This window comes from Flavobacterium sp. GNP008 (assembly GCF_056428965.1).
Genome location: NZ_JBWJVL010000003.1, coordinates 461,372 through 519,042 on the forward strand (window position 1 = coordinate 461,372; position 57,671 = coordinate 519,042).

51 protein-coding genes (2 of these 51 running past the window's edge) are annotated in these 57,671 nt (G+C 32.6%); 28 read left to right on the forward strand and 23 right to left on the reverse strand.

Translation table 11 applies throughout. From position 1 onward, the window contains the following. From AC0608_RS11520 to AC0608_RS11545, 6 genes are all read left to right on the forward strand, one after another. Positions 1 to 2,143, forward strand: partial view of a PAS domain-containing protein gene (locus tag AC0608_RS11520; RefSeq protein ID WP_478289149.1) — the 3' portion only. It extends 176 nt beyond the left edge of the window; the window shows 2,143 of its 2,319 coding nt (coding positions 177–2,319); its start codon lies off the left edge, out of view; its stop codon occupies positions 2,141 to 2,143. Between the two features lie 6 nt (positions 2,144 to 2,149). Next, positions 2,150 to 2,878 carry a sensor histidine kinase gene (locus tag AC0608_RS11525; RefSeq protein WP_478289150.1) on the forward strand — a complete coding sequence of 243 codons (729 nt, stop codon included), beginning with the start codon at positions 2,150 to 2,152 and terminating at the stop codon, positions 2,876 to 2,878. Positions 2,879 to 2,882: 4 nt separating this feature from the next. Further along, the gene (locus AC0608_RS11530) at positions 2,883 to 3,293 is read left to right on the forward strand and encodes a response regulator (RefSeq protein WP_417961377.1); all 411 of its coding nucleotides are present in this window, start codon (positions 2,883 to 2,885) and stop codon (positions 3,291 to 3,293) included. 12 nt (positions 3,294 to 3,305) lie between these two features. Next, positions 3,306 to 3,728: a response regulator gene (locus AC0608_RS11535; protein ID WP_417961375.1), complete on the forward strand. Its 423-nt coding sequence runs from the start codon at positions 3,306 to 3,308 to the stop codon at positions 3,726 to 3,728. Positions 3,729 to 3,736: 8 nt separating this feature from the next. Continuing rightward, the gene (locus AC0608_RS11540) at positions 3,737 to 6,088 is read left to right on the forward strand and encodes a hybrid sensor histidine kinase/response regulator (RefSeq protein WP_478289151.1); all 2,352 of its coding nucleotides are present in this window, start codon (positions 3,737 to 3,739) and stop codon (positions 6,086 to 6,088) included. Between the two features lie 127 nt (positions 6,089 to 6,215). Further along, the gene (locus AC0608_RS11545) at positions 6,216 to 6,584 is read left to right on the forward strand and encodes a response regulator transcription factor (RefSeq protein ID WP_478289152.1); all 369 of its coding nucleotides are present in this window, start codon (positions 6,216 to 6,218) and stop codon (positions 6,582 to 6,584) included. 172 nt (positions 6,585 to 6,756) lie between these two features. On the opposite strand, the gene AC0608_RS11550 is transcribed toward AC0608_RS11545, so the two are convergent. The 7 genes from AC0608_RS11550 to AC0608_RS11580 all read right to left on the reverse strand — a co-directional run bounded on the left by AC0608_RS11550 (position 6,757) and on the right by AC0608_RS11580 (position 12,212). Beyond that, positions 6,757 to 7,629 carry an HAEPLYID family protein gene (locus AC0608_RS11550; RefSeq protein ID WP_478289153.1) on the reverse strand — a complete coding sequence of 291 codons (873 nt, stop codon included), beginning with the start codon at positions 7,627 to 7,629 and terminating at the stop codon, positions 6,757 to 6,759. Positions 7,630 to 7,709: 80 nt separating this feature from the next. Further along, on the reverse strand, positions 7,710 to 8,099 hold the full coding sequence (locus AC0608_RS11555; protein ID WP_478289154.1) for a hypothetical protein: 390 nt from the start codon (positions 8,097 to 8,099) through the stop codon (positions 7,710 to 7,712). 92 nt (positions 8,100 to 8,191) lie between these two features. Beyond that, positions 8,192 to 8,638, reverse strand: coding sequence for an endo-arabinase (locus AC0608_RS11560; RefSeq protein ID WP_478289155.1), 447 nt, complete (start codon positions 8,636 to 8,638; stop codon positions 8,192 to 8,194). A 553-nt stretch (positions 8,639 to 9,191) separates the two neighbouring features. Further along, the gene (locus AC0608_RS11565) at positions 9,192 to 9,776 is read right to left on the reverse strand and encodes a fasciclin domain-containing protein (RefSeq protein WP_417961363.1); all 585 of its coding nucleotides are present in this window, start codon (positions 9,774 to 9,776) and stop codon (positions 9,192 to 9,194) included. 359 nt (positions 9,777 to 10,135) lie between these two features. Beyond that, positions 10,136 to 10,660, reverse strand: a complete 525-nt coding sequence (locus AC0608_RS11570) for a DUF4251 domain-containing protein (protein ID WP_478289156.1) — start codon at positions 10,658 to 10,660, stop codon at positions 10,136 to 10,138. 81 nt (positions 10,661 to 10,741) lie between these two features. Continuing rightward, positions 10,742 to 11,173, reverse strand: a complete 432-nt coding sequence (locus AC0608_RS11575) for an META domain-containing protein (RefSeq protein ID WP_478289157.1) — start codon at positions 11,171 to 11,173, stop codon at positions 10,742 to 10,744. Positions 11,174 to 11,294: 121 nt separating this feature from the next. Continuing rightward, a complete protein-coding gene (locus tag AC0608_RS11580; protein ID WP_478289158.1) occupies positions 11,295 to 12,212 on the reverse strand; it encodes a YihY/virulence factor BrkB family protein in 918 nt (305 codons plus the stop codon). 280 nt (positions 12,213 to 12,492) lie between these two features. Between AC0608_RS11580 and AC0608_RS11585 the strand changes: the two genes are divergently transcribed. Further along, the gene (locus AC0608_RS11585) at positions 12,493 to 13,269 is read left to right on the forward strand and encodes a superoxide dismutase (protein ID WP_478289159.1); all 777 of its coding nucleotides are present in this window, start codon (positions 12,493 to 12,495) and stop codon (positions 13,267 to 13,269) included. A 226-nt stretch (positions 13,270 to 13,495) separates the two neighbouring features. Beyond that, positions 13,496 to 14,695: an LETM1-related biofilm-associated protein gene (locus tag AC0608_RS11590; protein WP_478289160.1), complete on the forward strand. Its 1,200-nt coding sequence runs from the start codon at positions 13,496 to 13,498 to the stop codon at positions 14,693 to 14,695. 28 nt (positions 14,696 to 14,723) lie between these two features. Here the strand turns inward: AC0608_RS11590 and can are convergent, their stop codons facing one another. From can to AC0608_RS11605, 3 genes are all read right to left on the reverse strand, one after another. Continuing rightward, a complete protein-coding gene (can, locus tag AC0608_RS11595) occupies positions 14,724 to 15,359 on the reverse strand; it encodes a carbonate dehydratase (RefSeq protein WP_417961353.1) in 636 nt (211 codons plus the stop codon). A 103-nt stretch (positions 15,360 to 15,462) separates the two neighbouring features. Beyond that, entirely contained in the window at positions 15,463 to 17,121 is a 1,659-nt protein-coding gene (locus AC0608_RS11600) for a SulP family inorganic anion transporter (RefSeq protein ID WP_478289161.1), read from the reverse strand. Positions 17,122 to 17,625: 504 nt separating this feature from the next. After that, entirely contained in the window at positions 17,626 to 18,105 is a 480-nt protein-coding gene (locus tag AC0608_RS11605) for a Dps family protein (protein ID WP_417961347.1), read from the reverse strand. A gap of 117 nt (positions 18,106 to 18,222) precedes the next feature. Between AC0608_RS11605 and AC0608_RS11610 the strand changes: the two genes are divergently transcribed. After that, complete coding sequence (locus AC0608_RS11610; protein WP_417961345.1) at positions 18,223 to 19,164, forward strand: LysR substrate-binding domain-containing protein; 942 nt, start codon at positions 18,223 to 18,225, stop codon at positions 19,162 to 19,164. Positions 19,165 to 19,194: 30 nt separating this feature from the next. Here AC0608_RS11610 and AC0608_RS11615 read toward each other — a convergent pair whose 3' ends face one another. Beyond that, complete coding sequence (locus AC0608_RS11615; RefSeq protein ID WP_417961343.1) at positions 19,195 to 19,392, reverse strand: hypothetical protein; 198 nt, start codon at positions 19,390 to 19,392, stop codon at positions 19,195 to 19,197. 144 nt (positions 19,393 to 19,536) lie between these two features. Next, on the reverse strand, positions 19,537 to 20,199 hold the full coding sequence (gene mnmC2, locus AC0608_RS11620; RefSeq protein WP_478289162.1) for a tRNA (5-methylaminomethyl-2-thiouridine)(34)-methyltransferase MnmC2: 663 nt from the start codon (positions 20,197 to 20,199) through the stop codon (positions 19,537 to 19,539). A gap of 295 nt (positions 20,200 to 20,494) precedes the next feature. Between mnmC2 and AC0608_RS11625 the strand changes: the two genes are divergently transcribed. Continuing rightward, positions 20,495 to 21,562, forward strand: a complete 1,068-nt coding sequence (locus AC0608_RS11625; protein WP_478289163.1) for a branched-chain amino acid aminotransferase — start codon at positions 20,495 to 20,497, stop codon at positions 21,560 to 21,562. A gap of 99 nt (positions 21,563 to 21,661) precedes the next feature. On the opposite strand, the gene AC0608_RS11630 is transcribed toward AC0608_RS11625, so the two are convergent. Beyond that, positions 21,662 to 22,045 carry a pyrophosphohydrolase domain-containing protein gene (locus AC0608_RS11630; RefSeq protein WP_417961337.1) on the reverse strand — a complete coding sequence of 128 codons (384 nt, stop codon included), beginning with the start codon at positions 22,043 to 22,045 and terminating at the stop codon, positions 21,662 to 21,664. A gap of 575 nt (positions 22,046 to 22,620) precedes the next feature. Here AC0608_RS11630 and AC0608_RS11635 point away from each other — a divergent pair. From AC0608_RS11635 to AC0608_RS11650, 4 genes are all read left to right on the forward strand, one after another. After that, entirely contained in the window at positions 22,621 to 23,742 is a 1,122-nt protein-coding gene (locus AC0608_RS11635; protein WP_478289164.1) for an SRPBCC family protein, read from the forward strand. Between the two features lie 60 nt (positions 23,743 to 23,802). Continuing rightward, complete coding sequence (locus tag AC0608_RS11640; RefSeq protein WP_417961333.1) at positions 23,803 to 24,345, forward strand: RNA polymerase sigma factor; 543 nt, start codon at positions 23,803 to 23,805, stop codon at positions 24,343 to 24,345. 32 nt (positions 24,346 to 24,377) lie between these two features. Beyond that, on the forward strand, positions 24,378 to 24,791 hold the full coding sequence (locus AC0608_RS11645) for a hypothetical protein (RefSeq protein ID WP_478289165.1): 414 nt from the start codon (positions 24,378 to 24,380) through the stop codon (positions 24,789 to 24,791). Between the two features lie 112 nt (positions 24,792 to 24,903). Beyond that, on the forward strand, positions 24,904 to 25,290 hold the full coding sequence (locus AC0608_RS11650) for a sensor of ECF-type sigma factor (RefSeq protein ID WP_417961329.1): 387 nt from the start codon (positions 24,904 to 24,906) through the stop codon (positions 25,288 to 25,290). A 62-nt stretch (positions 25,291 to 25,352) separates the two neighbouring features. Here AC0608_RS11650 and AC0608_RS11655 read toward each other — a convergent pair whose 3' ends face one another. Then, entirely contained in the window at positions 25,353 to 26,396 is a 1,044-nt protein-coding gene (locus AC0608_RS11655) for a WD40/YVTN/BNR-like repeat-containing protein (protein WP_478289166.1), read from the reverse strand. 112 nt (positions 26,397 to 26,508) lie between these two features. On the opposite strand from AC0608_RS11655, the gene AC0608_RS11660 reads away from it, so the two are divergent. From AC0608_RS11660 to AC0608_RS11670, 3 genes are all read left to right on the forward strand, one after another. Next, positions 26,509 to 27,867, forward strand: a complete 1,359-nt coding sequence (locus AC0608_RS11660) for a hypothetical protein (RefSeq protein ID WP_478289167.1) — start codon at positions 26,509 to 26,511, stop codon at positions 27,865 to 27,867. A gap of 117 nt (positions 27,868 to 27,984) precedes the next feature. Continuing rightward, positions 27,985 to 29,946: a KUP/HAK/KT family potassium transporter gene (locus AC0608_RS11665; RefSeq protein WP_417961323.1), complete on the forward strand. Its 1,962-nt coding sequence runs from the start codon at positions 27,985 to 27,987 to the stop codon at positions 29,944 to 29,946. Positions 29,947 to 30,086: 140 nt separating this feature from the next. Then, positions 30,087 to 31,343, forward strand: a complete 1,257-nt coding sequence (locus AC0608_RS11670; protein WP_417961321.1) for an RsmB/NOP family class I SAM-dependent RNA methyltransferase — start codon at positions 30,087 to 30,089, stop codon at positions 31,341 to 31,343. A gap of 96 nt (positions 31,344 to 31,439) precedes the next feature. On the opposite strand, the gene rho is transcribed toward AC0608_RS11670, so the two are convergent. After that, a complete protein-coding gene (gene rho / locus AC0608_RS11675) occupies positions 31,440 to 33,206 on the reverse strand; it encodes a transcription termination factor Rho (protein WP_478289168.1) in 1,767 nt (588 codons plus the stop codon). Between the two features lie 182 nt (positions 33,207 to 33,388). Between rho and AC0608_RS11680 the strand changes: the two genes are divergently transcribed. The 3 genes from AC0608_RS11680 to AC0608_RS11690 all read left to right on the forward strand — a co-directional run bounded on the left by AC0608_RS11680 (position 33,389) and on the right by AC0608_RS11690 (position 36,500). Next, complete coding sequence (locus AC0608_RS11680; RefSeq protein ID WP_478289169.1) at positions 33,389 to 33,802, forward strand: DUF4293 family protein; 414 nt, start codon at positions 33,389 to 33,391, stop codon at positions 33,800 to 33,802. 155 nt (positions 33,803 to 33,957) lie between these two features. Next, entirely contained in the window at positions 33,958 to 34,620 is a 663-nt protein-coding gene (locus AC0608_RS11685; protein WP_417961315.1) for a response regulator, read from the forward strand. Positions 34,621 to 34,781: 161 nt separating this feature from the next. Then, positions 34,782 to 36,500, forward strand: coding sequence for a tetratricopeptide repeat-containing sensor histidine kinase (locus AC0608_RS11690; RefSeq protein WP_478289170.1), 1,719 nt, complete (start codon positions 34,782 to 34,784; stop codon positions 36,498 to 36,500). On the opposite strand, the gene AC0608_RS11695 is transcribed toward AC0608_RS11690, so the two are convergent. Beyond that, positions 36,475 to 36,972, reverse strand: a complete 498-nt coding sequence (locus tag AC0608_RS11695) for a metallophosphoesterase family protein (RefSeq protein WP_417990376.1) — start codon at positions 36,970 to 36,972, stop codon at positions 36,475 to 36,477. The genes AC0608_RS11690 and AC0608_RS11695 overlap by 26 nt on opposite strands. A gap of 152 nt (positions 36,973 to 37,124) precedes the next feature. On the opposite strand from AC0608_RS11695, the gene truA reads away from it, so the two are divergent. The 5 genes from truA to cysK all read left to right on the forward strand — a co-directional run bounded on the left by truA (position 37,125) and on the right by cysK (position 43,368). Then, entirely contained in the window at positions 37,125 to 37,871 is a 747-nt protein-coding gene (gene truA / locus AC0608_RS11700) for a tRNA pseudouridine(38-40) synthase TruA (RefSeq protein ID WP_478289171.1), read from the forward strand. Positions 37,872 to 37,999: 128 nt separating this feature from the next. Further along, entirely contained in the window at positions 38,000 to 39,754 is a 1,755-nt protein-coding gene (locus tag AC0608_RS11705; RefSeq protein ID WP_417961307.1) for an ABC transporter ATP-binding protein, read from the forward strand. A gap of 224 nt (positions 39,755 to 39,978) precedes the next feature. After that, positions 39,979 to 41,367: a dihydrolipoyl dehydrogenase gene (gene lpdA / locus AC0608_RS11710; protein WP_478289172.1), complete on the forward strand. Its 1,389-nt coding sequence runs from the start codon at positions 39,979 to 39,981 to the stop codon at positions 41,365 to 41,367. A gap of 244 nt (positions 41,368 to 41,611) precedes the next feature. Beyond that, a complete protein-coding gene (locus AC0608_RS11715) occupies positions 41,612 to 42,448 on the forward strand; it encodes a serine O-acetyltransferase (RefSeq protein WP_417961303.1) in 837 nt (278 codons plus the stop codon). Between the two features lie 5 nt (positions 42,449 to 42,453). Further along, the gene (cysK, locus tag AC0608_RS11720) at positions 42,454 to 43,368 is read left to right on the forward strand and encodes a cysteine synthase A (RefSeq protein WP_417961301.1); all 915 of its coding nucleotides are present in this window, start codon (positions 42,454 to 42,456) and stop codon (positions 43,366 to 43,368) included. A gap of 979 nt (positions 43,369 to 44,347) precedes the next feature. On the opposite strand, the gene AC0608_RS11725 is transcribed toward cysK, so the two are convergent. The 6 genes from AC0608_RS11725 to AC0608_RS11750 all read right to left on the reverse strand — a co-directional run bounded on the left by AC0608_RS11725 (position 44,348) and on the right by AC0608_RS11750 (position 54,029). Then, positions 44,348 to 46,138 carry an acyl-CoA dehydrogenase FadE gene (locus AC0608_RS11725; RefSeq protein WP_478289173.1) on the reverse strand — a complete coding sequence of 597 codons (1,791 nt, stop codon included), beginning with the start codon at positions 46,136 to 46,138 and terminating at the stop codon, positions 44,348 to 44,350. A 363-nt stretch (positions 46,139 to 46,501) separates the two neighbouring features. Beyond that, entirely contained in the window at positions 46,502 to 47,683 is a 1,182-nt protein-coding gene (locus tag AC0608_RS11730; RefSeq protein WP_417961295.1) for an acetyl-CoA C-acyltransferase, read from the reverse strand. 99 nt (positions 47,684 to 47,782) lie between these two features. Continuing rightward, positions 47,783 to 50,173 carry a 3-hydroxyacyl-CoA dehydrogenase/enoyl-CoA hydratase family protein gene (locus AC0608_RS11735; protein ID WP_478289174.1) on the reverse strand — a complete coding sequence of 797 codons (2,391 nt, stop codon included), beginning with the start codon at positions 50,171 to 50,173 and terminating at the stop codon, positions 47,783 to 47,785. After that, the gene (locus AC0608_RS11740; protein WP_417961291.1) at positions 50,170 to 50,661 is read right to left on the reverse strand and encodes a MarR family winged helix-turn-helix transcriptional regulator; all 492 of its coding nucleotides are present in this window, start codon (positions 50,659 to 50,661) and stop codon (positions 50,170 to 50,172) included. Before AC0608_RS11740 ends, AC0608_RS11735 begins: the two co-directional genes overlap by 4 nt. Before the next feature lie 534 nt (positions 50,662 to 51,195). Further along, on the reverse strand, positions 51,196 to 52,248 hold the full coding sequence (locus tag AC0608_RS11745) for a proline iminopeptidase-family hydrolase (protein ID WP_478289175.1): 1,053 nt from the start codon (positions 52,246 to 52,248) through the stop codon (positions 51,196 to 51,198). A 5-nt stretch (positions 52,249 to 52,253) separates the two neighbouring features. Then, entirely contained in the window at positions 52,254 to 54,029 is a 1,776-nt protein-coding gene (locus AC0608_RS11750) for an AMP-dependent synthetase/ligase (RefSeq protein WP_478289176.1), read from the reverse strand. 710 nt (positions 54,030 to 54,739) lie between these two features. Between AC0608_RS11750 and AC0608_RS11755 the strand changes: the two genes are divergently transcribed. The 3 genes from AC0608_RS11755 to AC0608_RS11765 are packed head-to-tail and all read left to right on the forward strand — an operon-like array spanning position 54,740 to position 55,622. Further along, on the forward strand, positions 54,740 to 55,009 hold the full coding sequence (locus AC0608_RS11755) for a hypothetical protein (RefSeq protein WP_478289177.1): 270 nt from the start codon (positions 54,740 to 54,742) through the stop codon (positions 55,007 to 55,009). Continuing rightward, positions 54,990 to 55,250, forward strand: coding sequence for a hypothetical protein (locus AC0608_RS11760; RefSeq protein WP_478289178.1), 261 nt, complete (start codon positions 54,990 to 54,992; stop codon positions 55,248 to 55,250). The genes AC0608_RS11755 and AC0608_RS11760 overlap by 20 nt, the downstream gene beginning before the upstream one ends. A 3-nt stretch (positions 55,251 to 55,253) precedes the next feature. Then, positions 55,254 to 55,622: a type II toxin-antitoxin system PemK/MazF family toxin gene (locus AC0608_RS11765; RefSeq protein ID WP_478289179.1), complete on the forward strand. Its 369-nt coding sequence runs from the start codon at positions 55,254 to 55,256 to the stop codon at positions 55,620 to 55,622. A 182-nt stretch (positions 55,623 to 55,804) separates the two neighbouring features. Here the strand turns inward: AC0608_RS11765 and purL are convergent, their stop codons facing one another. Beyond that, on the reverse strand, positions 55,805 to 57,671 hold the 3' portion of the coding sequence (purL, locus tag AC0608_RS11770; protein ID WP_478289180.1) for a phosphoribosylformylglycinamidine synthase. The gene runs 1,787 nt beyond the window's last position; only the last 1,867 of its 3,654 coding nucleotides appear in the window; its start codon lies off the right edge, out of view — the gene reads right to left on this strand; it ends in the stop codon at positions 55,805 to 55,807.

Here is a 57,671-nt window from a genome sequence, read left to right on the forward strand (position 1 = left end):
TAAATCAAGCATTGGATTAGATATTACAGAAACGTCTAGAAATCTTTCTTTTTGCCAATATGCCATTATGGGTGATGAGGTATTTGAAGTTAGTAATGCTTTAGATAATGATGTTTTTTCTGACAATCCATTTGTAACTGGAGACCCCAACATACGATTTTATGCCGGGGCACCACTTCAGGATGCAAATGGCTTTAATTTAGGGTCACTTTGCGTTATTGATACAAAGCCAAAAACACTTACTAAAGAACAGAGAAATGCTCTAAAGTTACTGGCGCAACAAGTGGTTTTGTTATTGGAAGCCCGTAAGAAAAATTTAGAGCTTAATATAGCACAAAGAGAATTTCAGAATTTTATAGACCTCTCAAAAGATTTGGTATGCATAGCAAATGTAAACGGTTTATTTTATAAAGTGAATCCTGCCTTTACAAAAGTATTAGGATACTCTAAGGAAGAATTAGAAGGGGTTCCTTTTACTAATTTTATTCATCCTGATGATTTGGCTGCTACTTATTTTGAAGTAGAAAAACTAGCCAAAGGAGAATTGACCATTAGTTTTGAAAACAGATACCGCAATAAAAACGGCGATTACATTATATTAAGCTGGAATGCATCTCCAGATCCTGATACGGGAAATCTTTACAGTATTGCGCGTAATGTGACTTTAGAGAAAGAAGTAGCGCAAAAATTAATTGAAGGGAATAAATTATTAGATGAATCACAGAATATAGCAAAAATTGGAAGTTGGAAATTTGACCTAATCAATAATGATCTTGTTTGGTCTAAAGGTCATTATCGTATTTTTGAGTTAGATAATTTACCCACAGATCAATTGTATGAAGCTTATAGAGGTAGAGTACATAAAGATGATTTAGCAAAGCTCGATGAGGTAAGTGAAAATGTGATTAAAACGGGAAAAGATTTTAAGATTAACTATAGAATTGTATTTCCGGATCACAGAGTAAAACATATCTTGGAGATAGGGCAGCCCTTTAAAAATGAAAAGGGGGAAGTGACAGAATTGAAAGGAATTGTTGAGGATATAACCGATATAACACTTGCAGAGGAAAAAATTGCTCAAAAATCAAAAGAAATAACTGATATAAGATCAGCGTTAGATGAATCAGCAATTGTTTCTATTTCTGATCAAAAAGGATTACTGACATATGTTAATAATAATTTTTGTAAAATTTCGAAATACCCCAAATCTGAACTGATAGGGAAGGATCAGCGCAGTATTACGGGGCATTTCCCTAAAGAATTTGCGAAACAAATTTTGAAAACGATTGTTAATGGCAACATTTGGAAAGGGGAAATGCGTAATTTAGCCAAAGACGGTTCCTATTATTGGGAAAAAGCCACGATTGTACCTTTTTTGGACGAAAAAAAGAGACCGTATCAATACATATCTATTAGTACGGACATTACCGATCAAAAAATAGCCGAAGAAAATCTAAATGATGCATTACTGAATCTTGAAAAAAAGAATCAAGAACTCGACCAATTTGCGTATGTTGTTTCTCATGATTTAAAAGCTCCACTCCGCGCGATCAATAACCTTTCAGAGTGGATTGTTGAAGATATGCCGGAGATGCCAAAAGACGTTAGTGCTAATTTTGATTTATTGCGAGGCAGAGTGTTGCGAATGGAAAACTTAATCAATGGAGTTTTAGATTATTCGCGTATTGGTCGAACGAAAATTGAAAAAGAGCAAGTTGATTTAAAATTAATGCTAAATCAGATCATAGATTCAATAGTTCCAACAGAAGGTTTTGAAGTCACTATAGGAGATAATTTCCCAGTTATTGATGCAGAGCGAATACTTTTGCAGCAGGTGTTCAGCAACCTGATTAGTAATTCAGTAAAATACAATGATAAACCGATAGGGAAAATAGAGTGTCACTATAAGTCATTACCCGATTTCCATCAATTTACTATAAAAGATAATGGTCCTGGTATTGCTAAGGAATATCATAAAAAAGTTTTTAAGGTTTTTCAAACTATTGAAGCGCGTGATGTAAAAGAAAGTACTGGTATTGGGTTGTCAATTGTCAAAAAAATAATTGAAGAAAAAGGAGGGGATATTCATATCGAATCTACAGAAAATCAAGGATGTAGTTTTATTTTTACATTCCCTAAATAGCAAATAATGGAGGAATCTGAGAAAAAGTGTCAGGAGGAGTTAGCAGCACTAAAAAAAGAATTTGAAGATTTCGTTTATATAGTCTCACATGATATAAAATCACCAATGCGTGCGATTTCGAATATAACAACATGGATTGAAGAGGATTTAGGAAGTGCTATAAATCCGGATGTTTTAAATAATTTAGGGTTACTGAAAAATAGGGTAAATCGTTTGGAGAAGATGATGAATGCATTGTTAGAACTTTCTCGTGTTGATCGTACAGAATTAGAGTTTTATGAAGTAAATATTCCAAAAATGATTGCAAGTTGTATTGCCTTAGTTGATGCAAAATCAAATGTGGAGTTTCATTTTACAAACAATCTCAAAAATGAAAACTGTGTTACATTAGGCGTAAAGATGCAGAAAGTAATTATGAGTTTAATAGATAATGCCATTCGATTCCATGATAAGGAGTGTATAAAGGTAGCAATTGATGTTACAGAAGGTCTAAATGATTATGAAATAAAAGTAAGCGATAATGGGCCTGGTATACCGGAACAGGCCATAAATAAAATTTTCTCTATTTTTTATACCGTTAATTCTAAAGATATTTTCGATACTACTGGAGCAGGATTAGCTATAAGTTGTAAAATTATGAAGTTAGTGGGAGGTAGAATAGAATATTCTCCCGGCATAAATAACGGTTCAATTTTTACATTTAATTGGCCAAAAACAATAACATTAAAAAATTAAAATTATGACCCAAAAATTGGTAAATATTTTATTGGTTGAAGACGATGAAGTAGATGTAATGAATGTAAAAAGAGCATTTGCTAAAAATAATATTATGAATCCGCTTTTTGTTGCCGGTAATGGTGTAGAGGCACTTGAAATGCTGGATGATAAAATAATTCCGTTGCCTAAAATCATTATTTTGGATATAAACATGCCAAAAATGAATGGGATTGAGTTTCTTAAAATTATTCGAGAAAATGAAAAACTTAAAAACATTTCTGTTTTTGTTATGACTACATCAAACGAGGATACCGATAAGATTAATGCTTATAATCTAAATGTTGCAGGATACATACTTAAACCACTTTCTTTTGAAAAGTTTCTAACTTCAGTTGCTACTCTAAAAAACTTTTGGCAATTATGTGAATTGTAATTCATTTTTGTTATGGGAAATACAAACATCTTACTCGTTGATGACAGGAAGACTATTATTGAAAATATCAAAAAGTCTTTTTTAGAAATTAATATTAAACATACTTTATTTTCAGCAGAAAATGAAAATGAGGCATGGTTAATGCTGGATGGTTCTCATAAGTTAAATCCAATTCCTAAAATTATTTTGATTGATGTAAATCGTACAGAAAATAAAGGAATTGATTTATTAAATGCGATACGAAATCATCCGGATTTAAAATCAATTTTAGTGTTTGTAATTACTGATTCTGTTAAAAATTTAAACAAAGCAGCAGCTTTGAACTTGAATATTGCCGGTTACATTCCTGTATCATTTGAAAGCCAAAAAGTAAATGATTTTCTTTCGATACTGAATGATTATTGGAACATCATTGAATTTTCAAGTCAAAAATAAAAAAATGTATGGCCCTTGTTTTAAAAATATTAATTATTGATGATGATAAGATTGATTCAATCACCATCAGTCGTTCCATTTCTCAATCCGGTATCATTGCAGAAGTTGACAGCGTTTTTTCTGCAGAAGAAGGAATTGAAAAGATTAAAACATTGTATTATGATTTAATCTTTTTAGATTACATGATGCCAGACACTGATGGAATCTCTTTCTTAAAAAAGATACGAGAGTCAGGAATAGAAACCCCAATAATTTTTGTAACCTCTCAAGGAGACGAGAAAATTGCAAGTCAGGCGATTTTAAGCGGAGCTTCGGATTATATTCCTAAAACGTTGTTGACTCCTGATGGAGTTTCCCAGAGTATTAGAAATGCAATTAAATTGCACGAAAGTTTAAAACTTAGAAAAGTAACGGAATTAGCTTTGAAGGTTAACGCCAACCGGCTTCAGGAAGCTCAAAAACTATCTAAAATAGGCAACTGGGAAATCAATTTAAGCAATAATGAAGTGTACCTCTCCGATGAATTTTTTACTATTTTTGAAGTTGAAAATGTGCCAGTACCTACGGTTGATTTTTTTAAGTCCTGTTTTACTGATGCCGAAGATTTAGCTCTTTTTGAAAACAATCTCAACCGTGTCAAAACGACTAACGTAGAAGTACAATTCCATCACAGTATAACTAGTAAAAAGGGAACAGTAAAGTATATTAATGAGTTTATAAAATGTCTAAATGATGAAAACGAAAAGCCGTATAAAATTCTAGGGACCATTCAGGACATAAGTGAACAAAAACGCACGGAGGCGGAGTTGATAAAAGCCAAAGAATTAGCGGAGAAAGCAGTTGTTATTAAAGAGCAATTTCTTACAAATATGAGTCATGAAATTCGAACTCCAATGAATGGGATTATTGGATTTGCTAGAATTCTTGAAAGTACGAAATTGGATAATGACCAAAAGCAGAGTGTGGAAGCCATAAAAAAAGCAAGTCATAATCTGATGCATATTATTAATGATATACTTGACTTTTCTAAAATTGAAGCCAATAAAATGACTTTTGAAGAAGTGAATTTTTCTTTATCAAAAACAGTTAATTACGTAATTGAATTACTAGCGCCAAATGCAAGAGAGAAAAAGATAAAATTATTATACGATATCAACCCAAACATAAGTGATAATCTCATTGGGGATCCTACAAAATTATCTCAAATTTTAGTCAACTTGATTGGTAATGCTTTAAAATTTACCGAAAAAGGATTTGTAGAATTAATAATTACAGAAGAACAGGAATCTAAATCTCATTCTCTAGTTAAGTTTTCGGTAGTCGATACCGGAATAGGCATACCAAAAGATAAAATAGATTCAATATTTGAAAGTTTCAACCAGGCTTCAAATGAAACAACAAGAAAATATGGTGGAACCGGACTTGGACTTACAATTACCCGTAAACTAGTGGAGTTACAAGGTGGGAAAATCACTGTACAAAGTGAAGTTTCTAAAGGGAGTGAATTTTCATTTTCTTTAGAGTATAAAAAAGATAAAAAAGGAATATTGAGCCCTGTTAAATCAAAAAATGTAACAGTTGACCCGGATTTTTTGAAAGATACGAGAATACTTTTAGTTGAAGATAACGAGCTGAATCAGCTCCTAGCCATCAAAGTTTTTGAAAAATGGAACAAAGAAATTGATATTGCTGAAAATGGAAAAATAGCGATTGATAAATTAGAGAACAACGAATATGATATTATTTTGATGGATATTCAAATGCCTGAAATGGATGGAAATGAACTAACGCATTACATTCGGAACAATATGCATGAGAAATCTGATATTCCAATTATTGCCTTGACTGCCCATGCTACTTTAGATGAAGAAAATAGATGTTTGAAGAATGGAATGAATGATTATTTGTCTAAGCCCTATGATTTTAATGTGTTATTGGAAAAGTTATATAAAAATCTAAAAAAAAAAACAGTAAATAACATGCTAAAATATGAATCACTAAGTAAAGAAATGACAACGGAAAAACTAGTTAATTTTGAATATTTAAAAGATTTATCAGAAGGAGATGATGCTTTTATAAAAAGCATGGTTGCTATTTTTTTAGAAAATACACCTGAAACAATTGAAACAATTATTGAATCTAACAGAAATGACGATATCAAAATACTGAAAGAAGAAATTCACAAATTAAAATCATCTATTAGTTTATTAGGGATAGTCAAAGCTTCGGATAGTGTTGCTATTATTGAAAAGGAAATAGAAGAAAATCCTTTTAGTCAAAAAAGGAAAGAGGAAGTAGTTTATTTGAGTGCAATTTGTCAACAGGCGATCATTGAATTGCAGTCGATTGAAGAATATTAAATTTTAGTAAAGATTATTTTGAATCAGAAAAAGAATTTTATATTTTGAAAAGTAATTTTAACGTATTTACTATTAAAGTATAAATGATTAATAATCTCGTTTTTTAAGACCTATATAACCAATTTGTATGAAGAAGATTTTAATTGCCGAGGATGATGAAATGATGTTGAAGACCATGGAATTTAAATTAAAAAAAGAAGGGTATCATGTGATATTATGTCCAAACGGTCAGATAGCATTAGAAAAAATAGTTTCAGAAAATCCGGATTTAATAATTTCAGATATTATGATGCCTTTTGTAACTGGATTAGACATTGTAAGTAAAGTAAAAATTGAGTTGAAACTAAACATACCAATCATTATACTGTCGGCAGTGGGATTAGAAAAAACAGTTCTCGAAGCATTTGAACTTGGAGCAGATGATTTTATAACAAAGCCATTTAGTCCCAATGAATTGTCAGTTCGCGTAAAAAGACTTTTGTTAAAGAAAAATTAATGCAGAATGTTTTTGAGGCTGTATGTTAGCTCTCAGGAATCAAATTTGTAGAGAGCGATTTATTGTCATTATCATATAATTTTTATAGATTTTAAAAACCTCGCTCAAAAATATTTTGGCGAGGTTTTTTTGTCTGTAAATCGTAACTTAAAGTAAGAATGTTTTTTTTTCGTTAATGTGAAGGTTCATAGATGAGGCGTAAAAAGGTACTGAATCGTTGGTTTTCTCTTTTTATTGGAATACCGGTTACGATTCCTATAAGTAAACTTTTGGTCACTTCAACTCGCATTTGTGGACGAATAGTCATATCAAAATCGTTTTTTTTGATTTCTTTATTAAATTCAATTCCAATAAAATTTCTGGTTCCCGGAATCATGTAATGAAAATTGGAATTTATTTGCCAATCCGTTTGTTTTGCATTATCTAAAAAACGAGTTGAAAATTGAGGGCCAGTGTATAAAAGGGTGTGAAAATTTTGTCCCCATCGTTTTGCTACTACTAAGAATGGATTGTATACATTTCCTGTAAAAAAAGTATCATTGCGATAACTTTTAAAATCAGTTATTTGGAATTCTTGAATGTATCCAATAGCCATTGAGGTTTTTCTTTTTTCTGAAACAAAAAAGGTATATTGAGCCGCTAATTTTATACTGTTAAGACTGCTTCCAGGGGTATTTACATTGCCGTTAGTAGGATAATATATAGAAAAGGGTAGTTCAACTTCAAGCCCTAACCTGTCAATTGGCGCCCATTCATATTCAATGAGTGCAGTATATTCATCATGAGTAGTATTATCGGTTAATCCGAGTCCTAAATTCCATTCCCTTTCTCCTTTTCGAGCACCAAGATCTCTAATTAAGTCAATATATAGAGGTTCTGCATGTAGTACTTTCGGTCGTTCTTTTTTGCCTTCAACTTCTTGAATGTACAGACTGTCTTTAATACTTTTTTTTTGATCAATCTCTGTTTGTGCTAGAGAATTCGTAATTGCAATTACTGTTAATAGTAAGGTAAATACCTTAGTTTTTAAATATTGGGTAGTCATTTTAATTTAATTTTTATTTTTTTTTAAGTGAAGTCATTATTTTGTATTTAAAATAAAGGGAGTAACGCTATAAATAAAAATTAAACTTCTGGCGGTGGGGTGTGTATTTCAAAATAAGGAAGTAAGAGGGCTGAATTTTGCACCTCTAAATTTTGGTTTTTTATAAACAAATATTCATGGTTTATGGGAATGGCTATTATTGGTAAGACAAATAAATCCAAACAAAAAGTGTTTTTACCAAAGAAGTTTTGGTTACTGTCATTATCATCATATTCAGCGATTGCATTTTCAAACCCTAATACCTTTTCTACCACTATTTCAATAATACTTTCCGGATCATTATAAGTAAGATCTTCAGGGAAATAATTAGGTTGTACATCAGGAGAATCAACCAAACAGTTCAGAAGGTACAAGGACATGAAACCCCAAAAAAATCGAATTAATAAACTATTTTGTGTCAATTTAAACATTATGCATAATTACATAAAATTACGCTGTAGCAGAGATAAATATTCGTTAAAATAAAATAAAATTTATCTGTGACACTGTTGGTTTATAGCTACTATTCTGATTTATAGATATGTATAGATTGGCCCACTAATTTCCATTGACCTTCAATTTTTTCTAACATTCTTATTTCATGAGAATAATTTTTTTTACCATCTTTTGTGGTTGATTCTTCATCATGGCTTACCCAGGCGGTGTTTTGATTGATACTCATTTTATAATTTGTATTTACTGAAAAACCTCCATTGCCCATAGATAAGGGGTTAGTATTGGTCATCGCAATGGGAGGGATGTCCATTGTTACACCCTCAGGAGTCGAAATTAAGATCCTACTATAGGGCTTAATATACCAGCATTCCGCATGTCCTTTACCATCTCCCGCTCTCCATGTTGCGGATTCTTTTTCCAATAATTTTTTGATCTTTGTTGATTCATTATTTTGCTGGCTGTATGTTAATGTCACAACACTTAAAAAAAGATAAAAGGATAATTTACATTTCATAATAGTACTTTTTAGATGGTAATAAATGGTTGTATTGAATTTAAATCCTAAATTTAATTAAAAATTTACAAAAACAGATTGTATGTTTTGTTTTAGGGAGAATATTTTTCATTCTAAGAATAAGTTTCTAATTCTGAATAAAACCGATTGTACATTTTCTAAAATCATTATTTTCAACGAGTCTGTTTTTTTTGATTTAATAATTAGGTTGGATGACCGCTAATATTTCTTAAATTTCATCTAAGTTTTTTCCTTTTTCCTTGTGCATTTTTAATACCTATCAATGCCACCAAAAATCACTTCACAATAAAGCTATATAAAAGGATAGATTCTTATAATATAGATCAAAATTTGTATAATGGTCTAAGCTGTATTTTAGACTAATATTTGGTTAATGTTTAGGCTACCTTATTTTTAATATCTAACAATTCACGAATCAATTTATAATTGAAAAAAACAAGGGATTAACAAAAAATTATTTTAAGGGTAATCAATTGTCAAAAAAAAACCGTTGCATTTTTGCAACGGTTTTTGAAAGATGTTTTTTAAAACCTTATTTAGGCATAACCACTGTGTCAATTGCATGTATCACACCGTTTGATGCGGCAACATCAGCCAAAACTACTGTTGAAGTAGCACCATTAGCATCTGTCAACATTACTTTTCCGTCTTTTAAGCTCAAAACAATGCTACCACCTTGAACTGTCTTTACAGTAAATTTTCCATTATTTTTGTTTATTGCTTCAATTACTGCAGCGGCCTCAAATTTTCCAGAAACAACATGATAAGTTAATACGGATTTAAGTTTATCTAAACTTTCGGGTTTCAATAAATTATCTACTGTCCCTGCTGGAAGTTTTGCAAATGCTTCGTTTGTTGGTGCAAATACAGTAAATGGACCATCTCCACTTAACGTTTCAACTAGTCCTGCTGCTTTGACTGCAGTAACAAGGGTTGTGAAATCTGCATTTCCAGAAGCCACACCTACAATATTTGGTGTTTCAACTACCACTGTAGTGTCCATTACGACCGCAGTAGAATCAGCCATGTCTGTTGATTCAGCTTGTTTTTTTTCTCCACAAGAAGTTGTAATTACTCCTACTAATACAAATGCGCTAATTGTTTTTACTAATTTCATAGTTAATGTTTTAGGTTTAAAAAAAGTTATTAATCAAATATACACATAATAATTAATTGTTTACCTTTTTTAACAATTAATTAAACAAAAAATAAACTAACCGGAAGTATTAATATGATGATTTAAAGGGAATAATACAGACCTAAGGTTAGTTGGGTTTTAATTATAGGTTTATAGGAATATAATTAGTCTTTTGCAATTATTTGAAAAATGTTTTCAATTGTTGAAATTATGTGATTGTAAAAATGAAGGTTTATTTTTTAATTATATAAAAAACGTACAATTAAGAAGTATGTTTTAGGTATTTCTACTTCATTCAAAAATTTAAAATAATTGCAGCAAACGGTTATTGGCTGTTACTATAATTTACTTTCTTTTGCCTCTAATGGCTTAATTTCGCCATTGTAAGAAATGGTACTCCGATTATTAGAACTAATAGAAAGTGTAGCGCTTCCGTTTCGGAAAACCGAAAGATTCATTCTGTAAGTATCTTTTTCTCCCTTTACAACTGCTTTAATCAAATACGATTTTTTTGCCTTTTCGATAGTAAATTCTTCAGGGGTTCCCTCAAAATTTAATCCTCCGTCCAAACCATAACCTATTGCACTAAATGCTCTGCCAAAAAAAGGCATTTCACTTTTGATTGTTTGAGGATGGAATTGTATGTAATTTGGATTTGAAGTTAAATCCATATTTCTAAACCCTTGAGGTAAAGCCATATTTGCTACAAAAACGAACATTTTTGAATTAACCAATACATCAATTTGTTGCTGTTTAATTAATTTACGTTCTTCTCTTAATTCAAGCTTACTTTTTTCCTGAGCAATACTTGAAACTGATATAAATAAAAGAAAAATAAGCAGAAACATTTTTTTTATTTTCATAATCTATAATTTTATTTGTAATTTAATCTTACACCAACAAACATTTTAATTATGAGGATTCAAGGATGTTAACTGCTGAATTTATTTTCTAACTAAACGCATTCTTTTGATTTTTCCAGAAATTAAATTCAATATTTTTCCATCTTTTGAAATTGAAAAAGAATCAATTTTTTCTAAAGTGGTTAGATAAATATTTTCTGATGAAAAATCAGAACACATCATTCGTGTTACTGCTATGGGTTTTTTGAAACTAATTTTATTTTTCCAAACGCTTAGTTTTCCATTGTAATTATTACAACCGGCATTACCCGAAAATATGCTATCCTTTGAATCAAAAGTAATAATTGGCTTTTTATTTGGATATAATTTATCGAAATCTATTTTGGATCCTGAAATATAATTTAATTCCCATGATCCTTCTAATTTGATTGTTTGATAAGTTGCTTTTTTTCCAGTAGAACAAGACAACAATACCAAACATAAAGTGGTCAAGGATATAATTATTTTTTTCATTAGGCTTTTAATTTCTAGGCTTATTCAAAACAAAAATATTGCCAATTATGAAGTTTCATTAAAGTTTATTAAAAGAGCAAATAGGTAAAATCTCTTTAACTTAAATATTCTGATGCAATGTTTACTTTTTTTTCACTTCAGTAACTTCTATTTTTATTCCAACGGCATATGCATTGGGAATAATTTTATTACCATGTGCATTGGCATAGACCTTTGTGAATTCTGCTCCAAAATATAAGATTATTGCGGAATAATACACCCAGATTAATATTATAATAATTGAACCCGCAGCTCCATAAACAGTAGCTACAGTTGAGCTTCCTAAGTAAAAACCAATTGCAAACTTACCAAACATAAAGAAAAATGAAGTGAAACTGGAACCAATAAAAGCATCTTTCCAATCAATGTTTCCATCTGGCAAAGTCTTAAAAATGATTGAAAACAATACCGTAGTAGTTGCAAATAAGATCAAAATATTAAAAATATAAAATAGGTAAACAGTTCCATCAGGAAAATATACCAATAACCGTTCATTTATAACATCCATAACTGTATTAACCATCAAACTAACCATTAACAAAAAACCAACTGAAGCAATCATTGAAAACGACATCAGTCTGTTTTTAAGGAACTTCACAATGCCTTTATTTGGTTTTGCTTTTAAACCCCAAATAAAATTGATTGAGCTTTGTATTTCAGCAAATACACCTGAAGCCCCTATGAGCAACATAATTCCACCAAATAGTGCGGCAAAAGTATTGCTCTCTGACAATTCAATATTTTTAATGGTTTCCTGAATTTGAATCGCAGCCTCATTACCAACCATTCCGTTTATTTGACCAAAAAAACGACCCGTAACTGCTTCTCTTCCAAAGAAAAAACTAAAAATAGATAAAATAATAATTAACAATGGTGGAAGTGAAAAAATGGTGTAATATGATAATGATGCACTTAGTTTTATGGCATTATCATCATCAAATTCCTGGTATGTTTTTTTTAATAAATCCCAACTTATAATAGCTATTTCTTTATGTTTCATGGTTTTAAAATATTTTAGAGATAATGGAACGATATTAACTTCTTGTTACCCTATAATGCTGTTTACATCATACTTTATATAGTTACGATTCCTTATCAAAATTACAAAGATATTGTTTAGCAATTTGAAATGAAATTTATATAATTCCTTGAAAATAACGTTGAAATATTTATATTGAAAATGTAGAAATCAAATTTTAAGTCTTTATTAACCCATTCTTATCTGTAAATGTTTAAATTTATATACTATTTAATATCTTTTTTAGGATAAATTTTTAACTATGGAAAATAATAATACACGAAGAAATTTTTTAAAACAAACAGCCATACTTTCTACAGGAACAATTATTGGCACCAGTTTATTTAATTCTGCTTTTGCCTCAGAGACTGCTTTAACTATTGGAAACCAAACTTTGGGATTAGATACTCTAGATGTTCAGGGATTGTATACTCTTCCTAAATTAGATTACACTTATGATGCTTTAGAACCTCATATTGACAAAATTACGATGCAAATTCATCATAGCAAACATCATCAAGCCTATGTGACTAACTTGAATAAGGCCATCGAAATCGTGGATAAAAACCTCCTTGATCATTCAAAATCTCTGGAAAATATCTTCGAAAAAATGTCTAAGTTTCCAGAAGCCATCAGAAACAACGCGGGTGGGCATTACAATCATAGTTTGTTTTGGGATTTAATGAAACCTAATGGCGGTGGTATTCCAAAAGGTAAATTGGCCTTGGCAATAACTAGTACATTCGGATCTTTTGATGAATTCAAAAAACAATTTAGTGATGTTTCCATGAAGCGTTTTGGTTCTGGTTGGGCTTGGTTAGTAGTCCAAGACGGAAAATTAGTAATTGGTTCCACAGCAAATCAAGATAATCCTTTGATGCGATTACGAGGCAAAGGACTTAAGGGCAAACCCGTTTTGGCTTTGGATGTTTGGGAACATGCTTATTATTTAAAAAATCAAAATCGAAGAGCTGATTATGTAGCTTCTTTTTGGAATGTGGTTAATTGGGATACTGCAGAAAAATTATTCATTTCGTAATAAAAACACACTTAAAAAACCCTGAATAGTATTTAATATTTAGGGTTTTATCTTTAAAATAAATGTTGTTATTTCATTCGTTTTCTTTAACTATCACACTAAATGTATAGTGTTTGTTGCTATTTTGAAAAGAATCAATTATTACATATAATATCTGTGTTAAACTAAAAAGCACAAGTAAAAACTATCGCAAAAAAGTATAGCTTTGTAGCTTTAAATTAATGTAATGATTAACCCTTCGGCATCTGGTTGGATAGATAAATTTTTTATTGAACAAAAATTTTCTCAAGAAACTGTTTCTAAAACGACTGATCTATTTTATCAGAAAGTTAGAAATACAGGTTTTATTTACGGTCATATCATCACCTTTGATACTGTAGCGAGAATTGATACAAAAGATTGGTTTAAAGATGAGATTTCTAAGGTCGCTCTTTTAAACATATTATATGATGTTTTTTGTTTAACGAATGCCGATATAAGTTCTGAGAATTTCATTAATAAAGTCCTAACTTTTTATAATCAAATGCATCCTCAGGGATTTAATTTATTTAAAAAAATATTACCAAAAAATACTCCCGCTTTAACGTTAGAAAAAATTATTGATGAACGTGTTCAAACGAATGATAGCATAATCAGTAAGAATTTTTCTCATCTCGTGACCAATGCTTTGCTATTTATTGACGTACTTGCTTTTCGTCAATATTTAATACATGGAGCAATACCAGAAAAATACTTAAAAAAAATTGAAGAAACGATTGTTAATATTGTAACACTTGCGTTAAAAATTAAGTCTAAGAAAACACAATATGATGACTTGTTAATCAAACTTTTTGAAGCTTCTATACGGTACAGCAAATTTTCTAAAATTTATGTTCATAGTTTAGAAACATTACAACTGGATTATTATACTAGCGAATTAGAAAAATATTATTTAATAGACATTGCAGGTATGGCATTGTGGAGCGATGGAAAAATAGAAAATGACGAAATGTATTTTTTGCATTCACTAGCTGAAATTCTTTCTATTCCGGATGATTTTGTTAACCAAAGCATATTTAGTACTCATGAATTCATATCGAAGTATAAAAAGGAAATACCTTATTTCAATTATTCAAATCCAGTTAAACATTTTTATGATCAAACGACTCAAAGTGTGGTTACACTGATTACCCGGAATAAAAATCGATTAATAAAGGAAATTGTTCAAAGTAAAGAGTTGATGGTATTACTAGCGTATTCTACTCGTAGAGATTTAGACGAAAAAGAAAAAAGAAAGGTTAAAAAGCAATTGTTAGAAATTTGTAAAACCATTCCCTCTTTGGCGATATTTTTGCTTCCTGGCGGTAGTTTATTATTGCCTATTTTAATAAAGTTTATTCCAACACTTTTGCCTTCTGCTTTTAATGAAAATTTAGATAAAGAATAAAAAAATCCGCTTGAGCGGATTTTTTTTTTTAGAACTTCAATTGATATACTTCGTCTAAATCTTTTTCGGAGCTGATATTCACATCTAAATCCGTGACAAAACCGGAATTGAGCCCATAAGCCCAACCATGTAAGGTTAAGTCCTGACCGTTTTTCCAAGCCGCTTGTACAATTGATGTTTTGGCTAAATCGAAAACTTGTTCTTTTACATTTAATTCTACAAAAGTATTAAAACGCTCTGTTTCATCCTCAATAGAATCTAAATAGGTACTGTGCAAGCGATATACATCTTTTATATGTCGAATCCAGTTATCTATAATCCCAATAGAGTCATTTCCCATTGCAGCTTTCACTCCTCCACATCCGTAGTGGCCACAAACCAATACGTGCTTGACTTTTAGAACATTTACAGCATAATCCAAAACACTTAACATATTCATATCGGAATGGACCACCATATTGGCAATGTTCCTGTGTACAAAAACTTCACCTGGTTTTGCTCCTACTATTTCATTTGCAGGTACCCTACTGTCAGAACAACCGATCCATAATAATGGGGGAGTTTGCCCTTTGGCTAGATCTTCAAAATAATTAGGGTCGCTTGCTAATGATGTTTCAACCCATTTTTTATTATTTTCTAATATTTTTTCATAAAAATCGCTCATAATCGTGTAGTAATTATTTTATTTATAAAAATGCTTCGTTTCCTATTTATAAAATCCTAAGGGACTTCTTTTTTTACTTTATTTTTTATTGTATTGTAGTTTCTTATAAGTTAAGAAACTCTTCTTTAATTGTTTCTTTTTTGACCATAACTCTTTTGGCGGCATCATAATAATGCTCTATCGTAACATAGTTTTGAGTTCCCTCACTATTCTCTAGTTGATATGCTTTTTTAAAGCCTTTAAGTTTGACTTTAATGTTATTATCTACGGCTCTGGTTGTTTTAAACTCATGTATTAAATCTAAAATATCATGTGCTATATAGACGGTATCTTTAGCATCAATGATTACTTTTGAATTTTCTGGAATATCATTCAAAGTAGATTTTATCGCTGCTTTATTTAAGAAAGAAACTTCTTGTGCCAAATCAATATGAATCACATCTCCATCCGCATATTCTTCTTTTCTGAAACTATACGCTCTTTTCAGATTTCCTTTTAAAACAAAAATAATACTAATAACAATACCTAATGCTACCCCTTTTAATAAATCTAAAAAGACAACGGCTAATAATGTGGCAATAAAAGGAGCAAATTGATATTTTCCTTTTTCCCAAAAATGTTTAAATGTTGCTGGTTTAGCCAATTTATATCCTATTAGTATTAAGATAGCAGCTAGAGTAGCTAAAGGAATTTTATTGAGAATAAATGGAATTGCAAGTACACTCACTAGTAACAAAATTCCATGGATAATGGTTGACATTTTTGATTTGGCTCCCGCATTACTATTTGCAGAAGATCGTACAATTACAGAGGTTAATGGTAAGCCACCTAAAAGAGAACTTGCCATATTACCGATTCCTTGCGCTTTTAATTCCATGTTAGTATTCGTATATCTTTTTTGAACATCCATTCTATCAGAGGCTTCAATACTTAAAAGGGTTTCTATAGAGGCTACAATTGCTATTGTAAAGGAGGTTATCCAAACCTTAGGATTCATAATTGCAGAAAAGTCAGGAGTGACAATTATTGATTTGAATTCTTCAAATGAAGCAGGAACTGGTAAAGAGACTAAATGTTCTTTTCCAATGGCTAGTGCACTGCCACTGCTTATAAAAATTTCATTTAAAATAACTCCAATTGTAACTGCAATTAAAGCTCCTGGAACTAATTTCATTTTTTTTAAGAAAGGAACTTTATCCCATGAAATCAAAATCAGCATCGATACTAATGTGACAGTAATTGAACCTATCTGAATGTAATCAAAAATACTAAACAGTGAAGAAAACGTATTACTCCCATCCATTTGTGAAAATGATTGGTCTCCTTCGAAGTCATTGTCATAACCAAAAGCATGTGGCAGTTGTTTCAGAATTATTATAATTCCTATTCCCGCTAACATCCCTTCAATAACATTTGTTGGGAAATAATTAGAAATACTTCCTGCTTTAATAAATCCTAATATTAATTGTAATAGACCTGCAAAGAAAACTGCAGTTAAAAAAATATCAAATGCACCTAAATCTGTAATAGCTGTGAGTACAATAGCTGTAAGGCCCGCTGCTGGGCCAGAAACGCTAATATTGGACGTACTCAAATAACCTACTACAATACCTCCTATAACGCCGGAAATAATTCCTGAAAACAATGGTGCTCCTGAAGCCATTGCAATACCTAAACACAAGGGTAGCGCCACCAAAAAAACCACTAAACCAGAAGCGAAATCGGATTTGAGGTTAGCAAAAAGATTCTTTTTTTTTGTCATTGTACCTAACTAAAATTGAATATAAATGATTTTTCTCTTGAATAATTGAGAGAATAGATTTTAAAAAAAAATATTAAAATCAGAAATATATTAAACTTCGTTGGGAGGAGGAATAAAAATAGAGGACGTAATATTGTCATGTTTTGATAAATTCTCCGATAGAATAACATTAGATGACAATTTTATTGGATTTATGAGATCAGGAGTATACTCTAAATAAAAAAAAGTTTTAATCTCTTTGTGTACATGTTCCTCTTCAGACATACTGTAGAAAATAGAAATATCAGCACTTTTCTCAATCACAGTAACTATTGTAGGTGTGACAAGAAATGTAATAAATATAATTAAGAATATTTTAGAGATCATTTTCATTGTCGCAAAAATAGAATTAAGTTTTTTAAGAAAACAGTAGTTATTCTAAAATTTAAAAAAAAATTAACATTCAAAAAAAAAGCAATAAAACGACATTTAAAAGTTCGTTTTATTGCTTTTTTTATTAAAAAACTACAAGCTTTCTTCTAGCCAAGCTTGCATCATCCATATCGTTTTTTCTTGCTCTGAAATAAAATCGCTCATCATAGAATTAGTTCCTTCATCATTAATCTCTCCTGATTTGTTGAGGATCTCTCTTTCGATTTTTAGTAAATGAGACAATGAAGTCACAATCAAATGAACTGCTTTTTCATCATTTGAAATATTCTTACCTACTATCAACTGATTATTTTTAATATAATCCTCAAATGTATGAAGAGGAGTTCCACCCACGGTAAGCACTCTTTCGGCAATTAAATCAATTTTTATTTGAGCGTCCGTGTAAAGCTCTTCAAACTTTACATGTAAATCAAAAAAACGTTTCCCCCTGATGTTCCAATGAATTCCTCTTAAATTTTGATAATATACTTGAAAGTTTGATAATAAGATATTCAATTCATTCACGATTAATTCAGATTCTTTAACGGGTAATCCTAAAATATTTGTTTTCATGTTTACTATTTTTTATTATATAATTTCATTCAATCGTAAATTTAGTGAAGATAAATAGAAAACACTATAATAAAAAGTTATTGTTTCATTAAATTTGCATTAGATATTATTATTACTATGACAATAACTCAACTAAAATATGTTCTTGCTGTAGCGGAGCATAAAAATTTCACTCTAGCTGCCGAAAAATGTTTTGTAACTCAGCCTACATTGAGTATGCAAATTCAAAAAATAGAAGAGGAATTAAGTATTCAGATATTTGACCGTACTAAAAAACCAATTCAACTTACTGATATTGGTCAAAAAATAGTTACTCAAGCCAAAAATATCGTCAATGAAGCGGATCGTATCCAAGATATAGTAGAGCAACAAAAAGGTTTTATAGGAGGTGAATTCAGACTCGGTATTATACCTACTATTATGCCTACCTTGTTACCAATGTTTTTGAATAATTTTATTAAAAAGTATCCAAAAGTAAAACTCATAATTGAAGAGTTAAATACGGAGGAAATCATTATAAAACTCAAAAATGGACATCTTGATGCAGCGATTGCCGCAACTCCTTTGATGGACGAAAATATCAAAGAATTTGTATTGTATTTTGAACCTTTTGTAGCTTACATTCCAGAAAGTCATCAGAATTTTCAAAAGAAGGAAATAGAAATTTCAGACCTAAATTTAGATGAAATCTTACTTTTGCAAGATGGTCATTGTTTTCGAGATGGAATTTTAAATTTATGTAAAAACCATAGTAAAAGCGAAATTGGACATTTTCAAATTGAAAGTGGCAGTTTTGAAACCTTGATAAAACTAGCCGACGAAGGATTAGGTACCACTTTACTTCCTTATTTACATACTTTAGATCTAAAAGACAAGGATAAGTTGAAATTACGCCATTTTAAAGAGCCTAAACCGGCAAGAGAAGTGAGCTTGATTTTTCCGAAAAGTGAATTGAAAATTCAAATAATCGAAGCCCTTAGAAGTACAATTGCGGGAGTAATAAAAGGAGCAATTGTTTTTCAAAACGTACAAATTATTAGTTCAGTACATAAGAAATAAAAAAAGGAACCGTAAAACGGTTCCTTTTTTTTATGAATTCACAATTAATAAATATTGTTTTAACTCTGGTTTTCCTATCGTAAAGTTTACTAACCATTCACGCAACTGTTCCATTTCGTAAGGTAATAGCATTTTGATTGCCTTTTCTAGCTCCTTGCAAAAAAGCATTGGATCAAAACTTACTCTTTCTAAAACTGATTTTGTATAATCGTACATAATTTTCGACATAATAAATGAAGATTTTGGTTAGATTCTAATTCTAAATTGATGTAAAAATACATTTTTTGAAGGTAGAATATAATTATTTAACGAAGTTTTTGGTTTTTTATTTTAATGAAATCAATACCTTTTTTATAAATATGGATCATGTTTTTATTGCTTTTTAGCACGAAACATTTCTCTTTTTCCAGGTGGCCCTTCTAGTTTTTCAACAGTAAAACCTACTTGGATCATACTTCTTTTTACGACTCCTCTCGCGGCATAGGTAACTAATATTCCATTTTTTTTAAGCGCTTTATACATTTTTTCGAAAATTTCGGTACTCCATAATTCTGGTTGTACCCTATACCCGAAAGCATCAAAATAAATTAGATCAAATTTGTTTTCGTCATCAATTTCTTGAAAAAACTGTTTCCTTTTAGTAAGTGTAAAATCATTATTTAAAACAATTTTTTCTTCCCATTTACTTTCATGTATTGTATCAAAAATTCCGCTTTCTAATGTCGCATTTAATTCGGCAACATAATTCATTTGTAATACTTCATCTATTGAGATCGGGTAGGCTTCAACGCCTACATAATCGATGATTTGATGCATTTTCTTTGCTTCCAGAACGGTAATAAAAGTATTCAAACCCGTTCCAAATCCTATTTCTAAGATAGAAATTTTTTGGTTTTGAAATAGCGAAAGCCCATTTTTGATAAAAACATGTTGCGCTTCCTGAATTGCCCCATGCTTAGAATGATAACATTCATCCCATTCCGTTATTTGGATGGTTGTAGAACCATCAAGTGTCTGGATTATTTCTCTTTTCAAAATTTTATGCTAAAGTTAAACTGATTTTCAAAAATATACAATTGTCAAATTTAATCAAAACTAATCCTTTTGGTACTGAAAAATGCTATTTATTATATAATCCATAGCATAAAGGCTATTTTTTTTTGATTTTCTAAAACGTAAATAAATCGTAGTCAATAGCTATATTTAATGTTGTTTTCATAAGAAATTTGTTGATTTTTTTTTATTTTTGCAAATATTAAACAGCAATTCATTGAATTCAGTTTTTTTTATGCATTCGCTTATCACTTATAAAATAAAAATAATACATACTATGAGTACAACTCAAACTAACAAAATTGAAATAATAAAAGCAGCAGCTTCAAAAATAAATGAAGTTGATTTTGAAAACTTAAACTTTGGTTCCGTTTTTACCGATCATTTATTAGAATGTGATTACACAAATGGAGAATGGCAAAAACCGATTATCAAACCGTATGCGCCTTTTTTATTAGATCCTTCCGCAAGAGTTTTTCATTACGGTCAAGCTATTTTTGAAGGAATGAAAGCCTATAAGGATGAAGATGATGACGTTTGGCTTTTTAGACCTGATGAAAATTATAAAAGGTTCAACAGTTCTGCGATAAGAATGGCGATGCCGGAAGTTCCAGAGGAAGTTTTTATGGAAGGTTTGAATCAATTATTACAATTAGATGAAGCTTGGATAAAAAAAGGAAAAGGGAATACGTTATACATTAGACCATTTATGATTGCAACGGGTTTAGGAGTTATTGCAAATCCATCTAATGATTATAAATTTATGATTATTCTGTCTCCTGCAAAGTCTTACTATTCAGGGGAAGTAAAAGTACTTATAGCAGAACATTTTAGTAGAGCAGCAAATGGAGGGATTGGAGCTGCTAAAGCTGCCGGAAACTATGCTGCACAGTTTTATCCTACTAGCTTAGCAAACAAAGAAGGTTTCCAGCAAGTTATTTGGACGGATGATGCTACCCATACAAAACTAGAAGAAGCTGGAACTATGAACGTGTTCTTTAGAATAAACGATACGTTATTAACTGCTCCAGTTAGCGAAAGAATTCTTGACGGGATTACTAGAAAGAGTCTTATTGATATGGCTAAAAAAGGAGGGATCGATGTTCAGGTGCGTCCTGTTTTAGTGTCAGAATTGGTTGAAGCTTCTAAAAATGGAACCTTGAAAGAAATTTTTGGTGCAGGGACAGCGGCGGTAGTTAATCCTATTATTGGATTTTCTTACCAAGATCTTTACTATGAATTACCAAAAATAGAAGATTCAATGGCATTAGACCTAAAAGAGCAATTGACAAGCATGCAACATAAACTCTCTGAAGATACATTTGCATGGACAGTTAAAGTATAAGTTATCAAAGTTTAATTATAAAAAGCGATTTTCGACATGAAAATCGCTTTTTTATTTAAATAATGTTTTTTGTAGATTTTGTTTAAGGGAGTATAATTATTATTCAAGAATTTTAGAAATATCAGGTCTGGAATAATTTGGACCCTTCATCACTTTTCCGTCTTCACGATAAATAGGATTTCCATCTTGATCCAATTTACTCATATTACTGCGCTGAATTTCATCAAAAACGGCTTCCATTTTATCCTGTAAACCATGCTCAATAATGGTTCCGCAAAGGATATACATCATATCTCCCAAGGCGTCTGCAATTTCGGTTAAATCATTATTTTTGACTGCTTCTAAGTATTCTTCGTTTTCTTCTTTCATTAAATTATAACGAAGTTCATGTTTTTGGGTCCCTAAATTAGCAATAGGCTTTTCATTGTAATCAATTTTGAAAGTAATGTGAAAATCTTTTACTGCGTTTATTTGTTTTTGCATCTTTTTTTATTTGTCAAATGAAAATACAATTTAGGAAACTATTATTAAACAAATAACTAAATTTGTCAAAAAATATTTTAATTATGTTTAGTCAAGGACAATTAGTGTTTGCGGGCCTTTTTTTTATTGCGTTTGTAATAGCAATGATATACGCTTACCGAAAGGATTTAGCGTTACACAGAATGTTTTATAAAGGAAATTATAAAATTTTGATAGGGTTTGGAGTTTTTATTGGAATCTTATTTTTAATAAAAATATTTTTTAAGCGCTAGCTTTCTGTAATTGAAGAAATAATGTCCACTTATTACGTGGACTTTTTTGTTTTTATTATTTTAGGATTGAAAATGTAAAACGCTATTAATTAATTTGTTATAAATAAAGATAGTTCTAACAATTAATTCAATTTATAAAATTGATTCTAGACAAGTTTAAAATGGAATTGCCCTAAATTATAAAGTATTCTAATATAAATTTTAAGTTTTTCGTAAATAAAAAATAGAACCATATTTTTTTACACTTTCTATGACTTGTAAATTAAATCTTTAACTTTACAGAAATTAATAAACTTGTATATTATGAGGATTTTAAAATATTTATTTCTTTTACTTCTGCTAAGCGTTGTCGCATTATCGATTTTTGTAGCCACTCAAAAAGGTGCTTTTATTGTAGAGCGGAGTCAAATTATAAATTCTCCAAAATCGCATGTATTTAATTTTGTGAATGATTACAGGAATTGGGAAGACTTTGGTTCTTGGATTGTTGAAGATCCAGAAATGAAAATTAGTTATCCCAAAAAAACAATTGGACCTGGAGCTTCGTATTCTTGGGAGGGTAAAGACGGAACGGGTGATATGAAAACCCTATTTGTAAAAGAAAACGATAGTATTTCTCAAATAATGAATTATAATGGCACTGAATCTTCCGTTTTTTGGAGTTTCAAAGACACAATAGGAGGGACAAAAGTTACTTGGAAAACCATAGGGAAAATGAGTTTTTCTATGAAAGTATACACTGCATTCAATGGAGGTATTGATAAAATAATTGGGAAAATGTATGAAAAAAGCTTGACTAATTTAGATAAAACGCTAGATTTTGAGATCAATACCTATACCGTAAAAGTGGATGGACTGGCAAAAAAAACGGGTACCTTTTATCTTAAACAAACTTTTACCAGTAAAATTTCTAACGTCACTAAAAATTCTAAAATTGTATTTTATAAGATTATTACTTTCTGTAATGAAAATAATATTGAATTAAATGGGAAACCATTTTTATTATACCATACGTATGATTTTGTAAACGGATTGGCAAGATTGTCGTTTTGTGTACCAATAAAAAATCAAATTTCAACCAGTTCAGGAAGTGATATCTTACCTGGTAAGCTGGAACCGTTTGATGCTGTAAAAACAACTTTGACGGGAGATTATTCACATATTAAAAAGGCATTGGATAAAACATCTGACTACATTACCGCTAATAAAATTGTTTTAGATCCAGCTTTTTTACATTTGGAAAGTTTCACTATTAGCAGAGCTGAAATCAAGAATCCTTCAAAATGGGTGACTGAAATTTATTTTCCTATACTACCAAAAGTAATTCCCGTAAAAGTATATGCTCCCGCTGTTATCAAAAAAGTCGAAACGATAAAAACAGCTGAACCTATTATCAATAAAGAAGAAGAGCAATCTGAGTTTTAAAAATTGTTTATCTGATTAAACCTTTTTAATACATTCCATTCTAACTCCTAAATAATAATTTTGCAAGAAGAACAGGAATTTATAACCCAATTATTAAATCCAAAAACGCAAAACCAAGCGTTTCAAAAGTTGATATTAGAGTATCAAAGGCCTCTTTACAATCACATTCGTAATATCGTTTTAAATCATGATGATACTGACGATGTACTGCAAAATACTTTTATTAAAATATTTCAACATTTAAAAAATTTTAAAGGGGAGAGTAAACTCTTTTCATGGATGTATCGCATTGCTACAAATGAAGCCTTAACATTTTTAAAACAAAAATCAAGAATAAGCGGTATTTCATCTGAAATCTTACAAAACAAAGTGATTGATAATTTAGAAGCCGATGTGTTTTTTGATGGCAATGATATTCAAATAAAATTACAAAAAGCGATTGCATTATTACCTGAAAAACAGCAATTGATTTTTAAAATGAAATATTTTGAAGAACTCAAGTACGAAGAAATTTCAGAAATTTTAGGTACTTCGGTTGGAGGTCTAAAAGCATCCTATCATATAGCAGTAAAAAAAATTGAAGCTTTTGTTTCGACAAATTAAACCTTTTAGTCCTAACGCTGTCTAAATACAATATGAAAACATTTAAACTAGAAAAAGAACGTAAAATTGAAACAGGATTCAAGACCCCTGATCATTACTTTGATAATTTTTCAATCAAAATGATGGAGCAATTGCCTGTTGGTGAACCAAAAGTATTTACAATTTTTCAAAAAAGAAAAAATTTAATTTTAATGGTAGCTGCAGTTTTCTTATTGGCTTTAATGATTCCAATAATAAATTATTCCTCTAGTAGTGCCAAAGAATTGGATTCAGCTGCATTAGAAAATTACATTACTTACCATTCTAATGTGAATCAATATGATTTGATAACTATTCTTGAAACGGAAGATATTAACACTATTAACTCTAGTGTTGTGTTAGAAGATGAAGCCATAGAAGATATTTTATCTACAAACTCAAATTTAGAAAATCTTATTTTAGAGTAAATAATAAACTTGCTTTTAAGCTTAAATTAAAAATAATAAAATGAACATTAGAAAATTATTACCTGTAGTATTCCTTTTTTTTTCATGTAACTTTTACGCTCAAGGCGAAAGCATGAAAGAAAAAAAAGAAAAAATAAAAGCGTTGAAAGTAGCTTTTTTTGCAACTGAACTAGATTTAACTACCAGTGAAGCAGAAAAATTCTGGCCACTTTACAATACATTTGATGAAAAACAATTTGAATTAAGACATCAAAAAATGAGGGCTTTTATGAAGAGAATGGGTGACGGTTCATTAGATAAAATAACTGAAAAGGAAGCAAATACTTTCTTAGTTCAAATGGAAGATACCGAAGAAGAATTATTTTTAATTCGAAAAAAATTCACCCAAAATTTGAGAACAATAATCCCTGCTGTGAAAATTATTAAACTTAGGAAAGCAGAAGAAGATTTTAATAGAAAATTACTGCATCAATACCGTAATAAAGGTCCAAAGAAATAATTGTTTTTTTATTAATTCGTAAGATATCCTAAGTGCTTGTTAAATTTGGTACTTAGGATTTTTTATTTAAAATTAATGCGGATCATTTTGTTTTGCCCGGCAGCAATAGCCGTTTTTTTATTTATAAAACGTATCGTGAAAAGGCTAGAATCCGCAGCTAATTGTGTCCATGAAGTACCACTGTCTCTGGAATAATAGATTCCCGAAGTTCCTACTGAAATAAGTTTTTTCCCGTTACTTTTAGGAATATATTGGACACATGAAGCGTAACCGAATGCTTGATTTTGACCAACAAGTTTCCAGGTTTTTCCACCGTCTGCCGTTACAGCTTTGTTAGAAAAGTTCTGGTTCTTAACTTCATAATCACCTCCCGCCACAAATCCATTATTGGAATCATAAAAATCAGCAGTGAAAATTCCTGTCATTGATTTTCCTTGTACAATAGGCGTTTCATATACAGACCAATTATTTCCTCTATCGGGGGAATAGAAAACTCTAGATTTTTTTCCGCCTGAAACAATCCAGGTATTATTTTTTTTAATTACAATGTTAGTGTTGCTAGCCGCAAAAGCAGCTTCACCAGTAGTAATGCTTGGTAACTTGCTACAGGGTATCTTTTGCCATGACTTGCCTCCGTCGTGAGTTGTAATTATATTGAGACAATTATTTATTGGATCTCCCATAGCAATTCCCTCTTTAGCATCCCAGAATTGCATGCTGTCATAAAAAACGTTCTCATGGTTTTCCTGATATACTAATTGATTTTTGTTGTTATCTTTTGAAATCTGATACAAAAATGCAGGATTTGCTACATTTAAAATAAAAATATGTTTTCGTGTTTGAGCAATACTTCTAAATTCAAGTTTTAAAGAATCATTAACGATTGTTTTTTCAGTTTTTTTATTGGTGTTCAAATTATAAAAACCATATCTTCCATTATCAGCAGCATACCAAATTTTGTTTTTATCAATTTGAATCGCTCTAATACTTATTTTATCTTGGAATAATGTATCAATTATGATAGATGATAAACTAGTTGTGTTTACGCTTGTTTTACAAGACACAAAAACAAACAGACACATTAAGACTAAAATAATATTTTTCATTTGCCTACATTTTGAAGCTAATTTACAAATAAAAATATAACAGCAAACAGAGTCATAAATTAATTGGCATAATAATTGGATATCGAAAAAGAAGAACTTAATCCAATCAACTATGAAAACGAAACTAATATTATTGAGTCTATTGACTACTGTTTTCTCAATACAACTGCAAGCGCAAAACAGAACTTCAGTAAATGCCATGAATTCCGAAATCAGCGATAACCTAGATTTAAGGGCGGTTGCTTCTATTTTTGGCGATTCAAGGGACCTACAGGATTTTGAAAGAAGACTAAATGATCCGGAACTTCAAATATCCAATTTAGATTTGAATAATGATAATCAAGTTGATTATTTACGTGTTATAGAAACGGTAGAAAACAGGACACACCTTATCATTGTTCAATCTGTTATTGATGAAGATGTGTACCAAGATGTAGCTACTATTGATGTAGAAAAAGACAGAAACAACAAAATTCACGTGCAAGTAGTAGGGGATGTTTTTATGTATGGCCAAAATTATATTTATGAACCGGTTTATTATAGTACTCCATTAATTTACGCATCGTTTTGGTCTACTAATTACCGTCCTTACTATTCCTCATGGAACTGGAATTATTATCCTTCGTATTACTATGCATGGAACCCATTTCCAGTATTTCGATATAGAAATAACATCAATATTTGCTTAAACATTAATAACAATTATAATTATGTAAGCCATAGGCGAAGTGATCGTGCAGTTGTTTTACATAATTCAAGGCGTTCTAATGGTTATGAAAGACAAAATCCAAATTATTCTTTTTCCAGAAGAAATACTAATGTTACAAACCGGTACGAATTAGATCAGAGAAGAGGTTCAAGAAATGAAATTAGCGCTACTAATAGAAGAAATTTAGCTCAAAGAGACAATTCTCAAAACAGAATCAGTTCATCAAGAGAATCAGTATCACAGAGAGCTCAATCACCTAGAGATTATTCACAAAATAGAGGGAATTCTTCTAGAGAGGCGACACCACAAAGATCTGATTCTTCAAAAGATTATTCTCAAAACAGAACTAGCTCATCAAGGGGTGCAGCACCACAAAGAACAGAAGCACCAAAAGGTTATTCTCAAAATAGAGGTAATTCTGCGAGAGAGGCGGCACCACAAAGAACAGAATCACCAAGGGATTATTCTCAAAATAGAGGAAATTCTGCCAGAGAGGCGGCACCACAAAGAACTGAAGCACCAAGAGATTATTCTCAAAATAGAGGAAATTCTACTAGAGAGGCGTCACCACAAAGAACAGAAGCACCAAGAGATTACTCTCAAAATAGAGGAAATACTGCCAGAGAAGCGGCACCACAAAGAACAGAAGCACCTAGAGATTATTCTCAGAATAGAGGGAATTCTGCTAGAGAGGCAGCACCACAAAGAAGTGAATCTCAAAGAGGCAATTCGTCTTCAAGAAATGACAATAGAAGATCATAACGAATACTATTATAAAACGAAACACACGGCTATCAAAGTCGTGTGTTTTTTTGAGTATAAAAAAGCTCTAAATTTATTTTAAAAGTGTACTTTTGACAAGTTTTTTAAAAATATTACATGAGCACATCGCACAAAGACTTACATAGTAAATTAACATTAGGTGGATTATTAATTTCATTAGGAATAATTTATGGTGATATAGGGACCTCCCCATTGTATGTAATGAAAGCCATATTGGGGGATCATGTTATTGATCCTGCGGTTGTTTTAGGTGGAATTTCATGTGTTTTTTGGACGCTAACCTTGCAAACTACAATCAAATATGTTCTAATAACATTAAGTGCGGACAATCATGGTGAAGGAGGGATTTTTGCGTTATATGCTTTAGTTAAAAAAACAAAAATTCAATGGTTAATTGTTCCAGCTATTATAGGAGGAAGTGCTTTACTGGCTGATGGGATCATTACGCCCCCCATCTCTGTCTCATCAGCAGTAGAGGGAATTAGGACTTATTATCCTGAAATAAATACAATACCAATTGTTATAGGTATCTTATTTGTACTTTTTGCAATTCAGCAATTTGGAACAAAATTAGTTGGTAAATTTTTTGCCCCAATGATGCTTATTTGGTTTGGAATGCTGGCTGTTCTGGGTGCTTCGCAAATTGTGCAAAATCCCGAAGTTTTAAAAGCAATCAATCCGTATTATGCTTATCATTTATTGACAATTCATCCTGAAGGTTTTTTTGTATTAGGTTTTGTATTCCTGTGTACCACTGGTGCTGAGGCCTTGTATTCAGACATGGGGCATTGTGGACGAAAAAACATTAGAATCAGTTGGATTTTTGTGAAATCGGCATTAGTGCTAAATTATTTTGGACAAGCTGCTTTTTTGATCCGTCAGGAGGGCGAAACATTACAAAGTTTAGGCGGAAAGAATGGAAATCCTTTCTATCTTATTATGCCGGACTGGTTTCAACCAATAGGAATTATTATAGCAACACTTGCAGCCGTAATAGCCTCCCAAGCATTAATCAGCGGTTCCTTTACATTGATAAATGAAGCCATGCGCTTGAATTTTTGGCCAAAAGTTAAAATAAAATATCCTACTGAATTAAAAGGGCAATTGTATATTCCGTCCATAAACTGGTTATTATTCATTGGATGTGTTGGTATCGTGTTGCACTTTGAAGAATCCAGTAACATGGAACATGCTTATGGATTAGCAATCATTCTGTGTATGATAATGACAACTGTATTACTTAATTTTTATTTGATAATGAAAAGAGTAAAGTTGTATTTTATCGTACCCTTGATTACGATATATCTCATAATTGAATTTAGTTTCTTAATTGCAAACATTACCAAGTTTGCCGAAGGAGGTTATGTTACTCTGCTTATAGCAATCACTTTGATTAGTATAATGACAATTTGGTATCTAGCTAAGAAAATTAATAAAAGTTATACTAAAATTGTTAAAATTGAGGATTATAAAAAAGTACTAGTCGAATTGAGCAAGGATTTATCAATTCCTAAATATGCTACACATTTAGTTTACATGACTAATGCTGGTAGAACTGATGAAATTGAAGAAAAAGTAATGTATTCCATCTTGCAAAAACGACCTAAAAGAGCCGATATCTATTGGTTTGTACATGTGAACATATTAACGGAGCCTTATAAAACAGAATATAAAGTTACTGAAATCGTTAAAGATGATTTGTATCGTGTAGATTTTAATCTTGGTTTTAGAGAGCCTACTAAAATAAACTTAATGTTTAAAGAGGTTATTAAAGATATGGTTCAAAAAGGGGAAGTAGATATCACCAGCAGATACGAATCGTTGAATAAAAATAACATCATTGGTGATTTTAAATTTGTTTTATCCGAAAAATTCCTTTCAAATGATAGTGACTTGAGATGGCATGAAAAAATAATTATGAACTCGTATTTTTTCATTAAAAAATTAAGTTTATCTGAAGAAAGAGCGTTTGGTTTAGACAGTAGCTCGGTTAAAATCGAAAAATTTCCAATGGTACTTCATGCACCTGAAAAAATAGCATTGACAAGAGTAAAATAATCTTTTAGTTTTTTAAAAATGTAAAAAACATCGTATTGAATACGATGTTTTTTTTGTCGAAAAATTTAAAAACAACATTCATTATTTAAAATATAGCATTCAAATCAATTAATAGTACCTTTGCACCTCAATTATTTAAAATGAGATTACACAGAAATTTAGTTTACACAACAATAGACGCATTAAACGCCATTTTTAATGAAGGTGAATATGCAGATAAAGTGGTGGCCAGATCATTAAAAAAAGACAAACGTTGGGGAAGCTCTGATAGAAAGTTTGTTGCTGAAACCATCTACGAAATTGTACGTTGGAAACGTTTATACGCAGAAATTGCCGAAGTAAAAGAACCTTTTGATAGAGATAATCTTTGGAGAATGTTTTCTGTTTGGGCCGTTTTAAGAGGCTATCCTATTCCGGACTGGCGTCAACTGGAAGGTACCCCAGAGCGAAAAATAAAAGGTCGCTTTGATGAACTTTCCAAAATCAGAGCTTTGAAAGAGTCTATACCAGACTGGATGGATGAATTAGGAGTTAAGGAATTAGGGGAAAAAGTTTGGGCAACTGAAATTACAGCCCAAAATCAGCCTGCTAAAGTAATTTTAAGGGTAAATACACTTAAAACAACAAGAGAAGCTTTACGTGCTATTTTGATGGATTTGAATATTGAAACGGAAACGCTTAAAAATCAACCTGATGCTTTGGTTCTAAAAGAAAGAGCCAATGTTTTCTTGACTGATGCTTTCAAACAAGGTTTCTTTGAAGTTCAGGATGCCAACTCACAATTAGTAGCTGCTTTCCTTGATGTAAAACCTGGAATGCGTGTTGTTGATACTTGCGCTGGTGCTGGTGGTAAAACATTGCACATTGCTTCTTTAATGGAAAACAAAGGGCAGTTAATCGCTATGGATTTGTATGAAAGCAAATTAAAGCAATTAAAAATAAGAGCCAAAAGAGATGGTGCTTTTAATATTGAATACCGCATTATTGACTCGACAAAAATCATTAAAAAGCTACATGAAAAAGCAGACCGCGTTTTAATTGATGCACCATGTAGTGGTTTAGGAGTTTTGAAAAGAAATCCTGATGCTAAATGGAAATTAAAACCGGAATTTATTGACAACATTCGTAAAGTACAATCGGAAGTTTTAGAAAGCTATTCTAAAATTGTAAAACCAGGTGGAAAATTAGTATACGCTACTTGTTCTATACTTCCCTCCGAAAATCAAGAGCAAATCGCTCGTTTCCTGACTACTGAGATTGGAAAACAATTCAACTTTGTGAAAGACCAAAAAATATTGGCTTCAGAATCTGGTTTTGATGGATTTTACATGGCTTTGCTAGAACGTAAAGAAAACTTAGAACAGAAAGAGAAAAGAGTACAAAAAGAAATAGAATAGAATATAGATTTTAGACTCCATAATTCATAAAAAAAGTCCTCGAATTTCGAGGACTTTTTTTATGCGTTTTATGAATGTTTTTATTTTTTAATGTTTCTAATCATTCATCGAGATTAAAAACTCTTCATTATTCTTCGTTTTCTTGAAACGGTCATTGATAAAATCCATTGCTTCTACTGGGTTCATATCCGAAAGGTACTTTCGCATAATCCACATGCGTTGCAATGTTTTTTGATCCAATAACATATCGTCACGTCTGGTACTTGAAGAGGTTAAATCGATCGCTGGGAAAATACGTTTGTTGGCAATTTTTCTATCTAATTGCAATTCCATATTACCGGTACCTTTAAATTCTTCGAAAATAACTTCATCCATTTTTGAACCAGTTTCTGTCAATGCAGTAGCAATGATACTTAATGAACCACCATTTTCTACATTACGAGCAGCTCCAAAGAAACGTTTTGGTTTTTGTAATGCATTGGCATCCACACCACCACTTAAAACTTTACCTGAAGCAGGTTGTACGGTATTGTAAGCTCTGGCTAAACGCGTAATGGAATCCAATAAAATCACCACATCGTGACCACATTCTACTAACCGTTTTGCTTTTTCCAGAACGATATTGGCAATTTTCACATGCTCTTGCGGTTCTCTATCAAATGTAGAAGCAATTACTTCCCCACGCACACTACGTTGCATATCGGTAACCTCTTCTGGGCGTTCATCAATTAATAAAACAATTAAATATACTTCAGGATGATTCGCCGCAATCGCATTGGCTATTTCCTTTAGCAACATCGTTTTACCTGTTTTAGGCTGGGCTACAATCATCCCACGTTGTCCTTTTCCTATTGGTGAAAACAAATCGATGATTCGGGTTGAAATCGTGCTTTGCTTCTCTGCTAATTTGAACTTCTCCGATGGGAAAACAGGTGTTAGATGTTCGAATGAAACTCTATCACGAACTACTTGAGGATCGTGTCCGTTTATTTTTAAAACCCGTACTAGTGGGAAAAATTTCTCTCCTTCTTTTGGGGGACGGACGACTCCCTTTACGGTATCTCCTGTTTTAAGACCAAACAATCTTATTTGTGAAGTTGATAAATATATATCATCTGGTGAAGCCAAATAGTTGTAATCAGAAGAACGTAAGAAACCATATCCGTCCGGCATCATTTCTAGAACGCCTTCACTCTCAATAATTCCATCAAATTCAAAATCAGATGCTGCAAAATTGCTTTTCTTATTTTTGAAGTTTGGATTTTGATTTCCGTTTCCATTCCCATTTTGATTTGGATTCAAATTCTGCTTATGTAGCTGGTTTGGATTCAATTTTTTTGCAGGAACTGGAACTTCAACTTTTTCTTCAGTTGCTGTTTCTGCTACACTTTCATTTTCTTTTGTAGCGTCTTTAAGTTCTTCCTTATCCTTTTTTAAGGCTATTTTCTTTTCGTATGCTGATTTATTAAACTTAATTACCTTGCCTTTTTTATCTTCAATTATAGGTTCTTGAATTGAAGAAGGTTCTTGCTCTTTTGGAATTTCTTGGAAAGAATCATTATTTTCAAAAGGAAGACTATTTTCTGTAACAATTTGTTCTGTTTCAAAAAGAGAATTTTTTACTGCTTTTTGAATGGCTACTTTTTTTACAGGTAAAATTCTAACTCTTTTAGGTTTATCGTCTTCAAAATTACTTTCAACTGTTGAATCTAATGTTGCGTCAACGTTAGCCACTTGGTGATCGAGAATTTGACTGATTAAAGTCTCTTTTTTTACACCGTTAAATTTTATGGTTTTAGCTGATTTAGCTATTTCTTGAAGCTCAGAAAGCTTCATTTCTTTTAATGCAGAAATATCAAACATGAATGTTCTATGAATTTAATTAATTGTTGGAAAAATGTAAAAGATAGGTAGTAAACTTTAATATTGAATCAACCGCAGTATGAAGTGCTTACGGAATTATGATGCAATAATACGAATAAAATTTAACCAGACAATAGTATTTTTAAAAAAGAAAATATATTTTTGTAAAAGATATTTAACACATGATACAAAGAATTCAGACTATTTATTTACTACTTACTTTTGTTGTTACTAGCATTTTATTATTTTTCATTCCGTTATGGACAATGAGTGATGGTAAAGCGTATTATTTCATGCAAAGTCAAGTGTATACTATAGTTTTAGGGTTGAGTACTTCACTAACGTTGTTAAGTATAGTTTCCTATAAAAAAAGACAAAATCAGTTTGTTATTGGCAGATTGAACATAATATTAAATTTGATTTTATTAGGATTGTTTGTATATCGTTCACTAAACGTATCTGGAGAGACACCCGTTGTCTCAGAGAAAGGTATTGGGATGTTTCTGCCTGTAGTTGCTATCGTATTATTAGTTTTGGCTAATAAAGCTATCAAAAAGGATGAAGATCTTGTAAAATCAGTGGACAGATTGAGGTAAACCTATAAACTTTAGTTTATTAGTGCGAAGGAAACCCGAATGTAATAATTCGGGTTTTTTTGTATCCATAATCCTATTTTTATTTTAGAATAAAGATTTAATAAAACAAGAATCTGTTGTTTTTATTTCATAAATTTGGCAATAACGATCTTGATATGTTAAAAAAAATACGAATTCATCTGGCTGATGATCATCAAATACTTATTGATGGAATCAGAACTTTACTTCACACCAATCCCACATTTGAAGTGGTAGGGTCTTCTATTAACGGAAATAATATCTATGATGAAGTAATCAACAACGAATCCGATATACTAATTTTGGATATTAACATGCCCGAAAAAGATGGTATTGAAGTCATTAAAGAGTTTGCTGAAAAAGGATTTCCATGTAAAATTATTATACTTTCGAGTCACGATGACCTTAGAATAATTAAGGAGGTGATGAAATTAGGGAGCAGCGGTTATTTGACCAAAAAATGCGCAGGAGAAAATATTGTTGAAGCTATTCTTGCGGTTAATAATGGCGAGGAATATTTTTGTAATGCTGTTCGAGAGAAAATTTTTAGCACTGTCGCTAAGGATAATCCAAAACTAAATAAATCCTATCGCAATGGGAATTTAATTTTAACTGAAAGAGAATTGGAAATTATTATCTTAATTTCATTAGAATTTAGTGGTAAAGAAATTAGTGACCAGTTGTTCATCAGTGTAAATACCGTGGAAACCCATCGCAAAAACATAATGAAAAAACTGGATGCTAAGAATTCCATAAGCCTGGTTAAGTATGCCATTAAAAACAAGTTGATAAAGACCTGACCCTTCTCAATAATCTTCCAAAATAAAATTTATTTAAATTTCACGAATCAATTTTTTTTGAAACAATTCTAAATTTAAAATTATTTTTTGAGCTTAAACAATTGACTCACCATTGTTTTTGTTAAAGCCTATTACATACAAGGGTTAAAATAAAATTATTTATGTCGCTGAAACACATCTTTACGGTACTAATTTTAGTATTTAATTTTTCTGGCTTTGCTCAAAAAAAAATCTTTACAAAAAATGACGTTGTTTCGCTTGCAAAAGAAGCCAATCAATTGATGAAAGTAGGTAATTTTGAGAGTTCCTTGATAAAATCGAGACTTGCTTTAAGTCAGGCGATTCTCTTAAAAGACAATAACTTGATTGCTGGATCTTACAATACTATTGCTGCAAATTTTGATCAGTTATCTGAATCTGATAAAGCATTTTATTACTACAATAAGGGCTTGACATACGCCAACAAAACGAATAATGATGTTTTAAAAAATTGGTTGAACAACAATTTGGGGAACATTTATTGTTTTGATAAAAAGCAATATGCAAAAGGAATTTATCATTATAAAAAATCATTACAATACAGTACTAAAATTAAAGATTCCGCTGAAATAGTTTTTACAAAACTTAATTTGACTTGGGCTTATTTTGATATTGACCGTTATGATGAAGGACTACCTTATTTAAAATATATTAATAAATACCACAAAAAATATGGAGAATCTTCTACTATAGTTGCTCTAAATATGCTGAATGGGATGTATTATAATTCTATAAATGATACCAAGAAAGCGTTTTTTTACTTCCAAAGTGCCATAGATTTAGGAAATGCAGGGGATGAAAAATCTGATTTGTCCTATTCACATTATGAGTTTTCTAAGTTTTTATTAAAAAACGGAGATTATAAAAATGCCTACAAGAACCTTGCACATTTTAATGTATTAACAGATGAGCTAAACAATGAAGAAAAATTGAACAAAGCCAATGTAGCGGGTATTAATCTTGAAATTGATGAATACAAGAGAGAAATTGATAAAATCGAAAGTGAGTTTAAAATTAAAGAAAATGCGCTACTACAAGAGCAAGACAAAAACAAAAAAATTGTTATTGTAATAATTGCTATCCTACTGTTGTTGTTCTTTCTTTTTTACTTCTATTCCCAAAACGCACAGCTTAAACAAAAGAATAAACTTAAAGATCTGCGAAGTAAAGTCCAAGAAAATATGATCAATGCATCGATAAACGGTCAAGAATTGGAACGAAAAAAAATTGCTTCTTTTTTACACGATAACATTAGTGCTTTACTATCTTCTGCTGGATTGCATCTTCATGCCTACACCTCAAAAAATCAATCTTCATCGCAAGAAATTAGTAAAACCAAAGCCATTCTTGAGGAAGCACACGATCAAGTCAGGGATTTGTCCCATGAATTAATGCCTTCGCTTTTAGCTCGGTTTGGATTATTTTATGCATTGGACGATTTATGCGAAAAAAACTCAAATTCTATTCTTGGCTTTGAATATTCGAGTTCTGTAGATAAAAAAACGCGTTACGATGAAGATTTCGAAATGAAAATTTATTTCATTATCATGGAACTTCTAAATAATATTATAAAGCACAGTCAAGCGGAGCTAGCAAAATTGAGCATCGAGGAGAACAACAAATTTCTTCATATTGATATTATAGATAATGGCAAAGGATTTGATACCGGTAAATTTCATATTTTGGAAGGGTTTGGTCTCAATCAAATCAAAGCCCGAATTAGTAATTTGAAAGGAAATGTTACAATCAATTCAAAGCCAAACGCGGGGACATCCATTGAAATAATTGTTCCTATTACGTATCATAAAAAAACGATTAGACCCGTTTTTCAATCTCAATAATTTCTAAATCCTTAATTTTGTCTTTGTCAATTACAAAACGCAGCATTGTTCGCACGTTATGAAATCCGCTTTTACCTGCTGCTCCAGGATTCATGTGTAATAAATTGTTTTTTTTGTCAAATATCACTTTTAGAATATGCGAATGTCCACAAATAAATAATTTAGGTGGATTAGTTTCGATTGCTGATTTAATTGTTGCATTGTATTTCCCAGGATAACCGCCAATATGCGTAATCCAAACATCCACATCTTCACACATAAAGCGATTGTGAAGCGGAAATTCTAATCGGGCTGTAGCGTCATCAATATTGCCATACACGCCACGTAGCGGTTTTAATTTTTTTAAGCTATCGGTTACCGCTAGATCACCAATATCTCCTGCGTGCCATACTTCATCAGCTTGAGCAACGTATTTTAAAATTAGATCATCAATATGACTGTGCGTATCAGAAAGGAGTAGTATTTTTTTCATTATTTTAAAGGTAGAAAGATACAAAGGTACAAAGTTGCTGAGTTTAGTTTCTTAATTTATGATACAAAACCAACAAGGGCATAATTTTTTAACCTTTACAGCACATAAAAACGTTGTACCTTTGCACTTTGAAACTTTGCAATTAAGAACACTTGAGATATTTCATCAAATTAGCATACAACGGAACCCAATATCATGGCTGGCAATACCAACCCAATGCTGCTTCAGTTCAAGAGACGTTGAGCAAAGCGTTTTCGGTGCTATTGAATACAACCATTAATCTTATGGGAGCCGGACGAACTGACACTGGAGTTCACGCAACTGAAATGTATGCGCATTTTGATTTTGAAAAGGCATTTGATATTCCTAGTTTTATACACAAACTGAACTCTTATCTACCGAAAGACATAACTGTTTATGATCTGATACCAGTACATGATGATGCACACACACGGTTTGATGCTGTAAAACGTACTTATGAATACCATATAAATACTTTTAAAGATGTTTTTTCGCAAGATCAAAGTTGGTATTTTCATCAAAGATTAGATGTGGATTTGATGAACGAAGCGGCAAAATTATTGTTTAATCACATTGATTTTCAATGTTTTTCAAAAGTCAATACGGATGTAAATACTTTTGACTGCACCCTTTACGAAGCCTATTGGAAACCAGAAAATAATAAATTGATTTTTACGATTTCAGCCAATCGTTTCTTACGAAATATGGTTCGTGCCATTGTGGGAACATTAGTTAATGTAGGATTACATAAGGTTACACTGGCTGATTTTACCGCGATTATAGAAAGTAAAAACCGAGAGAAGGCTGGTTTTTCGGTTCCGGCGCATGGTTTATATTTAACGAAAATAGAGTACAATTATATTACGAAAAAACCCTGATTACTTTTACTAAATTTTATTTTCAGATAACTCAGGTTATGAAAATATTTGAAATTAAAATCATTTTTATTAGCTCATTTGGCAAATAATAGAATTATTGTAAAATCAGGAAATAGCCCCCAAAATACATGAAAGCAAAAGCATTTGATACTAGGTTATTCAAACGAATACTAAAATTTACAAAGCCATACCAATGGCGTTTTAACGGGGTGATTATTTTTGCTATTTCACTCTCGGTATTTGCGGCATTACGCCCTTATTTATTGAAACAAACGGTGGATGGTTACATTGCAACCCAAGATCAGCAGGGTTTATTAGTGTATGTAATCCTGATGGGAATTGTCCTATTACTGGAAGTATTCTCTCAATTTTACTTTGTATATTGGGCCAACTGGTTAGGTCAGGATATTGTAAAAGATATACGAACCAAACTCTTTCAACATATTCTGAGTTTCCGAATGAAATATTTTGATCACGTTCCCGTGGGGCAATTAGTGACCCGTTCTGTTTCGGATATTGAGTCTATTGCCCGGATTTTTAGTCAGGGATTATTCATGATTATCAGTGACTTGATGAAAATGGTTGTCGTATTGATTTTTATGTTTTATATGAACTGGAAATTGACTTGGATTGTGATTGTAGCCATGCCAATTTTAGTTTTCTTCACACGTATTTTTCAAAAGAAAATGCAAGTCGCATTTGAGGAAGTGCGAAACCAAATTGCCAATATGAATTCTTTTGTACAAGAACGTGTAACGGGAATGAAGATTGTGCAACTCTTTAATCGGGAGAAAATTGAACACGAAAAATTTAAAAGTATCAACGACAAACATAAAAAAGCGTGGATAAAAACCATACTCTATAACTCCATCTTTTTTCCTATTGCGGATATTATTTCATCTTTGACATTAGGCTTTATAGTATTGTATGGAGGTGTAAAAATATTGAATGGCGATACCTTTACAACTTTTGGAGATTTATTCTCTTATACGATGTTTATTGGGATGTTGTTTAATCCATTGCGTCAGATTGCGGATAAATTCAACGAAATGCAATTGGGAATGATTGCCGCAAACCGTGTTTTTGATATTTTGGATACTCAAGATCAAATTCAGGATACCGGAATTATTGAAGCTCCAGTCTTTAAAGGAGATATTGAATTTAAGAACGTACGTTTTGGGTACATTCCAGATGAAGAAGTAATAAAAGGAATTGATTTAAACGTACATGCGGGTCAGACTATTGCTATTGTAGGTTCTACAGGTGCAGGGAAATCAACGATCATCAATTTACTGAATCGTTTTTACGAAATCAACAGCGGTTCTATTTATATTGACGGTAACAACATTGAAAATTATACATTAGGTTCATTACGAAAACAAATCGCAGTTGTGTTACAGGATGTTTTTCTTTTTGCCGATACTATTTTTAACAATATTACCTTAAGCAATCCAGAAATTAGTAGAGAACAGGTTTTGGCTGCTGCCAAAAAAATTGGCGTTCATGAATTCATCATGAGTTTACCAGATAATTATGATTTTGATGTCAAAGAACGTGGGGTTATGCTCTCTTCTGGACAGCGTCAATTAATCGCTTTTTTGAGAGCATATGTAAGCAATCCAAGTATTTTGATTCTCGATGAGGCTACCTCTTCAATAGATACTTATTCAGAAGAACTGATTCAGCGTGCTACCGAAACAATTACAAAAGGGAGAACCTCAATTGTTATAGCCCATCGTTTAGCAACAATTGTAAATGCAGATAAAATTGTTGTGATGGACAAAGGACTTATTGTAGAACAGGGGACTCATCAGGAATTAATCAATCGTGAGCGTGGCTATTATAAGAATTTGTATGATTCACAATTCTCTGTGGCTAATTAGTTTTCTACTCTAAGCTCTTAATCGAATATGGTTTTAATTTACTTTAAAATTCTGAATTGTATGCTTATAAAGAGCAGAAATTGATTTACACGACTGTAGTTTGTTTTAAACAAAGGTCTTTTTATCAAAATTTGTTAGTTTACTACTTTATTACTTTGAAACTTTCTCAAAACAGAATAAATCCTTAAATTCGCCCAATCAATTAAATAAGAAAAACACAAAAAATGAAATACGATATTATAGTTTTAGGAAGTGGTCCAGGCGGGTATGTTACCGCAATTAGAGCCTCACAATTAGGGTTTAAAGTAGCCGTAATTGAAAAAGAAAACTTAGGCGGTGTGTGCTTGAACTGGGGATGTATTCCAACAAAAGCCTTGCTAAAATCAGCCCAGGTTTTTGATTATCTAAAACATGCTTCTGATTATGGATTGACTGTTTCATCATTTGACAAAGACTTTCCTGCTGTGGTACAACGCAGTCGAACAGTTGCTGACGGAATGAGCAAAGGGGTTCAATTTCTGATGAAAAAAAATAAAATCGATGTAATTGATGGTTTTGGAAAACTAAAACCTGGAAAAAAAGTTGATGTTACAGATAAAGAAAATAAAGTATCAGAATATACTGCAGATCATATCATTATTGCAACTGGAGCACGTTCTCGTGAATTGCCGAACTTGCCACAAGATGGGGTAAAAGTAATAGGGTACCGTCAGGCAATGACTTTGACTACCCAACCAAAATCGATGATTATTGTAGGTTCTGGAGCGATTGGAGTTGAATTTGCACACTTCTATAACTCAATGGGAACTAAAGTAACCATTGTAGAATTTATGCCAAATGTAGTTCCTGTTGAAGATGAAGATATCTCAAAACAAATGGAACGTTCTTTGAAAAAAGCAGGGATTACGATCATGACTAGTTCTTCTGTAGAAAGAATTGATACCACTGGAGCCGGTGTTAAAGCCTTTGTTAAAACGGCAAAAGGAGAAGAAGTTCTGGAAGCTGAAATTTTGCTTTCGGCTGTCGGAATTAAAACCAACATAGAAAATATAGGATTAGAAGAAGTAGGGATTGCCACCGACAAAGATAAAATTTTAGTAAACGCTTACAATCAAACTAATATACCCGGTTATTATGCTATTGGTGATATAACACCAGGGCAAGCATTAGCTCACGTAGCGTCAGCTGAAGGAATCAATTGCGTGGAGAAAATCGCAGGACTGCATGTAGAACCGATTGATTACGGAAACGTTCCAGGTTGTACCTATGCAACTCCTGAAATTGCTTCGGTAGGGTTGACTGAAAAGCAAGCTAAAGAAAAAGGTTACGAATTAAAGATTGGTAAATTCCCATTCTCAGCTTCAGGAAAAGCGAAAGCTTCCGGAACACCAGATGGATTTGTAAAAGTAATTTTTGATGCTAAATACGGAGAATGGTTAGGGTGTCACATGATTGGGGCAGGAGTTACAGATATGATTGCTGAGGCAGTTGTGGCGCGTAAACTTGAAACTACAGGACACGAAATCCTCAAATCAATTCACCCACATCCAACTATGAGTGAAGCAGTTATGGAAGCCGTAGCTGATGCGTATGGCGAGGTAATACATTTGTAAATAAATAATCATGTAACGTAGAGACGCACTGCAGTGCGTCTCCAAAGAAAAATATAAAATCCGATTTGTGAAAGCAAATCGGATTTTTTTATAGTATCATTTCTAACACAAAGTATCCTTTTTGTGGGGATTAAGCATATTAACATTTATTTACAAATCAGGGTTTTGAACCTATACTATTCTACTCTATATTTGTATTTTGAGCTATTTTACTAATGTCATTCCGATTACTATTATATTATAAATGAACACTGAACCCACCCGTTTTTCGAATTTACTGCATGAAAACCAAAATAAAAATTGGGTAAGAGCCATTGATTCTTCAAAAATTATTAATTGGATCGATGATCTTTTCAAAATATTATTTCCTGAAAAACCATTGGAAACTATCCAAATCGAATTGCTATTAGATCAAAATAAAGCCAATTTTATTGCGATACTTTCTGAGATTGCAAAAGATAAAACGGCCAATGAAATTTTGGACGTTGCCGAATCTTTCTATACTGCACTGCCGGGATTATACCAATCAATGCAAAAAGATGCAAAGGCTATTTTAGACACTGATCCTGCTGCAGATTGTATTCAGGAAATCATTAATTCCTACCCTGGCTTTTTTGCTATTGAAGTATATCGCATTGCTAATGCTATTGCTTCTCATACCACTTGCCTGTTACCCCGTATTCTGACGGAATATGCCCATAGCAAAACCGGAATTGACATTCACCCCAGTGCAACAATTGACGTTCCGTTTATGATTGATCATGGTACCGGAATTGTCATTGGAGAAACCACTATTATAGGAAAGCATGTGAGTATTTATCAAGGTGTTACTTTAGGTGCTTTGCAAGTGGAGAAAAACATGCAGGAAAAAAAACGTCATCCTACTGTGGAAGATCATGTGATTATTTATGCTAATGCAACTATTTTAGGAGGTAGTACAATTATAGGCAATCATAGTATTATAGGTGGAAATACGTTTATTACCAAAAGTGTGAATCCATATTCATTTGTGTTGCAGTCCACAAAAAATACTGTTTTGAATCAACAGGAAATAAAAGATATTAATTTCTTCTCTATATAAATATTATGAAATACAACAACATACTAGAAACAATAGGAAACACACCTCACGTAAAAATCAATCGATTATTTGGTGCAAACCATAATGTCTGGATTAAACTGGAACGGGCTAACCCAGGCGCCAGTATCAAGGACAGAATTGCGCTAGCAATGATTGAGGATGCCGAGGATAAAGGATTATTAAAAGAAGGCAGTACTATAATTGAAGCTACATCAGGGAATACAGGAATTGGTTTAGCAATGGTAGCAGCTGTAAAAGGGTATCGATTAATTTTAGTAATGCCTGAGTCAATGTCAGTGGAAAGACGTCGACTAATGAGTCTTTATGGCGCCGAATTCGTACTGACTCCTCGTGAAAAAGGAATGAAAGGTGCTTTGGAAAAAGCACAAGAATTAGTAACTGAAATGCCGAACGCCTGGTCACCACTTCAATTTGAGAATCCAGCTAATATTGAGATTCATAAAACAACTACTGCTCAGGAAATTATAAAGGCATTCCCTGACGGATTGGATTACCTGATAACAGGAGTAGGTACTGGCGGTCATATTACCGGTTGTGCTGCTATATTAAAAGACCATTTTCCAAACCTAAAAGTATATGCTGTCGAGCCTGAGGCATCACCAGTAATCAGTGGGGGCGCTCCTGCTCCACACCCAATTCAAGGGATTGGAGCCGGATTTATTCCTACAAACTTACATGTAAATTTGCTGGATGGAACCATTCAGGTGAGTAAAGACGAAGCGTTTACTTATACCCAAAGGGCAGCAAAAGAAGAAGGTATTTTCATTGGAATATCCTCTGGTGCTTCACTGGCTGCTGTGGCTAAAAAAATATCAGAGATTCCTGAAAACGCTAAAATATTGACTTTTTGTTATGATACGGGCGAACATTATTTGAGTATTGAAGGTTTGTTTGTTTAAACCGAAACAACCTACTTAAGCCCAATTGACTTTTATAAAGCAGTTGGGCTTCATGTTTTTTTTGAATATGTTCATGTCGTTATTTTAGGTATGAATCACTAGATGCATTGGAAGTAAAAATTTAGTATCAAGAAGGTTTCAACTAAATAAAAATCAGTAGGGTTTTTAATACCACTTTTAACAAATTAAAAGGTGTTACTAATGGGCAATTAAAAATTCTTGGAGACCTCATAAATCTTGATTTAAAGAGTACAAAATCACTTAATATTAAGAATTGAGGAACGACTATATAAGTAAATGGACTTTTAGTTATTATAGAATATTGAAATTCAATCCAGAGTTCAATGATTTACTGTTAAAAAATGAAAATATACTTCTCAGAAAACATGAAATTAAAAATCTATCGTTTTATGCAAAAACCATAATAATGAAACCAAAAAAGCAAATACATTTTTACCAACGGGTTAACAAATAATAAAAGGAAGAATAAAATTGCGATACCTTATACTGACATCATTGTTTTTTTTTAATTGTAAAAAAGAAATGAAAGAAATAAAAAGTGATTCCCTCTCAATTGATGCGAACACGAGTAGAATTGAAACCCATAATTCTCAAAATTCATTAGATTGGCAAGGAACACATAAGGGTACACTTCCCTGTGTTGATTGCGAAGGAATAGAAACCTAAATTACTTTGAATGCGAATTTATATTTTTCAAATAAAACAAAATAGTTAGGTAAAGGCGATCAAACTGTTTTTGAAAAAAAAGGAATTTTTACTTGGAATGAATCAGGTTCAATAATTTCTTTAAAAGATTTAATAGGAAAACCATATCGGTAAAAGTGGGTGACAATACATTAATACAGATAAATGCTGAAGGAAAAGGAATCGTAAGAAAAACTGCTAATGAATATGTTTTAAATAAATAAAAAAACCGCCTTGTTTTGAAGGACAAGGCGGTTAAAAATCTATCTTCTAGTTAAAAGCAATATTCATTTGCAACTACTAATTTAGTAGTAATTGTTTCTCTTAATCCTACTATATTTGGCATGTTAGTATATTTAGTAAAACGGCGTAAACCCATCAACATCATACGTTGTTCATCGCCTTCAGCAAATGAGATGACACTTTCTTTTCCTTTTTGAGTGACAATGTCTACTGCTTTGTATAAGTATAATTTTGCCATGGCAATTTGCTCCTGAACTTTGGCCTCACCTTCTTTTTTGGCTAATTTCTCCGTTCTCAGAATCGTGCTCTCTGCCATATAGATTTCAATCAAGATATCAGAAGCTGCCATCAATAATTGTTGGTGTGCATCTAAATCTGGACCATATTTCTGAACAGCTCCACCAGCAACCATTAAGAATGCTTTTTTCAATTTACCGATCATCTCTTTTTCTTCGGCAAATAATTCAGCATAATCAGGAGTTTCAAATGATGGAATTCCCATTAATTCTTCTTGTACTTTTGATGCAGGTCCAAGTAAATCAACATGTCCTTTCATTGCTTTTTTAATCAACATCCCTACAGATAACATTCTGTTGATTTCGTTAGTTCCTTCGTAGATTCGAGCAATACGTGCATCTCTCCAAGCGCTTTCCATAGGCGTGTCTTCAGAGAATCCCATTCCACCAAAAATTTGGATGCCTTCATCAGCACAGTTTTGAACATCTTCAGAAACCGCCACTTTAAGTATGGAACATTCAATAGCATACTCTTCAACACCTTTTAACTCTGCTTCTTGATGCGAAGATCCTTCCGCTTCACGAGTTGCAATTCTATCTTCAATATCTTTTGCTGCTCTGTAAGAAGCGCTTTCTCCAGCGTAACAACTCGTTGCCATTTCCGCTAGTTTTGCACGAATAGCACCAAACTGAGAAATTGGAGTATTGAACTGAATTCTTTCATTAGCGTACTGAACAGAACTTGTAATCACTCTTCTTTGAGCGTCTAAACAAGCTGCTGCCAATTTGATACGACCCACATTCAAAGCATTCATTGCGATTTTAAAGCCATTTCCTCTTTCTGACAACATGTTTTCAACAGGAACTTTCGTTTCACTAAAGAAAACCTGACGCGTAGAAGAAGCACGAATTCCTAACTTATGCTCTTCTTCACCCATTGAAATTCCGTTATCAGCGGAGTTTTCTAGGATAAAACCAGTAATATTTTTATCATCCCCAATACGTGCAAAAACAATGAATATAGAACAAAATCCAGCATTCGAAATCCACATTTTTTGTCCTGTGATCTTATAATGTGTTCCGTCTTCCGATAAAATCGCTTTTGTTTTTCCAGAATTAGCATCAGATCCTGCCCCCGGTTCTGTCAAACAATACGCACCAAACCATTCGCCAGTGGCTAATTTAGGAACGTATTTTTGTTTTTGTTCTTCAGTTCCGTATAATGTAATTGGCATGGTTCCAATTCCGGTATGTGCTCCAAAAGCAGTCGAGAAGGATCCCGTTGCCCCAGAAATATAATCACAAACCAACATTGTAGAAACAAATCCCATTCCTAATCCACCATAAGCTTCAGGTACAGCAACTCCAAGAAGTCCTAAGTCACCCGCTTTTTTCATGGTTTCTTGTGTATACGCATAATCTTTTTTCTCAAAACGATCTTTGTGTGCCCACAATTCTTTATCGACAAACTCTTTTACAGAGTCACGCATCATTAATTGCTCTTCCGAAAAATCTTCTGGAGTAAAGATATCTTCGCACTTTGTTTCTTTAACCAGAAATTGACCTCCTCTTGTTTTGTCGCTCATGACTTTGTTATTTTGAATTTTTGTTATAATGTTTATTATGTGTTCAATTTCAATTAAATAATTTGAACTCGAAATTGTTTTCAGATTTGATTTGTCTAATAAACTCAATTAATATTTAGTTGCTTTAGAAGCGATTGCCATTTTTAATATGAAATATTTTTTTGATTGGGCTGTTATTGCTTCTTCAAAATTAGCCGCAATTTTTGTTGATAATCGTAGTATTTATTTAGCAATAATGAATTCATTTTTTTTTTAGCGGAGTAAAAAAATTTACAATTTACAATGCAAAATAAAATGGTTATGTAGCAATTGTATTTTCTTTCATCACTCCTTTAAAATTTAGAATTTCTCCTTTAAAATAAATTAAAGCAACTCATATATTCCAGCGCTTCCTTGACCGGTTCCCACACACATACTTACAATTCCGTATTTACTACCTCGGTGTTTCATTTCGTCGAATAATTGTACAGACAGTTTTGCTCCGGTACAACCCAATGGATGGCCTAATGCAATTGCTCCACCATTGACATTGATAATATCAGGATTTAAGTTTAATTCTCTAGTAACAGCTAATGCTTGTGAGGCGAAAGCTTCATTCAATTCGATTAAATCAATATCATTCAATGTTAAACCCGCTTGTTTCAACGCTTTTGGAATCGCTTTTACCGGTCCAATTCCCATGATTCTTGGTTCAACTCCAGCTGATGCGAAGTTGACTAAACGTGCGATAGGAGTAAGGTTTAGTTCTTTTACCATTTCTTCGCTCATGATTAAAACAAAGGCCGCTCCATCACTCATTTGAGAAGAGTTTCCTGCAGTAACGCTTCCGTTCGCTTCAAAAACTGGTCTTAAACCTGCTAACGCTTCTACAGAAGTTCCGGCTCTAGGACCTTCATCTTTATTTACGACATACGATTTGGTTTCTTTTTTACCATTCTCATTGATGAACGTCTGTTCCACCGTTATAGGGACAATTTGTTTGTCAAATCTGCCTTCAGCTTGCGCTTTCAGCGCTTTCCTGTGAGAGTTGTAAGCAAACTCATCTTGGTCGGCACGAGAGACATTAAATTGTTTGGCAACTGCTTCTGCAGTAAGTCCCATTCCCCAATAGTAATCTTCATTCCCCGCTTTTGCAACAGCATAATCCGGAGTTGGTTTATACCCTCCCATTGGAATAAAACTCATGCTTTCGGCACCACCAGCAATGATACAATCTGCCATTCCCGATTGAATTTTGGCTGTAGCCATACCAATCGTTTCTAATCCAGATGCGCAATACCTGTTTACGGTTACACCTGGAACATCTTCAATTTTCAATCCCATTAAGGAAATCAATCGTCCCACGTTTAGTCCTTGTTCTGCTTCCGGCATGGCATTTCCTACCATCACGTCGTCAATACGTTTTTTGTCGAAATCAGGCAGCTCATTCATCATAAACTGAATCGTTTCGGCTGCCAATTCATCAGGACGTTTAAATCTAAACACCCCTTTTGGGGCTTTTCCCACGGCAGTTCTGTATGCTTTAACTATATAGGCTGTTTTCATATTTTTTATTTTTTAAGATTTAAAAGAAAGAGGCTAGAGGCAAGAGAAAAGAAAAAACTCAGTTTTGGAATCTTGCTTCTTGGTTCTTTATTCTATTTTCTAATTTCTCAACGGTTTCCCTTTGGTTAACATAAACTGAATTCGTTCCAACGTTTTTCTTTCGGTACAAAGGGATAAGAAAGCTTCCCGCTCGATATCCAATAAATATTGTTCGGTTACTAATGTTGGTTCTGATAAATCACCACCCGCCATAACATACGCTAGTTTGTTAGCAATTTTTTTATCGTGTTCCGAGATGTATTTTCCAGCTTCCATTTGGTCCGTTCCTACAAGAAACATTCCTAAAGCTTGTTTTCCTAAAACCTTCACATCCGTTCTGCGTATGGGTTGTGTGTAACCGGCTTCTGCCATTAGTAAAGCGTGTTTTTTCGCTTCTGCAATCTGACGGTCTTTGTTTACCACAATACTATCTTTTCCATGTTGTAAAAGTCCGGTGTCAAAAGCTTCGTATCCCGAAGTAGACACTTTTGCCATAGCGATAGTCAAGAAATATTCTTGTAAAACATTCAATTCTACGTCATTTTTATGGAACAAATCCGAGGCACGCAATGCCATTTCTTTCGATCCGCCACCTCCAGGAATTACTCCAACACCAAATTCTACTAATCCCATATAGGTCTCCGCAGCAGCTACCACTTTGTCAGCGTGTAGACTCATTTCGCAACCACCACCAAAAGTCATTCCGTGTGGCGCAACGACTACTGGAATTCCGGAGTAACGCACGCGCATCATTGTGTCTTGGAACATTTTGATGGCCATATTCAACTCATCGTATTCTTGCTCGACGGCCATCATGAAAATCATCCCGATATTGGCACCCACAGAGAAATTCGCTGCTTGATTTCCAATAACTAATCCTTGATATTCCTTTTCAGATAAATCAATCGCTTTATTGATGGCTGCCAATACATCGCCACCAATTGTATTCATTTTAGATTGGAATTCTAAATTCAAGATTCCGTCTCCTAAATCTTGTATAATTGCTCCGCTGTTGCTCCATACTTTTTTGCTTTCGCGGATGTTGTTTAGGATAATAAACGCGTCCTGACCCGGAACTTTAGTTTGTGATTTAGTCGGTATATTGTAGAAAAAAGTAGCACCCTCTTTAATACTATAAAAACTTGTACTTCCGGAAGCCAACATATCTGTTACCCAGGCAGCTGGCGCTAGACCTTCGGCTTTCATGATTTCGATACCCTTTTCAACACCTATGGCATCCCAAATTTCGAAAGGACCATTTTCCCATCCAAAACCCGCTTTCATCGCATCGTCAATCTTATACAATTCGTCTGAGATTTCAGGAATTCGGTTCGATACATAGGCAAACATTCCAGCAAAGCTTTTTCGGTAGAATTCGCCTGCTTTGTCTTTTCCTTTTACCAAAACTTTAAAACGGTCGATAGGTTTATCAATTGTTTTTGTCAGTTCTAAAGTGGCAAAAGAAGCTTTTTTTGCAACTCGGTATTCTAAAGTATCTAAATCCAAAGACAATATGTCTTTGTCTACTTTTTTATAAAAACCTTGTCCGGTTTTGCTTCCCAACCATTTATTATCCATCATTTTATTGACAAAATCAGGAAGCTTGAACAACTCGTGTTGTTCGTCGTTTGGGCAATTTTCATAGATTCCGTTCGCAACATGTACCAAAGTATCCAATCCAACAACGTCTACGGTTCTGAAAGTAGCTGATTTTGGGCGGCCAATAACCGGGCCAGTCAACTTATCTACTTCTTCAATCGTAAGTCCCATTTCTTTTACCAAATGAAACAAACTCTGAATCCCGTAAATCCCGATTCGGTTCCCAATAAATGCCGGAGTGTCTTTGGCAACTACCGAAGTTTTCCCTAAGAATTTTGAACCATAATCAGTTAGGAAATCTAAAACTTCTGTTGAAGTTTGTGGGCCAGGAATGATTTCAAATAATTTTAAGTAACGCGCAGGGTTAAAAAAGTGTGTTCCGCAGAAGTGTTTTTGAAAATCTTCGCTTCTTCCTTCACTCATAAAGTGAATTGGAATCCCAGACGTGTTTGAAGTGATCAAAGTTCCAGGTTTTCTAAACTTTTCGATTTGTTCGAAAACTAGTTTTTTAATGTCCAAACGTTCCACTACAACTTCAATGATCCAGTCAACAGTAGCAATTTTTGCCATGTCATTAGTGGTATTTCCAGTAGTAATTCGGCTGGCAAATTTCTGATTGTAAATAGGGGATGGCTTTGATTTTAAAGAATTGGCCAAATGCTCGTTCACCAATCGGTTTCTTACTATTTTGCTTTCAAGAGTCAGTCCTTTTTTAGCCTCTGCTTCAGTAAGTTCTCTTGGAATAATGTCCAACAGTAAGACTTCAACTCCAATGTTAGCAAAATGGCAGGCAATTCCTGACCCCATAATTCCGGATCCTATTACTGCAACTTTTTTAATTGTGCGTTTCATACTTCGTTTGTATTTGTTTTTTCAGTGTGCTCCGCCATTTCGCTGACGTTCGTGTGATTAAATATATTTTTATCTTGAATTAATTCGTTGATGGTTTCGGCCACTTCTATAAAGTGTTGAAGTTTTTCTTCTGAAATAGTTTGTTTTACGGTTTCATTGAATTTCAACACTGTGTTTTTAGACAATTCTCTTTTTTCTTTACCAAAATCTGTCAGGTAAATCAATACGCCACGGCCGTCTTCGGGGTTTTTCTTTCGGATAATTAATCCTTTTTCTTCCATCGACTTTAAGGTTCTGGTCAGGCTAGTCGCTTCCATTCCCATTTTTGGTCCCAAAGAGGTAGATGGCGTTCCACCTTCCTTATCAATACTCAACAAAGCGAATCCTGTAGCCATACTCGCATCGTATTTTGACGCCTCTTCATTATACATTCTGGCCACTGCTTGCCATGTGGCACGTAAAATATAATCTATCGTTTTATCTTTCATAAGTAACTCTATCGTTTTCAAATATAATAAAAAATACTATGCATGCATAATATATTAAATTATTTTTTTGTTAAAATGAATTAAATATAAAAAAACACTTCTCAAATAGAGGTAATTACACCATTTTTTAAGAGTAATTAAATTTTTTGGATGAATCCCTACGGGTCGTATTGTGCATTGTATCTTTTATTTCGCCATGGCTTGATAATAGAATGCCATCTCCATAGGCTACGTGAATCGTATTAAAAAAAGATTGAGAATTCTAGTTTTATTCCTATAAGGATGTAATTGTAAGTTTTATATAAAGAAATATTATAGAGAATCTAAAAATGAAATTTGTTAAATTCTAAAATGTTGTTAAATGAATTATACTATAAATTGTATTCATCTTGAAACAACAATTTTCTTTAAAAGTTTTACATATTACAATGATAAGTTTAACTATCCCAATTATTGCTTTGTATTTTATCGTACCCTATTAAAACCAAAAAACCACGAATGGCTATTCGTGGTTTTTGTATACTAAATATTTCTTTATCCTTTCTTAAACTCCCCATTATCTACATCTTTCAAGAACTTAATCACGCCTGAAAAATAGGTTTTGGGATCGTCATATTGTGAAAGGTGGCTTCCGTTAGGACAAAATAAGAAGCGTCCGTTTTGAACTTCGTTCGCAATCCATTTCATATGTTCGGGATCCATTGTGTCGTATTTAGAACCAATACTTAAGGTTGGAACAGTAATGGTTTTTAGTCTGGCTTTGACATCCCAATTTTTAAGCGTGGCGTTTCCGGTAATGCCAAATTCACTGTGACCTTGCATAAACACATATACATTTGGATTGATATGCTTAAAACATCTGTTGATCGATTCCGGCCATTTCTCCAGTGGCATTCTTAAAATATGTTCCGTGTAGTAATGTTTGAACAGCAGTTCGCTGTATTTTGGATTTTCAAAATCATTGTTTTTTTCGATATCCTGCAATTGCTTTAGTATTTTAGGATCCATTTGAGGTGCCAGAACGTCTTTTGCGTAAGCGTTATATTCCTTAGCACTCGCCATCATATTAGAGATAATCAAACCTTTTAGGTTCTTTTGGTATTTCAATGCATATTCCATTGCCAGAATTCCGCCCCAAGATTGTCCCATCAGGTAAAAATTGGAACTGTCTAAGCCTAACGCGATGCGGACTTTTTCCACTTCTTCAACAAAGCGTTCGTTGGTCCACAAACTATTGTCATTGGGCTGATCACTGTAATATGAACCCAATTGGTCGTAATAAATGTATTCAATGCTTTCGTTAGGGAAATACCCATCAAAAGATTCGTATAATTCATGCGTCAATCCGGGTCCGCCGTGTAAGAGCAGCACTTTTATTTTTGGATTGTTGCCCACGCGTTTGGTCCAAACCTTGAACGTACCTTTTGCTGTTTTTATCGGAATCATTTTAATACCGCCGGTGAGTTGGTCGTCCCGTTTGGAAAAATCTAAATAATTTGCTTTTATGGAATTTTCCTTTGGTCTTTCCATACAATTAGAAAAAAAGAACACACTGATAACCGCACAAATAAGTACTTTTAGTTTCATAATGGCTAGTTATAGATTTTATGGAATAAATCAGCATATTTCTCCATCACAATTTTTCTTTTGAGTTTGAGAGTAGGAGTAAGTTGTCCGCCTTCGATAGACCAAACATCCGGAGTAAGCTCAAAACGCTTTATTTTCTCCCAATTTCCAAATTTGTCATTCAAAGCATCAATTTCTTCCTGTATTCTTGCAATAACTTTTTCGTTTGAAACAATTTCTTCATTGCTTTTTCCAATATTAATTCCATGAATAACAGCCCATTCCTTAATGAAATCAAAACTAGGTTGAATAAAAGCTGCCGGCATTTTTTGTCCGTCACCAATCACCATGATTTGTTCAATGAAACGGGATTGTTTCATGGTGTTTTCGATTAATTGTGGGGCAATATATTTCCCTCCAGAGGTTTTAAACATTTCTTTTTTGCGATCTGTAATTTTTAAGAATCCGTCTTCGTCAAAAACTCCAATATCACCAGTATGGAAATACCCGTCTGTAATTACTTCATTTGTTAATTTCTCATCTTTGTAATAGCCCATCATGACGTTAGGTCCTTTGCAAAGGATTTCACCATCATCGGCAATAATAACGGATACATTATCAATCACTTTTCCAACAGTTCCCACTCTAAAACCACCATTTCGGATGTCATTTACAGAGATTACTGGAGAGGTTTCGGTTAAACCGTACCCTTCCATTACGGGAATTTCTGCAGCAGCAAAAACTCGGGCTAGTCGCGGTTGCAATGCGGCACTTCCGGAAACCATTAAGTCCAGGTTCCCGCCTAAACCTTCTTTCCATTTGCTGAAAATCAGTTTGCGAGCAATTTTGAGTTGGAACTCATACCAAAAACCATTTTTACCATACGGCTCATAAATTAGTCCTAAATCAATGGCCCAAAAGAATAATTTCTTTTTGATACCTGTTAATTCTGTTCCTTTAGCATAAATTTTATCGTATACTTTTTCTAAAAGTCTTGGAACCGCTGTGATTACAGTAGGTTTTACTTCTTTGATGTTGTCACTGATTTTTTCAATGGATTCTCCAAAATAGATAGAAACGCCATAATATTGGTACAAGTACAAAATCATTCGTTCAAAAATATGGCAAATAGGGAGGAAGCTCAAAGCCCTAGTTTTTCCGGCTTTAAAAGGGATTCTCGAAGCACTGTCTAAAACATTAGAGACAATATTTTTATGGGAAAGCATAACTCCTTTAGGTCTTCCTGTTGTCCCAGAAGTATAAATAATAGTCGCTAAATCTTCTGTTTTTACGTTGTTTTTACGTTCTTCAACATTATCTTGATTGCTTGTGTCATTGCCTAGAAGCAATAATTCATTCCAGTTTTTGCACCCTTCAATTTCATTAAATGAATAAACTTCTTTGAGTGTAGGAACTTTATCTTTAATCAAATTTACTTTTCGAAGTACTTCGGCATCGGATACAAAACAATACATGGCTCCAGAATGATTTAGTATGTATTCATAATCATCTTCAGAAATCGTAGGATAAATAGGAACCGTTTGTGCACCAGTTTGCAACACACCAATATCCATAATATTCCATTCTGTTCTATTATTAGCAGAGATAATGGCAATTTTATCATCTTTTTGAATACCCATTTTTAATAGTGCCCTTGAAATGGCATTTGCTTTTGCTATATATTCTTGGGTAGACGTTTTTACCCAAACACCGTTTTGTTTGCTTACTAAAGCATCCGGAATGGAATTGTATTTTTCTTGCTGATAATAAGGGAAATCAAAGAGACGGGTGATATTTTTCATTATGGAAATATTGAATTTGCTTGCAAATTAAAAAAAAAATAGCAAAATTTTTAAAAAATTACAGATTATATCGTAAAATTTTGAAAGGATTATTGATACTCAACGAAATCGTTTTCTTGAAACGAAATCTTAAGATTGATTTTTAATTAAAAAAGCGCTCCTTTTCAGGAACGCTTTAATAAAATTCCAGATCGCTCGTTTTTACGATAATTGGAATGGACGCAGTTTTGCAAACTGTGCCCATTCCAATTAGCAACTATAATAAATCTAATAAGACCAACTCTAATTTATTTTCTAATCTGTTTTTCGGTTATAAAAGCTTTACTCTTAGCTGACGTTTTTTGTTTTAAAAACAACCAAAAGCCATAATTGCTCATAGTTTTAGTATTATTTGCGCACTATTGTGAGCACAGTTTGCAAAACTGCGCTACCGATTTTGGTATATCGGCGCGGCTGGGGTTTGCCAAATCATCCCAAATACAAAACCAACTTTCCATTAAGTTAATTGCCCAAATCCGTTGTAGCTGTTGTATGCAGTAACTTTATTTTGATTTAATATTTTTATATAAGATGTTTTCGTATGTTTACAAAATAGATTATCTTTAATATTATATTTTTACATATGTAAGCTACATAATTCGAGATAATTTTTGGTTCGATTTTTGTTTAAATTAAAATTGTACCTTTGCAACAAAATTATATCATTAAAAATGATTAAAAAAGAAGAAAACAGTATAGTTTTTGTAGACAATGCAAATACGCAAAATGTTTTTGCAGATATTATAGCAGTTTCTATTAGTAATGAAACGGCAAAATTAAAAATTGCATTACGAAATGATGACAATAGTACTGCAAATACTACGCACAATATTATAATAACATTACCCCATTTTTTAAGGCTTGCTGATGCAGTAAATAAAATTTCTCAAGAAGTTCTTAATCAAATTAATATATCCCCAAATGACAACACTAACTCTTGATACTTCAGTAGATACATCTTCATTTAAAAAGATATTTGGGAATACTTTTGGTGTTTCAAATTATTTTAGAAATGCTACAGAGTCAAAAATAATTGATGTTGTAGTTATAAATAATTTAGAGCCATCTTATAAAATTGATTTATGTGATGCTCAATTAACCGAACAAGCTAAAAACTTCTCGATGAGTTCTTTTGCTAAAGAATGGAACGAAGAAGATGATGATTTTTGGAATAAATTTTAGAATATGTCTATATTCTACTCACAAGGCGATATAGTTTTAGTTCCATTTCCGTTTACTGATAATGTGAGTTCAAAAAAAAGACCAGCTATAATTATTTCAAATTCTAGTGTAAATAAGACTGCTGATGTTACTCTTTTAATGATGACGACTACGTCTATAGAAGAGGATTTTAGAGTTGAGTTTTCTGATTCTCATTTAACAAAATCTATAGATTCATTTTTAACTATGTATGCACATTGTAAAAAAATTGCAGTACTGGAAAAATCACTTATATATAAAAAAATTAGTTCTTTCAAGGACGAAACAAAATTTAAGGAAATTTTAGACAAGGTTTATTCCACTATCTCAATAGAAACTAAAACTAATAAATAATTTTTAGCCGACTTAGTTTTTGTTATTGCATACAACTTGTATATAGGCGCTACTGCGTAGCGTATTGCTTTCAAATATACACTTTAATTATTGTTTTACAAATCATCAAAAGGGCTTCTAAATTAACCCCATAAAAAAAGCGTTCCTGAAAAGGAACGCTTTTATAAAATCTATAAAATAAATTAGTTTTTATCCATCCATTTTCTGGCATTGACAAACGCTTCATGCCAAGGCGAAACTTCATCGTCTCTATCTTTTGGATAATGTGCCCAGTTCCATTGGAACGTAGAACGCTCAATGTGTGGCATCATAACCAAGTGACGTCCTGTTTTGTCGCAAAGCATCGCAACGTCAAAATGAGAACCGTTTGGATTAGCAGGATAGCCTTCATAGGCATATTTAGAAACGATGTTATAATTTTCTTCACCCATTGGCAAATTGAATTTCCCTTCTCCATGCGAAACCCAAACTCCAAGTGTACTTCCTGCTAATGAAGAAAGCATCACGGAATTATTTTCCTGTACCGTTACCGATGTAAAAATACTTTCGTGTTTGTTACTTTCGTTGTGTAACATTTTTCCGTGTACTTCATGCTCTGGATTAATGACTTCCAGTTCCATAAACAATTGGCAACCATTACAAATTCCAACAGACAACGTGTCTTCTCTTTTGAAGAAATTGTCTAAAGCGGTTTTTGCTTTTTCATTATATAAAAATGCTCCGGCCCAACCTTTGGCAGAACCCAATACATCTGAATTGGAGAATCCACCAACAGCTCCAATGAACTGAATGTCTTCCAATGTTTCACGACCTGAAATCAAATCGGTCATGTGAACGTCTTTTACATCGAAACCGGCTAAGTACATCGCATTTGCCATTTCACGCTCCGAGTTACTTCCTTTTTCACGGATGATAGCTGCTTTAGGTTTTGGTTTAGAATTGTCAATAACTGGTTTTTTTCCTGTAAAATGTGTTGGAAAAGTATAGTGTAACGCTTGGTTTTTGTAATTATCAAAACGCGCTTGAGCCGTTCCGTTTTTCGATTGTTTTTGGTCTAATAAAAAGGAAGTTTTATACCAAATATCTCGGTATTTAGCAATGTCTAATGTACAAGGACCAAAATCTAAAGTAGCTTCATTTGTAGCTGTTCCTAATTTGTAGAAAGAAACAGTATTTGCGTCTAATTTAGATTCGACTTCAGCATCCGATTTTGCTTGGAAAACAATTCCAATATTTTCAGCAAAAAGGTATTTGATAATGTCTTTTTCTTCGAAAACAGAGAAATCTATTTTAGCTCCCAAATTTACATCGGCAAAACACATTTCCAATAAAGTAGTAATCAAACCACCACTTCCAATGTCGTGTCCTGCAAGAATATTATTGTCTAAAATTAATTCTTGAATGGTATTGAAGGCTCTTTTGAAAAAAGCAGCGTCTTTAATCGTTGGTACTTCCTTTCCAATAGTATTCAATGTTTGTGCAAACGAAGAACCGCCTAATTTGAAATCATCTTGCGATAAATTAATGTAATAAATAGAACCGCCGTCTCTTTGTAAAACGGGTTCCACTACTTTTCTAATGTCGGTACAATTTCCACCTGCTGAAATGATTACCGTTCCCGGTGCAATTACTTCTTCATTTGGATATTTTTGTTTCATGGAAAGAGAATCTTTTCCGGTTGGAATATTGATTCCCAATTCGATTGCAAAATCCGAACAACCTTGTACAGCTGCATACAATCGCGCATCTTCTCCTTCGTTTTTACACGCCCACATCCAGTTAGCAGACAATGAAAGTCCGTCTAAACCATCTTTTATTGGCGCCCAAACAATGTTAGACAATGCTTCTGCAATGGCAGTTCTACTTCCCGCAACAGGATCAATTAATGCTGCAACAGGAGAGTGACCAATCGAAGTCGCTACTCCTTCTATTCCTTGATAATCCAAAGCCATTACACCACAATTGTTCAATGGCAATTGCAAGGGTCCGGCACATTGTTGCTTGGCCACTTTACCACCCACACAACGGTCTACTTTATTGGTTAACCAG

What these genes read in the sequence shown, in the direction of transcription:
- AC0608_RS11645 (WP_478289165.1), top strand. Translation starts at nt 24,378, where the DNA reads ATGAAAACATTTAAACTAGAAAAAGAACGTAAAATTGAAACAGGATTC.
- AC0608_RS11590 (WP_478289160.1), top strand. Translation starts at nt 13,496, where the DNA reads ATGATTAACCCTTCGGCATCTGGTTGGATAGATAAATTTTTTATTGAA.
- cysK (WP_417961301.1), top strand. Translation starts at nt 42,454, where the DNA reads ATGAAATACAACAACATACTAGAAACAATAGGAAACACACCTCACGTA.
- AC0608_RS11660 (WP_478289167.1), top strand. Translation starts at nt 26,509, where the DNA reads ATGAAAACGAAACTAATATTATTGAGTCTATTGACTACTGTTTTCTCA.
- AC0608_RS11525 (WP_478289150.1), top strand. Translation starts at nt 2,150, where the DNA reads ATGGAGGAATCTGAGAAAAAGTGTCAGGAGGAGTTAGCAGCACTAAAA.
- AC0608_RS11745 (WP_478289175.1), bottom strand. Translation starts at nt 52,248, where the DNA reads ATGAAACTAAAAGTACTTATTTGTGCGGTTATCAGTGTGTTCTTTTTT.
- AC0608_RS11625 (WP_478289163.1), top strand. Translation starts at nt 20,495, where the DNA reads ATGAGTACAACTCAAACTAACAAAATTGAAATAATAAAAGCAGCAGCT.
- can (WP_417961353.1), bottom strand. Translation starts at nt 15,359, where the DNA reads ATGAGCGATTTTTATGAAAAAATATTAGAAAATAATAAAAAATGGGTT.
- AC0608_RS11575 (WP_478289157.1), bottom strand. Translation starts at nt 11,173, where the DNA reads ATGAAAAAAATAATTATATCCTTGACCACTTTATGTTTGGTATTGTTG.
- AC0608_RS11715 (WP_417961303.1), top strand. Translation starts at nt 41,612, where the DNA reads ATGAACACTGAACCCACCCGTTTTTCGAATTTACTGCATGAAAACCAA.
- AC0608_RS11605 (WP_417961347.1), bottom strand. Translation starts at nt 18,105, where the DNA reads ATGAAAACAAATATTTTAGGATTACCCGTTAAAGAATCTGAATTAATC.
- AC0608_RS11695 (WP_417990376.1), bottom strand. Translation starts at nt 36,972, where the DNA reads ATGAAAAAAATACTACTCCTTTCTGATACGCACAGTCATATTGATGAT.
- AC0608_RS11585 (WP_478289159.1), top strand. Translation starts at nt 12,493, where the DNA reads ATGGAAAATAATAATACACGAAGAAATTTTTTAAAACAAACAGCCATA.
- AC0608_RS11535 (WP_417961375.1), top strand. Translation starts at nt 3,306, where the DNA reads ATGGGAAATACAAACATCTTACTCGTTGATGACAGGAAGACTATTATT.
- AC0608_RS11610 (WP_417961345.1), top strand. Translation starts at nt 18,223, where the DNA reads ATGACAATAACTCAACTAAAATATGTTCTTGCTGTAGCGGAGCATAAA.
- AC0608_RS11755 (WP_478289177.1), top strand. Translation starts at nt 54,740, where the DNA reads ATGATTAAAAAAGAAGAAAACAGTATAGTTTTTGTAGACAATGCAAAT.
- AC0608_RS11600 (WP_478289161.1), bottom strand. Translation starts at nt 17,121, where the DNA reads ATGACAAAAAAAAAGAATCTTTTTGCTAACCTCAAATCCGATTTCGCT.
- AC0608_RS11530 (WP_417961377.1), top strand. Translation starts at nt 2,883, where the DNA reads ATGACCCAAAAATTGGTAAATATTTTATTGGTTGAAGACGATGAAGTA.
- AC0608_RS11680 (WP_478289169.1), top strand. Translation starts at nt 33,389, where the DNA reads ATGATACAAAGAATTCAGACTATTTATTTACTACTTACTTTTGTTGTT.
- AC0608_RS11730 (WP_417961295.1), bottom strand. Translation starts at nt 47,683, where the DNA reads ATGAAAACAGCCTATATAGTTAAAGCATACAGAACTGCCGTGGGAAAA.
- AC0608_RS11580 (WP_478289158.1), bottom strand. Translation starts at nt 12,212, where the DNA reads ATGAAACATAAAGAAATAGCTATTATAAGTTGGGATTTATTAAAAAAA.
- AC0608_RS11705 (WP_417961307.1), top strand. Translation starts at nt 38,000, where the DNA reads ATGAAAGCAAAAGCATTTGATACTAGGTTATTCAAACGAATACTAAAA.
- AC0608_RS11735 (WP_478289174.1), bottom strand. Translation starts at nt 50,173, where the DNA reads ATGAAACGCACAATTAAAAAAGTTGCAGTAATAGGATCCGGAATTATG.
- AC0608_RS11690 (WP_478289170.1), top strand. Translation starts at nt 34,782, where the DNA reads ATGTCGCTGAAACACATCTTTACGGTACTAATTTTAGTATTTAATTTT.
- AC0608_RS11570 (WP_478289156.1), bottom strand. Translation starts at nt 10,660, where the DNA reads ATGAAAATAAAAAAAATGTTTCTGCTTATTTTTCTTTTATTTATATCA.
- AC0608_RS11750 (WP_478289176.1), bottom strand. Translation starts at nt 54,029, where the DNA reads ATGAAAAATATCACCCGTCTCTTTGATTTCCCTTATTATCAGCAAGAA.
- AC0608_RS11740 (WP_417961291.1), bottom strand. Translation starts at nt 50,661, where the DNA reads ATGAAAGATAAAACGATAGATTATATTTTACGTGCCACATGGCAAGCA.
- AC0608_RS11560 (WP_478289155.1), bottom strand. Translation starts at nt 8,638, where the DNA reads ATGAAATGTAAATTATCCTTTTATCTTTTTTTAAGTGTTGTGACATTA.
- AC0608_RS11550 (WP_478289153.1), bottom strand. Translation starts at nt 7,629, where the DNA reads ATGACTACCCAATATTTAAAAACTAAGGTATTTACCTTACTATTAACA.
- AC0608_RS11635 (WP_478289164.1), top strand. Translation starts at nt 22,621, where the DNA reads ATGAGGATTTTAAAATATTTATTTCTTTTACTTCTGCTAAGCGTTGTC.
- AC0608_RS11655 (WP_478289166.1), bottom strand. Translation starts at nt 26,396, where the DNA reads ATGAAAAATATTATTTTAGTCTTAATGTGTCTGTTTGTTTTTGTGTCT.
- AC0608_RS11555 (WP_478289154.1), bottom strand. Translation starts at nt 8,099, where the DNA reads ATGTTTAAATTGACACAAAATAGTTTATTAATTCGATTTTTTTGGGGT.
- AC0608_RS11670 (WP_417961321.1), top strand. Translation starts at nt 30,087, where the DNA reads ATGAGATTACACAGAAATTTAGTTTACACAACAATAGACGCATTAAAC.
- AC0608_RS11545 (WP_478289152.1), top strand. Translation starts at nt 6,216, where the DNA reads ATGAAGAAGATTTTAATTGCCGAGGATGATGAAATGATGTTGAAGACC.
- AC0608_RS11565 (WP_417961363.1), bottom strand. Translation starts at nt 9,776, where the DNA reads ATGAAATTAGTAAAAACAATTAGCGCATTTGTATTAGTAGGAGTAATT.
- AC0608_RS11665 (WP_417961323.1), top strand. Translation starts at nt 27,985, where the DNA reads ATGAGCACATCGCACAAAGACTTACATAGTAAATTAACATTAGGTGGA.
- AC0608_RS11685 (WP_417961315.1), top strand. Translation starts at nt 33,958, where the DNA reads ATGTTAAAAAAAATACGAATTCATCTGGCTGATGATCATCAAATACTT.
- AC0608_RS11650 (WP_417961329.1), top strand. Translation starts at nt 24,904, where the DNA reads ATGAAAGAAAAAAAAGAAAAAATAAAAGCGTTGAAAGTAGCTTTTTTT.
- rho (WP_478289168.1), bottom strand. Translation starts at nt 33,206, where the DNA reads ATGTTTGATATTTCTGCATTAAAAGAAATGAAGCTTTCTGAGCTTCAA.
- lpdA (WP_478289172.1), top strand. Translation starts at nt 39,979, where the DNA reads ATGAAATACGATATTATAGTTTTAGGAAGTGGTCCAGGCGGGTATGTT.
- AC0608_RS11630 (WP_417961337.1), bottom strand. Translation starts at nt 22,045, where the DNA reads ATGCAAAAACAAATAAACGCAGTAAAAGATTTTCACATTACTTTCAAA.
- AC0608_RS11765 (WP_478289179.1), top strand. Translation starts at nt 55,254, where the DNA reads ATGTCTATATTCTACTCACAAGGCGATATAGTTTTAGTTCCATTTCCG.
- AC0608_RS11725 (WP_478289173.1), bottom strand. Translation starts at nt 46,138, where the DNA reads ATGAGCGACAAAACAAGAGGAGGTCAATTTCTGGTTAAAGAAACAAAG.
- AC0608_RS11615 (WP_417961343.1), bottom strand. Translation starts at nt 19,392, where the DNA reads ATGTCGAAAATTATGTACGATTATACAAAATCAGTTTTAGAAAGAGTA.
- AC0608_RS11760 (WP_478289178.1), top strand. Translation starts at nt 54,990, where the DNA reads ATGACAACACTAACTCTTGATACTTCAGTAGATACATCTTCATTTAAA.
- AC0608_RS11540 (WP_478289151.1), top strand. Translation starts at nt 3,737, where the DNA reads ATGGCCCTTGTTTTAAAAATATTAATTATTGATGATGATAAGATTGAT.